At 71.7% G+C, this 56361-nt stretch carries 49 protein-coding genes; 30 read left to right on the forward strand and 19 right to left on the reverse strand.

The window, feature by feature from the left end:
• Positions 1-229: 229 nt before the first annotated feature.
• Positions 230-700, reverse strand: coding sequence for an RDD family protein (locus AB0N17_RS37155; protein WP_366016061.1), 471 nt, complete (start codon positions 698-700; stop codon positions 230-232).
• Positions 701-909: 209 nt separating this feature from the next.
• Here AB0N17_RS37155 and glnA point away from each other — a divergent pair, with 209 nt between their 5' ends.
• Complete coding sequence (gene glnA, locus AB0N17_RS37160; RefSeq protein WP_366016062.1) at positions 910-2319, forward strand: type I glutamate--ammonia ligase; 1410 nt, start codon at positions 910-912, stop codon at positions 2317-2319.
• Between the two features lie 66 nt (positions 2320-2385).
• On the opposite strand, the gene AB0N17_RS37165 is transcribed toward glnA, so the two are convergent.
• Positions 2386-3372, reverse strand: a complete 987-nt coding sequence (locus tag AB0N17_RS37165) for a DJ-1/PfpI family protein (RefSeq protein WP_366016063.1) — start codon at positions 3370-3372, stop codon at positions 2386-2388.
• Positions 3373-3456: 84 nt separating this feature from the next.
• Here AB0N17_RS37165 and AB0N17_RS37170 point away from each other — a divergent pair, with 84 nt between their 5' ends.
• From AB0N17_RS37170 to AB0N17_RS37190, 5 genes are all read left to right on the forward strand, one after another.
• A complete protein-coding gene (locus AB0N17_RS37170) occupies positions 3457-4047 on the forward strand; it encodes a cysteine hydrolase family protein (protein ID WP_366016064.1) in 591 nt (196 codons plus the stop codon).
• A 90-nt stretch (positions 4048-4137) separates the two neighbouring features.
• Positions 4138-4395 carry a hypothetical protein gene (locus AB0N17_RS37175; protein ID WP_366016065.1) on the forward strand — a complete coding sequence of 86 codons (258 nt, stop codon included), beginning with the start codon at positions 4138-4140 and terminating at the stop codon, positions 4393-4395.
• 9 nt (positions 4396-4404) lie between these two features.
• A complete protein-coding gene (locus AB0N17_RS37180; RefSeq protein ID WP_366016066.1) occupies positions 4405-5808 on the forward strand; it encodes a hypothetical protein in 1404 nt (467 codons plus the stop codon).
• Positions 5809-5915: 107 nt separating this feature from the next.
• Entirely contained in the window at positions 5916-6836 is a 921-nt protein-coding gene (gene htpX, locus AB0N17_RS37185) for a zinc metalloprotease HtpX (RefSeq protein WP_366016067.1), read from the forward strand.
• Between the two features lie 2 nt (positions 6837-6838).
• Positions 6839-7423, forward strand: coding sequence for a hypothetical protein (locus AB0N17_RS37190; protein WP_366016068.1), 585 nt, complete (start codon positions 6839-6841; stop codon positions 7421-7423).
• Positions 7424-7439: 16 nt separating this feature from the next.
• On the opposite strand, the gene AB0N17_RS37195 is transcribed toward AB0N17_RS37190, so the two are convergent.
• Both AB0N17_RS37195 and AB0N17_RS37200 read right to left on the reverse strand, forming a co-directional pair.
• Complete coding sequence (locus tag AB0N17_RS37195; RefSeq protein ID WP_366016070.1) at positions 7440-7712, reverse strand: hypothetical protein; 273 nt, start codon at positions 7710-7712, stop codon at positions 7440-7442.
• A gap of 646 nt (positions 7713-8358) precedes the next feature.
• Complete coding sequence (locus AB0N17_RS37200) at positions 8359-8673, reverse strand: hypothetical protein (protein ID WP_366016071.1); 315 nt, start codon at positions 8671-8673, stop codon at positions 8359-8361.
• 220 nt (positions 8674-8893) lie between these two features.
• Between AB0N17_RS37200 and AB0N17_RS37205 the strand changes: the two genes are divergently transcribed.
• Positions 8894-9262 (forward strand): ArsC/Spx/MgsR family protein, encoded by a 369-nt coding sequence (locus tag AB0N17_RS37205; RefSeq protein WP_366016072.1) that lies wholly within the window; start codon positions 8894-8896, stop codon positions 9260-9262.
• Positions 9263-9382: 120 nt separating this feature from the next.
• Complete coding sequence (locus tag AB0N17_RS37210) at positions 9383-10123, forward strand: hypothetical protein (protein ID WP_366016073.1); 741 nt, start codon at positions 9383-9385, stop codon at positions 10121-10123.
• A 3-nt stretch (positions 10124-10126) separates the two neighbouring features.
• Here AB0N17_RS37210 and AB0N17_RS37215 read toward each other — a convergent pair whose 3' ends face one another.
• Positions 10127-10984 carry an alpha/beta fold hydrolase gene (locus tag AB0N17_RS37215; RefSeq protein ID WP_366016074.1) on the reverse strand — a complete coding sequence of 286 codons (858 nt, stop codon included), beginning with the start codon at positions 10982-10984 and terminating at the stop codon, positions 10127-10129.
• Between the two features lie 69 nt (positions 10985-11053).
• Between AB0N17_RS37215 and AB0N17_RS37220 the strand changes: the two genes are divergently transcribed.
• The 7 genes from AB0N17_RS37220 (at position 11054) to AB0N17_RS37250 (ending at position 18514) form a co-directional block, all read left to right on the forward strand.
• Complete coding sequence (locus tag AB0N17_RS37220; RefSeq protein WP_366016075.1) at positions 11054-11548, forward strand: MarR family transcriptional regulator; 495 nt, start codon at positions 11054-11056, stop codon at positions 11546-11548.
• A 141-nt stretch (positions 11549-11689) separates the two neighbouring features.
• Entirely contained in the window at positions 11690-12721 is a 1032-nt protein-coding gene (gene glnII / locus AB0N17_RS37225) for a glutamine synthetase (protein ID WP_366016076.1), read from the forward strand.
• A gap of 470 nt (positions 12722-13191) precedes the next feature.
• Positions 13192-13767: a winged helix-turn-helix domain-containing protein gene (locus AB0N17_RS37230; RefSeq protein WP_366016078.1), complete on the forward strand. Its 576-nt coding sequence runs from the start codon at positions 13192-13194 to the stop codon at positions 13765-13767.
• A gap of 66 nt (positions 13768-13833) precedes the next feature.
• Complete coding sequence (locus AB0N17_RS37235; RefSeq protein ID WP_366016079.1) at positions 13834-14883, forward strand: NAD-dependent epimerase/dehydratase family protein; 1050 nt, start codon at positions 13834-13836, stop codon at positions 14881-14883.
• Between the two features lie 31 nt (positions 14884-14914).
• Positions 14915-16180, forward strand: coding sequence for a sensor domain-containing protein (locus tag AB0N17_RS37240; RefSeq protein ID WP_366016080.1), 1266 nt, complete (start codon positions 14915-14917; stop codon positions 16178-16180).
• Positions 16165-16818, forward strand: a complete 654-nt coding sequence (locus AB0N17_RS37245; RefSeq protein WP_366016081.1) for a response regulator transcription factor — start codon at positions 16165-16167, stop codon at positions 16816-16818. The genes AB0N17_RS37240 and AB0N17_RS37245 overlap by 16 nt, the downstream gene beginning before the upstream one ends.
• 136 nt (positions 16819-16954) lie before the next feature.
• Positions 16955-18514 carry a DUF1996 domain-containing protein gene (locus tag AB0N17_RS37250; protein WP_366016082.1) on the forward strand — a complete coding sequence of 520 codons (1560 nt, stop codon included), beginning with the start codon at positions 16955-16957 and terminating at the stop codon, positions 18512-18514.
• Between the two features lie 79 nt (positions 18515-18593).
• Here the strand turns inward: AB0N17_RS37250 and AB0N17_RS37255 are convergent, their stop codons facing one another.
• Positions 18594-18992, reverse strand: a complete 399-nt coding sequence (locus tag AB0N17_RS37255) for a hypothetical protein (RefSeq protein ID WP_366016083.1) — start codon at positions 18990-18992, stop codon at positions 18594-18596.
• A gap of 95 nt (positions 18993-19087) precedes the next feature.
• Between AB0N17_RS37255 and AB0N17_RS37260 the strand changes: the two genes are divergently transcribed.
• The 5 genes from AB0N17_RS37260 (at position 19088) to AB0N17_RS37280 (ending at position 24308) form a co-directional block, all read left to right on the forward strand.
• Positions 19088-19606 carry a tetratricopeptide repeat protein gene (locus tag AB0N17_RS37260; protein WP_366016084.1) on the forward strand — a complete coding sequence of 173 codons (519 nt, stop codon included), beginning with the start codon at positions 19088-19090 and terminating at the stop codon, positions 19604-19606.
• 50 nt (positions 19607-19656) lie between these two features.
• Positions 19657-21564: a hypothetical protein gene (locus AB0N17_RS37265; RefSeq protein WP_366016085.1), complete on the forward strand. Its 1908-nt coding sequence runs from the start codon at positions 19657-19659 to the stop codon at positions 21562-21564.
• Between the two features lie 69 nt (positions 21565-21633).
• Positions 21634-22533: a metal-dependent hydrolase gene (locus tag AB0N17_RS37270; protein WP_366016086.1), complete on the forward strand. Its 900-nt coding sequence runs from the start codon at positions 21634-21636 to the stop codon at positions 22531-22533.
• The gene (locus tag AB0N17_RS37275; protein WP_366016087.1) at positions 22533-23582 is read left to right on the forward strand and encodes a PDR/VanB family oxidoreductase; all 1050 of its coding nucleotides are present in this window, start codon (positions 22533-22535) and stop codon (positions 23580-23582) included. Before AB0N17_RS37270 ends, AB0N17_RS37275 begins: the two co-directional genes overlap by 1 nt.
• 36 nt (positions 23583-23618) lie before the next feature.
• Entirely contained in the window at positions 23619-24308 is a 690-nt protein-coding gene (locus tag AB0N17_RS37280; RefSeq protein ID WP_366016088.1) for a TetR/AcrR family transcriptional regulator, read from the forward strand.
• A gap of 12 nt (positions 24309-24320) precedes the next feature.
• On the opposite strand, the gene AB0N17_RS37285 is transcribed toward AB0N17_RS37280, so the two are convergent.
• The 7 genes from AB0N17_RS37285 to AB0N17_RS37315 form a co-directional block, all read right to left on the reverse strand.
• Entirely contained in the window at positions 24321-24680 is a 360-nt protein-coding gene (locus AB0N17_RS37285) for an isomerase (protein ID WP_366016089.1), read from the reverse strand.
• A gap of 32 nt (positions 24681-24712) precedes the next feature.
• Positions 24713-30085 carry a pullulanase-type alpha-1,6-glucosidase gene (gene pulA, locus AB0N17_RS37290; protein ID WP_366016090.1) on the reverse strand — a complete coding sequence of 1791 codons (5373 nt, stop codon included), beginning with the start codon at positions 30083-30085 and terminating at the stop codon, positions 24713-24715.
• Between the two features lie 160 nt (positions 30086-30245).
• The gene (locus tag AB0N17_RS37295) at positions 30246-31622 is read right to left on the reverse strand and encodes an alpha-amylase family protein (protein WP_366016091.1); all 1377 of its coding nucleotides are present in this window, start codon (positions 31620-31622) and stop codon (positions 30246-30248) included.
• Between the two features lie 135 nt (positions 31623-31757).
• On the reverse strand, positions 31758-33491 hold the full coding sequence (locus AB0N17_RS37300) for a glycoside hydrolase family 13 protein (protein ID WP_366016092.1): 1734 nt from the start codon (positions 33489-33491) through the stop codon (positions 31758-31760).
• 158 nt (positions 33492-33649) lie between these two features.
• Positions 33650-34555, reverse strand: a complete 906-nt coding sequence (locus AB0N17_RS37305; protein WP_366016093.1) for an ABC transporter permease subunit — start codon at positions 34553-34555, stop codon at positions 33650-33652.
• 19 nt (positions 34556-34574) lie between these two features.
• On the reverse strand, positions 34575-35579 hold the full coding sequence (locus tag AB0N17_RS37310; protein WP_366016094.1) for a sugar ABC transporter permease: 1005 nt from the start codon (positions 35577-35579) through the stop codon (positions 34575-34577).
• A 119-nt stretch (positions 35580-35698) separates the two neighbouring features.
• Positions 35699-36973: an extracellular solute-binding protein gene (locus AB0N17_RS37315; protein ID WP_366016095.1), complete on the reverse strand. Its 1275-nt coding sequence runs from the start codon at positions 36971-36973 to the stop codon at positions 35699-35701.
• Between the two features lie 342 nt (positions 36974-37315).
• On the opposite strand from AB0N17_RS37315, the gene AB0N17_RS37320 reads away from it, so the two are divergent.
• A complete protein-coding gene (locus AB0N17_RS37320) occupies positions 37316-38350 on the forward strand; it encodes a LacI family DNA-binding transcriptional regulator (protein WP_366016096.1) in 1035 nt (344 codons plus the stop codon).
• A gap of 68 nt (positions 38351-38418) precedes the next feature.
• On the forward strand, positions 38419-39279 hold the full coding sequence (locus AB0N17_RS37325) for a phosphatase PAP2 family protein (protein ID WP_366016097.1): 861 nt from the start codon (positions 38419-38421) through the stop codon (positions 39277-39279).
• On the opposite strand, the gene AB0N17_RS37330 is transcribed toward AB0N17_RS37325, so the two are convergent.
• Together AB0N17_RS37330 and AB0N17_RS37335 are read right to left on the reverse strand one after the other, a co-directional pair.
• Positions 39261-42260: a bifunctional [glutamine synthetase] adenylyltransferase/[glutamine synthetase]-adenylyl-L-tyrosine phosphorylase gene (locus AB0N17_RS37330; protein ID WP_366016098.1), complete on the reverse strand. Its 3000-nt coding sequence runs from the start codon at positions 42258-42260 to the stop codon at positions 39261-39263. The genes AB0N17_RS37325 and AB0N17_RS37330 overlap by 19 nt on opposite strands.
• Before the next feature lie 18 nt (positions 42261-42278).
• Positions 42279-43244, reverse strand: coding sequence for a DUF72 domain-containing protein (locus tag AB0N17_RS37335; protein WP_366016099.1), 966 nt, complete (start codon positions 43242-43244; stop codon positions 42279-42281).
• Positions 43245-43374: 130 nt separating this feature from the next.
• Here AB0N17_RS37335 and AB0N17_RS37340 point away from each other — a divergent pair, with 130 nt between their 5' ends.
• Genes AB0N17_RS37340 through AB0N17_RS37350 form a run of 3 tightly spaced genes read left to right on the forward strand, consistent with a single transcriptional unit; the run spans position 43375 to position 46539 of the window.
• A complete protein-coding gene (locus AB0N17_RS37340; protein WP_366016100.1) occupies positions 43375-44262 on the forward strand; it encodes an alkaline phosphatase family protein in 888 nt (295 codons plus the stop codon).
• Between the two features lies 1 nt (position 44263).
• Complete coding sequence (locus AB0N17_RS37345) at positions 44264-45523, forward strand: MFS transporter (RefSeq protein WP_366016101.1); 1260 nt, start codon at positions 44264-44266, stop codon at positions 45521-45523.
• Positions 45520-46539 carry a TolB-like translocation protein gene (locus tag AB0N17_RS37350; protein ID WP_366016102.1) on the forward strand — a complete coding sequence of 340 codons (1020 nt, stop codon included), beginning with the start codon at positions 45520-45522 and terminating at the stop codon, positions 46537-46539. The genes AB0N17_RS37345 and AB0N17_RS37350 overlap by 4 nt, the downstream gene beginning before the upstream one ends.
• A 63-nt stretch (positions 46540-46602) precedes the next feature.
• Here AB0N17_RS37350 and AB0N17_RS37355 read toward each other — a convergent pair whose 3' ends face one another.
• Positions 46603-47994 (reverse strand): MFS transporter, encoded by a 1392-nt coding sequence (locus tag AB0N17_RS37355; protein WP_366016103.1) that lies wholly within the window; start codon positions 47992-47994, stop codon positions 46603-46605.
• Between the two features lie 151 nt (positions 47995-48145).
• On the opposite strand from AB0N17_RS37355, the gene AB0N17_RS37360 reads away from it, so the two are divergent.
• Entirely contained in the window at positions 48146-48505 is a 360-nt protein-coding gene (locus AB0N17_RS37360; protein ID WP_366016104.1) for an ANTAR domain-containing protein, read from the forward strand.
• A 147-nt stretch (positions 48506-48652) separates the two neighbouring features.
• Here AB0N17_RS37360 and AB0N17_RS37365 read toward each other — a convergent pair whose 3' ends face one another.
• Together AB0N17_RS37365 and AB0N17_RS37370 are read right to left on the reverse strand one after the other, a co-directional pair.
• On the reverse strand, positions 48653-48892 hold the full coding sequence (locus AB0N17_RS37365; RefSeq protein ID WP_366016105.1) for a chaplin: 240 nt from the start codon (positions 48890-48892) through the stop codon (positions 48653-48655).
• A 282-nt stretch (positions 48893-49174) separates the two neighbouring features.
• Entirely contained in the window at positions 49175-50536 is a 1362-nt protein-coding gene (locus tag AB0N17_RS37370) for a glutamine synthetase family protein (protein WP_366016106.1), read from the reverse strand.
• Between the two features lie 306 nt (positions 50537-50842).
• On the opposite strand from AB0N17_RS37370, the gene AB0N17_RS37375 reads away from it, so the two are divergent.
• Complete coding sequence (locus AB0N17_RS37375) at positions 50843-52027, forward strand: globin domain-containing protein (RefSeq protein WP_366016107.1); 1185 nt, start codon at positions 50843-50845, stop codon at positions 52025-52027.
• Positions 52028-52162: 135 nt separating this feature from the next.
• Here AB0N17_RS37375 and AB0N17_RS37380 read toward each other — a convergent pair whose 3' ends face one another.
• Positions 52163-52606 carry an Rrf2 family transcriptional regulator gene (locus AB0N17_RS37380; RefSeq protein WP_366016108.1) on the reverse strand — a complete coding sequence of 148 codons (444 nt, stop codon included), beginning with the start codon at positions 52604-52606 and terminating at the stop codon, positions 52163-52165.
• Between the two features lie 132 nt (positions 52607-52738).
• Between AB0N17_RS37380 and AB0N17_RS37385 the strand changes: the two genes are divergently transcribed.
• From AB0N17_RS37385 to AB0N17_RS37395, 3 genes are all read left to right on the forward strand, one after another.
• Positions 52739-53431, forward strand: coding sequence for a DUF3105 domain-containing protein (locus tag AB0N17_RS37385; RefSeq protein ID WP_366016110.1), 693 nt, complete (start codon positions 52739-52741; stop codon positions 53429-53431).
• On the forward strand, positions 53428-54063 hold the full coding sequence (locus AB0N17_RS37390) for a DUF305 domain-containing protein (RefSeq protein WP_366016112.1): 636 nt from the start codon (positions 53428-53430) through the stop codon (positions 54061-54063). The genes AB0N17_RS37385 and AB0N17_RS37390 overlap by 4 nt, the downstream gene beginning before the upstream one ends.
• A gap of 232 nt (positions 54064-54295) precedes the next feature.
• Positions 54296-56239 (forward strand): S53 family peptidase, encoded by a 1944-nt coding sequence (locus AB0N17_RS37395; protein WP_366016113.1) that lies wholly within the window; start codon positions 54296-54298, stop codon positions 56237-56239.
• The last annotated feature ends 122 nt before the right edge of the window (positions 56240-56361 follow it).

A 56361-nucleotide genomic window follows, 5' to 3' on the forward strand; every position in this document is an offset into this window, starting at 1 on the left:
CGGCGTCTACGAGCTGTGCGGATTCGGGCTGCACAGCCTCGACCGCCGCCCCCACCTGTTCAGCGACGGCCTCGCGACCGGCGGGGTCATCGTCGACGTGGTGGGCCGCAGCCGACGGACAGGCTGGTTCGACCGCCGCGAGTCGGCCGCGCCCGGCGGGCAGGCCGCGGCTACGACGGCGTGCCGGCCGCACCCGGCAAACGGGCCGCAGCGACCGCCGCGCGCCGGCTCAGGCGCGGACCTCGACCGTCTTCGCCAGCCGGTCGTGCAGGCCCCTGCCGTCGCGGTCCCAGATCAGGGCCGGGATCGCGACGCACAGCAGGACCGTGCGGAGCAGGGCACGCAGCGGGTTGACCGTGCCCGTCTCCAGCGCCACCACCCGGATGCCGAAGATCCGCTTGCCCGGCGTGAAGCCGATCGTGCCGACGGTCAGCACGCTCATGACGAAGAAGACGCCCAGCGCCCAGTCACTGGTCGCAGGCACCTTGTAGCCGTTGGTGATCAGGCTGTATGCGATCAGGACGCTCAGACCCCAGTCCACGGCGAGCGCGCCCAGACGCCGGCCGGGCCGGGCGATCGAGTTCGGCCCCTCCTCGGGCAGCCCGAGCTGCTCACCCCGGTATCCGAAGTCGGCGCCCGCCTCTTCCATGGCCGCGCGCGGCCCGGAGAGCCACGATCCGATTGCTTGCCTGTTGTCCACGCGAACACGGTACTGCGCCCGAAATGACCGGGGTACGGCGGGGTGTCCCGGGGCTAGGGTGGAACCGTGGCCGGTTAACTTCTGCGAAACAAACGGGTCACGCCCGAGAAATCACCCGTCCCTAGGGTCGAGACCAGCGTGTGCCACCGCACTGGCCGCACGAACGATCTACCACCCCGGCGAGGACGGTCGGGAGTAGGAGGAGCTGGATGTTCCAGAACGCCGACGAGGCCAAGAAGTACATCGCGGACGAGGAGGTCAAGTTCGTCGACGTCCGCTTCTGCGACCTGCCGGGCGTCATGCAGCACTTCACGTTGCCCGCCGAGGCGTTCGACCCCGACGACGAGCAGGCCTTCGACGGGTCGTCGATCCGCGGTTTCCAGGCCATCCACGAGTCGGACATGGCCCTCCGCCCCGACCTGTCCACCGCGCGCATCGACCCGTTCCGCCGGGACAAGACGCTCAACATCAACTTCTTCATCCACGACCCGATCACGGGCGAGCAGTACTCCCGTGACCCGCGCAACGTGGCGAAGAAGGCCGAGGCGTACCTGGCGTCGACCGGCATCGCCGACACCGCGTACTTCGGTCCCGAGGCCGAGTTCTACGTCTTCGACTCGGTCCGCTTCTCGACGGGCGCGAACGAGTCCTTCTACCACATCGACTCCGAGGCGGGTGCCTGGAACACCGGCGCCCTGGAGAACAACCGTGGGTACAAGGTCCGCTACAAGGGCGGCTACTTCCCGGTCCCGCCGGTCGACCACTTCGCCGACCTGCGCGCCGAGATCTCCCTGGAGCTGGACCGGCAGGGCCTGAAGGTCGAGCGCCAGCACCACGAGGTGGGCACCGCCGGCCAGGCGGAGATCAACTACAAGTTCAACACCCTGCTCGCCGCCGCGGACGACCTGCAGCTCTTCAAGTACGTCGTGAAGAACGTGGCCTGGCGCAACGGCAAGACCGCGACCTTCATGCCGAAGCCGATCTTCGGTGACAACGGCTCGGGCATGCACGTGCACCAGTCGCTGTGGAGCAACGGCGACCCGCTGTTCTACGACGAGGCCGGTTACGCGGGCCTGTCGGACACCGCCCGCTACTACATCGGCGGCATCCTCAAGCACGCCCCGTCGCTGCTGGCCTTCACCAACCCGACGGTGAACTCGTACCACCGTCTGGTGCCGGGCTTCGAGGCGCCGATCAACCTGGTGTACTCGCAGCGCAACCGCTCCGCGGCCATGCGCATCCCGATCACCGGCTCCAACCCGAAGGCCAAGCGCGTCGAGTTCCGCGCCCCGGACTCCTCCGGCAACCCGTACCTGGCCTTCTCCGCCCTGCTCCTCGCGGGCCTGGACGGCATCAAGAACAAGATCGAGCCGGCCGAGCCGATCGACAAGGACCTGTACGAGCTGGCTCCCGAGGAGCACGCGAACGTCGCCCAGGTCCCGACCTCGCTGAACGCCGTCCTCGACTCGCTCGAGGCCGACCACGAGTTCCTCCTCCAGGGCGACGTGTTCACGTCCGACCTGATCGAGACCTGGATCGACTTCAAGCGCACCAACGAGATCGCCCCGCTGCAGCTGCGCCCGCACCCGCACGAGTTCGAGCTGTACTTCGACGTGTGACGGACGCCGTGGTGTGACAGACGCCGCAGGAAGGCCCCCCGGTCCGCCGGGGGGCCTTCGGCGTGTTCAGGGGGTGTGGCGGAAGCGGCCACGGTATTCCGTCGGGGTCGTGTCCAGTTGCCGGCGGAACGCGCGGATCAAGGTGTCGACCGTGTTGAAGCCGCAGGCCGAGGCGACCCGCTCCAGGGTGTCGTCCGTGGTCTCCAGCCGGTTGCGGGCCGCCTCGACCCGGGCCGACTCGATGTACGCCGCCGGGGTCGTGCCGAGTTCCGTCTTGAACAGCCGGGTCAGCTGACGCTCGCTGACGTGGGCGCGCGCGGCGAGGTCGGCGACGGTGAGCCGGCCGGTGACGTGCTGCGCGATGTGGCGGCGCAGGTCGTCCATGCGCCGAGTGGTGGACACCGGCTCGATGGGCACGCTGAACTGGCTCTGCCCGCCCGGCCGCTTCAGGTACATCACCAGTTGCCGGGCCACGCGCAGCGCGACGCCCTCGCCGAAGTCCTCGGCGACGAGGGCGAGGGAGAGGTCCAGGCAGGCGGTGATGCCCGCGCCGGTCCACACCGCGCCGTCCCGGATGAAGATCGGGTCGGCGTCGACCCGCACCTCGGGGTGTTCGGTGGCCAGTTGCCGGGCGGTCGACCAGTGGGTCGTGGCGCGCTTGCCGTCGAGCAGCCCGGCGGCCGCCAGCAGATGCGCCCCGACACAGACGGAGGCGACGCGCCGGGACCGGCCGGCGAGGACGCGTACCCAGTGGACGAGGTCCTCGTCGGTCCGGGCGCGCACCCGGCGCTCGTCGTCCATGTCGACCGCGCCCGGCACGACGAGGGTGTCGATGCCGTGCGCCGCGGCCTCCTCGAAGGTCAGGTCGGGCAGCACGCGCACCCCGGCCATGGTGGTCACGGGGTCCGCACTCTCGGCGGCCAGCACCACGCGGTACCCGGCGGCGTCCGCCGTCTCCCGGCGCAGCAGCGCGAACACCTCCGGCGGGCCGGTGACGTCGAGCAGGTCGACCCCGTCGAAGAGCAGGACGACGATGAACCGCTCGCCCCCCATGGCCGGCACCCCCAGATGTCGATGTCCGGATCTGCAAGTTACACGACATTGCCGCCATGGAGGTGTCGCTCATAGCGTTGCGTCATGACTACGACGACACTGCGTGACCTCAACGGCTTCGACCAGACCCCGGCCTCCCTGGCGGCCTCGACCCTGATCATGATCGACTTCCAGAACACCTACACCCGGGGCGTCATGGAGCTGGAGGGCTGGCAGGCCGCGCTCGACGCCGGCGCCGACCTGCTGGAGCGGGCCCGGAGCGCGAACGCGACGATCATCCACGTCCTCAACGACGGCGGCGAGGGCACCCCGTACGACATCCGCGCCGAGATCGGCCGGATCCACCCGAAGGTCGCGCCCGCCGAGGGCGAGGCCGTGGTCGTCAAGCAGGTGCCGGACGCCTTCCGCGGCACCGACCTGGCCGAACACGTCGACGCCGCCGGGCACAAGGACCTGGTCCTCGCCGGCTTCATGACCCACATGTGCGTCGCCTTCACCGCCCAGGGCGCCTTCCTGCGCGGCAACCGGCCCACCGTGGTGGCCGACGCCTGCGCGACCCGGCCGCTGCGCACCGCCGTCGCCGAGGTGCCCGCCGACCGGCTCCACCAGGGCGCCCTCGCCACGATCACGGACCTGTACGGCGTCGTCGTCCCGTCCGCGGCGGCACTGTCGTAGGGCGCCGTGCAACCTTTCCCGCTTCCCAGGCTTCCTACTTTCGGGGGATCATCCCTCTGACTCTGCCGGAACGAGAGAGGTTGAACGGGGATGCCGGAACAGGACGACTGGGAGCGGGAGTTCGATCACAGATGGGCGAACTCCGCCGAGCACAAGGAGCCCTCGGCCCGCGCCCGGATGCTCGCCGCCCGCTGGAAGGAGAACCCGCCGGACCCGGCGCCGTTCCGCGCCGACCCCGACCCGGCGGCGCCGCGCCGGTCGTCATGGGTGTCGACGACGATCGTGCTGGGCTGTGTGGCCGTGGTGATCGTGCTGCTCGGCTACGCGCAGATGCGCTCCCCCTATTAAGGAGTGCGGGTGCGGGAGGGGAGCGGGGCGGCGCAGCGGCTCGCCGAGGGCGCGGCGCTGCGGGACGTGCTCGACACCGGTGACCCGGCGGCCTGGCTGGAGCTGGACGAGGGCGCGCGGGCCGAGGAGTGGTACTGGCCGCCGGACGTCGGGGCCGGGTGGGAGCGGGCGCACGGCGGCCGCAACCTGCTCGCCGCCCTGGCGGCCGGCGCGTCGCTCACCGACGGCCGGCTGGCGCTCGCCCTGTGCCACCGTGACGGCCGGGTCCGGCACCGGGCACTGGACCGGGCCGCCGGCCGTCCGGAGCTGCTCCCGCTGGTGGCCGTACGGTGCACCGACTGGGCGGAACCGGTCCGCGCGCGGGCCCGGCAACGGCTCACGGAGGCCCTGGACGCGGAGGCGGCCGCACGGCTCGCGCCGCTGATCCGGCGCCTCGGTGACCGGCACCGGGGCGACTTCGGCCTCGGCCTGCTCGGCGACGTGCTGCGCCGGGCGCCCCGGGAACGGCTGGACCCGCTCCTCGCCTCCACCGACCGTGCCGTACGCCGGTTCGCCCACCGCCTGGCCGTCGAGACGGGCACCCTCTCCCCCGCCGAACTGGCCCGCGCCGCCGCCCGGGACGACGACGCCGTGGTCCAGACGCTGTGCGCGGAGGCCGCGCTCGCCGCCGTCACGCAGGAGAACGCGGCCGAAGTGCTGGACCCGCTGCTCGGGGCCCGCAGTCCACGCGCCCGGTCCGCCGGGGTCACCGCGCTGCGGCGGCTCGGCCGGCCGGAGCGGGCCGCAGGGTTCCTCGGGGACCGGTCGGCGCTGGTGCGGGCCTGTGCGCGGTACGTCGTACGGCAGCACGGGATCGATCCGCTGCCCTGGTACCGGGAGCGCTGCGCCGACCCGGCCTCTCCCACGCTGCCGCCCGGCGCCGCGATCGGGCTCGGGGAGTGCGGGGAGCGTGCGGACGCCGCCCTGCTGTGGCCGCTGCTGGACCACCCGGTGCCGGGGGTGCGGGCGCGGGCGGTGGCCGGACTGCGGACGCTGGACGTGACGGACGTGCCGCGGACGCGGCCGATGCTGGACGATCCGTCGCCCGCGGTGGTCGGCGAGGCCACGCTCGCCCTGCTGCCGTCGGCCGGCTCGCTGCCGGCGCCGTGGCTCCTGCGGCGGCTGGACCCGGCGCGGCCCCGGTGGGAGCGGGTGTCGGCGTGGCGGCTGCTGGACGCCCACGGCGAGGCCGTACGGCTGCGGGCGGCCGTGGCACTGCTGGACGATCCGGACGTACGGCTGCGCGCACGGGCCCTGCCGGTGCTGCGGCGGGCGCTGCGGTGGGGAGCGTCGAGCCGGTCGGAGCCGGAGGTCGCCGGGCTGCTGCACCGGGCCCGCGCCGTGCTGGAGGGGCCCGCGGCCCTTCCCCGGTGAGCCCGGGGAGCCTTTGCTGCCCCAAGGGCCGTTCGGAACCATCTCATGGGAATCGGCGGGTGCACACTGGACAGCGGGACGAGTGCCTGACTGCGGGGTGATGCAAGATGCAGAGCCGCTTCCGGAGCGATCGACGGCTGACCGCGCGCATGGGTCTCACGCTGTTCCTGCTCGGGTTGCTGTACGTGGGATTCGTCGCCGCGTTGATCGTGCTGCTGAAATCCTGGCTGCTGGTCGTCGTCCTGGTCGGGGCGATGTTCGTGGCGCAGTTCTGGTTCTCCGACAAGATCGCCATGTTCGCGATGCGCGGGCGGGTGGTCGAGCGGGAGGAGTATCCCGAGCTGCACGCGGTGGTCGACCGGCTGTGCGCGATCGCCGACATGCCCAAACCGGTGGTCGCCGTGTCCGAGATGGACATGCCGAACGCGTTCGCGACCGGGCGCAATCCCGATCACGCCGTGGTCTGCGTGACCACCGGGTTGCTGCGGCGGCTGGAGCCGGCGGAGCTGGAGGGCGTGCTGGCGCACGAGCTGTCGCACGTGGCGCACAAGGACGTGGCCGTGATCACGATCGCGTCCTTCCTCGGGGTGATCGCGGGCCTGATCGTGCGGTTCGCGTTCTACTCACAGGTCCTCGGCGGCGGCCGCAGGGACCAGAACACCGCCGCCGTCTTCGCCGCCGTGATCGGCGTCTCCGCGGCCGTGTACGCGATCAGCTTCCTGCTGATCCGGGCGCTGTCCCGGTACCGGGAGCTGGCGGCCGACCGGGCGGCGGCGCATCTGACCGGGCGGCCCTCGGCGCTGGCGTCGGCGCTCACCAAGGTCACCGGCGACATCGCCCGGATCCCGACCAAGGACCTGCGCACCGCCCAGGCCTTCAACGCGTTCTACTTCACTCCGGCGACCGGCAAGGAGCCCGGCATCGAGCGGTTCTTCTCCACGCACCCGACGCTGGAGCAGCGCCTTGAGCAGCTGGGCCGGATCTCGGCGGAGCTGGGCGAGGCCGCCACCCCCGGGAAGGCGGGCTGAGCGTGGGGCTGCTGGACATTCTGCTGGGCCGTACGAAACCGGTCGCACCGGATCTCGACCAGCTCTTCGCGCTGCCGTCGGCGGCCGTGACCCTGCAGGTCGCGGCCGGTTTCACCGCGACCGGGAGCGGGTCGGTGTGCTTCGCCACGGTGGAGGGCGCGGCCTTCGAGCAGACCCACCGGGAGGTGCAGGCGCTGCTCGACGCGGACACCGACCGCACCGGCCCGCCGGTGGAGCTGCGGCGGGACGACTACGGCTACTCCTGGCTGGTCTCGCAGCGCTCCCCGGACCAGCTGCCGCAGCTGGTCAACGATCTGCACGCGGTGAACAGCTCGATGGAGATCAACGGCTTCGGTCCGCAGCTGCTGTGCTCGCTGGCGGCTTTCGCGGACGACACGGGCCGCAGGCTGGCGCTGGTCTACCTCTACAAGCGCGGCACCTTCTACCCGTTCTGTCCGCTGCCCGGCGCCGCCCAGCACCGGGACAGCGCGCTGGAGCTGCAGGTGACGGCGGCGCTCGGGAACGACCTGCGGATCGAGCCCGACCTGAGCCGCTGGTTCCCGGTGTGGGGCGCCCCCGGCCTGTGACCGGGGACGCCTCCTCTCACTTGCTCTTCTCTCGCTGCTGCCGGCGGGACTCGAAGGGGCGCTCCCGGCGGTAGCGGCGCTCCCACTTGGCCTGCCGGTCCCGGCGGTCCCGGTAGGCGCGGTAGCTGTCGGGCAGGCCGGCCGCGCCGGCGGGCGGTGGTGTGCCGGGCGAACCGCGTCCGTGCGTCGCGTACAGGTAGAGCAGGACGCCGGCGGCGAGCCACCAGAGGTGGTTTCCGATTCCCAGGGTCACCAGGACCAAGGTCCCGGTCACGACGATGCCACGCATGACGGACCTCCGTGAGGTGAGTGTGGTGGGGGTGGAGTGTGTCGGCTTCGTGCCGTTTGTTCAGGGTAGGGAGGCCACGACCGTCACTGCATCCCGTTTTCCGGGCCCGGACCGGCCGTGAGTGAAGGGCCGGCACAAGTGAACTCTCCGATTTCGTACACGACTTCGACGACGAACGGCTCGACGGGGGGGAGCGCCGGGACACCGGGTCAGACGGCGGCGGATCCGGTACGGCACTACGGGCGCCGGGCGCCGGGTGGCGGGTGGCGGCCGTCGGGCTGCGCTCGCCCGCCGTCCACTCCCCCGAGGCATGAGAGGCGCCGTTCGGGGACGGCCGGGGGCGGTTCGGCGAGATCATCCGTACGCCGGACAGCCGGCGGGCCTCGCCCGCGCTGGTGGCGTACCGGGCGTACCGGGCGTGCCGGGGCCGGGGCCGGGCGGTGCCGGCGGAGACCTCTCTCGACCCCGGCACCGGCTCGGGCTGTGGTTCCGGGAGCATCCGGCGGATCTGCGGGAGTTCGCGACCGCCCTGCTGACGGGTCGGCCGAGCGGGAGCCGCGTACGCCCTGAGGCAGCGGCCGAAGGTGGGCGGCGGCCTTGGCGGCTCCGGGCGCCCCGCGGGGTGCGGAGTGCCCGGAGCCGGGCGTCAGCGGCTGTAGCGCATGAACGCGCGCACCATGAGACAAGTGGTGTCGGACGGCGGACGCATGCCGATCTCCTGCGCCGTGCTGCGGATCGTCTCGTCGCGGGCCTGGGCCGGCAGATGGATCCCGGAGTCGAGCAGGGCTATGGCGAGGCGCATGGCCTTCAGACGGCGGTTGTGCGCGACGTACCACTGACGCGGCCGGCCGGCCGGCAGGGGCTGCTTGATCACGGGCTCGTAGGGCGAGTCGAACAGCACGGGACGCTGGGCGGTGGACTGGGTCGGCAACGGCTTCGACTTCAGGGCGGCAGCGGGCACGGACATCCTCCTGTCGCGGTCAGGGCAGCCCTCCGGGGTTCCGGCGACTGTCTCGAACACTGCTTCCAGTCTACCGGCGGCCACTGACAATCGGGGGGCCGCAGCTGCCGGTAAATGCGCAGGTGGGCCTGGAAATTGACCTCCTGTGACAGTCGGTCAGGATGAGGCTGCGGAGGCGCCGTAAATTCGAACAGAGCCAGGGCCGAGTACCGTGTGCCGCATGGAAATCTGGATCAATCCGGCCTGCTCCAAGTGCCGGAGCGCCATCAGCCTGCTCGACGCCGAGGGGGCCGACTACACCGTCCGCCGGTATCTGGAGGACGTGCCGAGCGAGGACGAGATCAGGGCCGTGCTCGACCGGCTGAACCTCGAGCCGTGGGACATCACCCGCACCCAGGAGGAGGCCGCCGGGGACCTGGGGCTCAAGGAGTGGGCGCGGGACGCCGGCACGCGGGACCGGTGGATCACCGCGCTCGCCGAGCACCCGAAGCTCATCCAGCGCCCGATCATCACCGCCGACGACGGAACGGCGCTGGTGGCCCGCTCCGAGGACGCCGTGCGGGAGGCTCTCGCACACAACAAGAGTTGAGCAAAAGTCAACTCCCTTGTGACGCAGGTTACTTCAGGAACCTCGGCAACCGCTGAGTAACCTCGTTCGGTATCTCGTACATAGCGGCGTACGCTCCCCTACCTCTTCCAGGAGGCGCGCATGTCGCGTAGGCGAACACTCGGCACGAAGAAGAAGGTCGCGCTGCTCGTCACCGCCGCCGCAGTGGCGGGCGGCGGGGCCTTCGCACTGGCCACCACGTCCAACGCCGCCCAGCCGGCGCACGACGCGAAGACCCTCTCCGCCGGGAACTCGACGGTCTGCCAGGGGCTGGCCACGGCCCACGGCAACAACGACAAGTTCATCGCGGACCAGAAGGCGCACCCGGACGCCCAGTCGGCGGCCCGGATCGCCAACCGCGAGGCGGTCATCAAGCAGATCGAGGTCCAGCAGAAGGCGGCCGGCTGCACGGTTGGGGAGTCGGCTCAGGACTCCCAGGCGGCGCAGGGCGGCGGCAACGGCGGACAGCAGGCCGGTGGCAACGGTGGACAGCAGGCCGGTGGCGCCCAGGCGGGCGCGGCGCCCTCGCAGTCGGCGGCGGGCAACGCCGGTGGCGCCGCCGCGGGAGACAACTCCGGTGCCGCCGCGGGCTCCGGCCAGCAGGTCTGCAAGGGCTCCACGGTGACCCTGTCCGGCGAGGCCGGTGCCCCGGCCGCGTCCAGCAACCAGTTCCCGGCGGGGACGACCCTGAAGGTCACCAACCTGGACAACAACAAGTCCACGACGGTGAAGGTCACCTCGGTCTCCGGCAGCTGTGTCCTGCTCAACAACGCCGCCTTCGAACAGGTGCGGGAGCCCGGCAAGTTCCTCATCCGCCGAGCGGTGATCGAGAAGGTGGGGTGAGGCTCAGGGACCGGACAGGAAGGCCGTGAGACGGCGGTTCAGGGCGCTCGGGGCCGTCTGCGGCAGCGCGTGGTGCGAGACGTCCGGCAGGACACCGGTCTCCACGCGCGGCAGGAGCCCGGCCGCCCGGTCCGCCACCTCCACGGGGTCATGGGTCCTGCTGTTCGCGGCCACGAGCAGCAGGACCGGCACGTCCAGGGCGCGCAGCGCGTCCGGCGCCGGGCGCGGCCCCGTCACCGGCTTCGCGGCCGGGAAACCCGCGGCCGCCTCCTGAAGGGCGAGCCAGTCCGGGTCCAGAGCGGTTCCGCCGGTCTCCCACTCCAGGAAGGCGCGGACCCGGCGGGGCGTGGGCCGCAGCAGCATCGGCAGGGCGTGGAGCAGGTACGCCGCCTTGAACCCGGCGAAGCACTGGGTCGGGTCCAGGAGGAACAGGCGGCGCACCCGGGCCGGGGCGCGCAGGGCGTGGTGCAGGGCGATCCAGCCGCCGTAGGAGTGCCCGCCCACGTCGGCCGTGGCGGCGCCCAGGCCGTCGAGCAGGGCGGCCGTCCAGCCGGCCGGGTCGGCGACCGCACGGGGGTGGCGGTCGCCGGCCCGGGCGCTCAGGCCCGCGGCGCCGGGCAGGTCGGGGGCGTAGACGCGGCGGACACCGCAGAGGTCCGCCGCCTGCGCGTACCAGGAGGCCGACGTGGCCCCGCCGCCGCCCGGGAGCAGGAGCAGCGGGGGCGCGTCGCGCGGGCCGCAGGCGTTGACCCGGGTGTCGCCGAAGGGCGTGGCGACCGTCAGCGCCTCGCGGTCCTCGGGCCACTTCGCCAGGACCTTGTCGTACGCGGCGCGAAAGGCCTCGTCGTCGTACCCCGTCACGGGATCCCCCCTTATCATCTCGCTGAACGAGATACTCGTTCAGCGAGATAATAGCCTCGGAGGTCCCGCGTGCAGTCCGACCTGGAGATCGTCCATCTGCTGCGTGCCGTGGCCGTCGAACTCGGCCTGCACAGCGCCCGGTTCGCGGACCGCAACGGCATGCACCCCACGGACGTACGCGCCCTGATCGCCCTCATGGACGCGCGGCGGGCGGGCGAGGAGATGACCGCCGGGCGGCTCGGAGCCGCGCTCGGACTCAACTCCGCGGGCACGACCGCGCTCGTCGACCGGCTGGAGCGGGCCGGCCGGGTGCGGCGGGTACGCGCGCAGCGGGACCGGCGACGCGTGCTGATCGAGGTGGAGGAGAGCACGGTCGAGCTCGGACAGGCGTTCTTCGGCCCGCTGATCGAGCGGTCCGTGGAACTGCTGCGCGGCTACGACGACCAACAGCGCGCCGCGATCCGGGACTTCCTCGACGGCGTGCGCAACGCCGCGACGGAGAGCGCCCTTACTCGACCCGACGACGCCCCACAAGGTGAGACGCGCCACAGAACACCCAGGTAACACGGGGTTCACATTCGAGCAATGACCGGGAAACGGCCTGTTGACAGGCTGCGGGGCAGATCGAACACGGCGCCCCGATGCCGCAGCGCCGCAGCACTCGCACCGAGTGCGCCCGACCCACCCCCGAAGGATGTGGCCCCCGTGACCTTCAAGGCTGAATACATCTGGATCGACGGCACCGCGCCGACGGCCAAGCTGCGTTCCAAGACGAAGATCATCACGGGTGCCTTCGCCGGTCTCGAGGCGCTGCCGATCTGGGGCTTCGACGGCTCCTCCACCAACCAGGCCGAGGGCCACGCCTCGGACCGCGTGCTCAAGCCGGTCTTCACCTGCCCGGACCCGATCCGCGGCGGCGACGACATCCTGGTGCTGTGCGAGGTCCTCGACATCGACATGACCCCGCACCGGTCCAACACGCGTGCCGCGCTGGCCGAGGTCGCCGGGCGGTTCGCCGCGCAGGAGCCCATCTTCGGCATCGAGCAGGAGTACACCTTCTTCGAGGGCTCCCGTCCGCTGGGCTTCCCCGAGAACGGTTTCCCGGCCCCGCAGGGCGGCTACTACTGCGGTGTCGGCGCCGACGAGATCTTCGGCCGCGACGTCGTCGAGGCCCACCTGGACAACTGCCTGAAGGCCGGCCTCGGCATCTCCGGCATCAACGCCGAGGTCATGCCGGGCCAGTGGGAGTTCCAGGTCGGCCCGCTCGCCCCGCTGGAGGTCTCCGACCAGCTGTGGGTGGCCCGCTGGCTGCTGTACCGCACCGCCGAGGACTTCGGCGTCACCGCGACCCTGGACCCGAAGCCGGTCAAGGGCGACTGGAACGGCGCGGGCGCGCACACCAACTTCTCCACCAAGGCCATGCGCGAGGGCTACGACGCGATCATCACCGCGTGCGAGTCGCTCGGTGAGGGCTCCAAGCCGCTGGACCACGTCAAGAACTACGGCGCCGGCATCGACGAGCGCCTGACGGGCCTGCACGAGACCGCCCCGTGGGACGAGTACTCCTACGGCGTCTCGGACCGCGGCGCCTCGGTCCGTATCCCGTGGCAGGTGGAGAAGGACGGCAAGGGCTACATCGAGGACCGCCGCCCGAACGCCAACGTCGACCCGTACGTGGTGACCCGCCTGCTGGTGGACACCTGCTGCTCCGCGCTGGAGAAGGCCGGCCAGGTCTGATCCGTCCCGCTTCCGCCAGGGGCGCCCACCGTCACGGTGGGCGCCCCTGCTGCGTCTCCGGTCCGCATGCCGAGACGGCATTTCGGGCGCGGTCACGGGCGGCAAGCCGCTGATCAGGGCCGTATGCCGGCCGCCGGGCCGCACGTGACGTCAACTTCACGTCAAGGACGCGTCCAAGCAGTGAGAGAGGGCTCCTGTCCGGAGCCCACGTCTGCTTCAATGGGCGCATGGCCAGCTTCCAGAAGTACACCGCGACGGGTCGCCATGACCTCGAGCCCTTCTGGCCTTCCCGTCAGCACCACGACTTCGACCGGGTGTGTTGCCGCGCGACGAACGCGCGGGCCCTCTAAAGCCGTAACCCCCGGCCTTCGGCCAGCGCGAAACGACGAACGTCCCTCCGGCGCGCCCGACCACGAATCGCGGCCGTCGCACCTCCCGACGCACTCCTCGCGCGAAAGAGCTGACCTCTCATGGCGACCACTCGTTCCCTCTCCACCGCCACCCTGACCGCCCCCGCCCCGAACGGCACCCGGCACCGCCTCCGGGCCGTCGACCGGGACGAGGTGGTCGACGTCGCGGACTTCCTGCCGCCCGGCGCCACCTGGCTGCCCGCGCCGCAGCACACCCTGCCCGTCCTGCCCGGCCGGCCGCCGATGGTCGGCTACCTGGTGCTGGTGCCGGCCGACCAGCGGCCGCCGTTCCTGCCGGTCGCCGTCCCGGACCAGCCGGAGGCGGCTGCGGCCGCGGACACCGACCCGCTGGTGCGGATCGACCCCGTGCAGCGCACCGCCAGCGTCGACGGCCGTGAACTCGACCTCACCTACCTGGAGTTCGAGCTGCTCACGCATCTGGTGGCGCACCCGCACCGGGTGCACACCCGCGACCAGCTCGTCACCACGGTGTGGGGCTACGGCCACGTCGGTGACGGCCGCACCGTCGACGTGCACATCGCCCGGCTGCGCCGCAAGCTCGGCGCCGAGCACCGCCGGACGATCCAGACGGTGCGCCGGGTCGGCTACAAGTACACCCCGCCGACCGGCCGCTGACCGTCCCGCTCTGCCCTCGGCAGAGCCCCGTACCGCCGCGCGCCCGCAGCGGGCAGGATCGACGGCATGAGACTTCTCGTGCTGGGCGGTACGGAGTTCGTGGGGCGGGCCGTAGCAGAGGCCGCGCTGGGGCGCGGCTGGGAGGTGACCGTCTTCCACCGGGGACGGCACCAACCCCCGTACGGCGTACGGTCGTTGCACGGTGACCGCACCGCCCCGGGCGGCCTGGCCGCGCTCGCCGCCGACGCCGGCGGCTGGGACGCCGTGGTCGACACCTGGTCGGCCGGGCCCCGCGCCGTGCTCGACGCGGCACGGCTGCTGCGGGACCGCGCCGGGCGGTACGTGTACGTCTCCAGCCGGTCCGTGTACGCCTGGCCCTGGCGGCGCGGGGCCGCGGAGGACGCCCCGCTGGTCGAGGGCGCCGCGGCCGACGCCGGGCCGGCCGACTACCCGCGGGACAAGCGCGGCGGCGAACTGGCCGCGATCGAGGCCTTCGGGGAGGAGGGCTCGCTGCTGGTGCGGGCCGGGCTGATCCTCGGTCCGCACGAGAACGTCGGCCGGCTGCCCTGGTGGCTGACCCGGATCGCCCGCGGCGGCCCGGTCCTGGCCCCCGGTCCGCGCGGCCTGCCCCTGCAGTACATCGACGCCCGCGACCTCGCCGCGTGGATCCTGGGCGGGGTGGAGCAGCGGCTGAGCGGGCCGTACGACCTGGTCGGCCCGCCCGGGCACACGACCATGGGCGAGTTCCTCCAGGAGTGCGTCCGGGCCACCGGCGCGGACGCCGGACTGCGCTGGACCGACCCGGAGGTGATCCTGGCCGCCGGTGTCGAACCCTGGACCCAGCTGCCGTTGTGGGTGCCGCCGGGCGGCGAGTGGGACGGCGTCCACGGCAGCGACGTCTCCCGCGCCCTGGCCACGGGACTGGTGTGCCGGCCGGTGGGCGAGACCGTCGCCGACACCTGGCGGTGGCTGACCCGGCTCGGCGGGACCGCGCCGCTGCGCCCGGACCGGACGGCCCCGGGCCTGGACCCGCAGACGGAGGCGAAGGTGCTGGCCGCAACGGGCGCGGATGGTGTACCTGGCACCACCCCCGAAGAGGGGGCCTCGGGCGAGTGACCCCCGCGCGGGCGTCGACGAGACTGACGCCATGAACACCCACAGCAAGAGCGACGACCGACGTACCCGCGCCCGGGAGACGGCGCTGGCCGCCGTACGGGGACTGGTACTGGCCCTCTCCGTGCTGCCGTTCAGCGTGGTGTTCCTCGTCCTGACCCTTGTGTCGCTCGCGCTGATCCCCCTCGGGATCGGGCTCGTCACGACGCCGATGGCCCTGAGCGGCGTACGGGCTCTGGCGGAGACCCGCAAGCGGCTCGCGGCCGAGTGGTGCGGGGTGCGGATCGCGTCGGCGTACCGGCCGGTCCCGTCCGGCGCCTGGCCGTGGACCCGCACCTCCGTCATGCTCCGCGACCCGCAGACCTGGCGGGACGTGCGCTGGCTGCCGGTGGACATGACGGCGGGCTTCGTCACGGCCCTGGTCCCGGCGCTGCTGCTGCTCTACCCCCTGGAGGGGTTCGCGGTGGCGGCCGGGCTGTGGCGGGTGGAGGACGGGCCGTACTGGTATCTCTTCGTGCCGGTCCAGGGCACATGGACCGCGCTGGCCGCCGCCGTGCTGGCCGCCGCGCTCCTGGTCGTGGCCCTGCGCTACACCTCCCGCCTGCTGACCGTCCACTTCACGCTCACCCGGGCCGTCCTCGGCACCGGCATCGGGGAACTCACCGAGCGGGTACGGGTGCTGACGGAGACCCGGCAGGACGCCGTGGACACCTCCGCCGCCGAGCTGCGGCGCATCGAGCGGGACCTGCACGACGGCGCGCAGGCCCGGCTCGTCGCCATGGGCATGGACCTCGGGACCGTCGAGATGCTGATCGAACGGGACCCGGCCCAGGCCAAGCGGCTGCTCGCCCAGGCCCGCCGGAACTCGGCGGAGGCCCTGGAGGAGCTGCGCGACCTGGTGCGCGGCATCCATCCGCCGGTCCTCGCCGAACGCGGCCTCGGCGACGCCGTGCGGGCGCTGGCGCTGCGGCTGCCGCTGCCCACGGAGGTGACCGTGGAGCTGCCCGGCCGCGCGGACGCCCCCGTGGAGTCGGCCGCGTACTTCGCGGTCAGCGAGGTCCTCACCAACGCCGTCAAGCACTCCGGCGCCGACCGGATCTGGGTGGACCTGCACCACGCGGACGGCATGCTGCGGATCACGGTGACCGACAACGGCAAGGGCGGTGCGACGGTCGGGGCCGGGTCGGGGCTCGCCGGCGTCGAGCGCCGGCTCGGTACATTCGACGGCGTCCTGGCCGTCAGCAGCCCCGCCGGCGGACCCACCCTGGTGACCATGGAGATGCCGTGCGCGTTGTCCTAGCCGAAGACCTCTTCCTGCTGCGCGACGGGCTGGTGCGAATGCTGGAGGCCTTCGGCTTCGAGATCGCCGCCGCCGTCGAGTCCGGCCCGGAACTGACCAGGGCGCTGGCGGAGCTGGAGCCGGACGTCGCCGTGGTCGACGTACGGCTGCCGCCCACGCACACCGACGAGGGCCTGCAGTGCGCGCTCGCGGCCCGGCGGGCGCGGCCCGGGCTTCCGGTGCTGGTCCTCTCCCAGCACGTGGAGCAGTTGTACGCGCGCGAGCTGCTCGCCGACGGCACCGGCGGGGTGGGCTACCTGCTGAAGGACCGGGTGTTCGACGCGGAGCAGTTCGTGGACGCGGTACGCCGGGTGGCGGCGGGCGGTACGGCGATGGATCCGCAGGTGATCCAGCAGCTGCTGTCCCGGCGGGCCGCCGACGACCGGCCGCTCGCCCGGCTCACCCCGCGTGAGCTGGAGGTGCTGGAACTGATGGCGCAGGGCCGGTCGAACGCGGGCATCGCGGCGCAGCTCGTGGTGACGGAGCGGGCCGTCGCCAAGCACACCTCCAACATCTTCACCAAGCTGGGCCTGGAGGTGTCGGACGACGACAACCGGCGCGTGCTGGCCGTGCTCGCCCATCTCGACCGGGAACGCTGACCTGCCAACTCGGCTGTTTCCGCGAGGAATTTGTGAGACCGGTGAACACCTCTGGGGCGGCGTCCGTATGGAAGGGCGCCGCTTCACTCCTGTCGGGCGCCTCGATGCTGCCCCGCAAGGAAGTCAGAGGAGTTCCATGGGACGCAACACACGAAAACGCCGTACGCCGCTGGCCACCAAGGCCATAGCCGCATCGGCGGCCCTAGCGCTCGGTGGGGGCGGGCTGATCTGGGCGAACTTCTACGCCTCGGCGCACGAGCCGGGCAACCAGTCGTGGGGAGGCAACCAGACGAAGGCGTCGACGGCGCAGGTCGCGACGATCTCCTGCCCGGACGTCCAGCAGAAGCTGACGAACGTGCCGAGCCGGGCCCGCTACGGCGTGGCGCGGGAGCTGGCGAACCTCGACCGGCAGGTCACCGAGGCCTACAACCGGCTCGCCTCCACGCGGGACGCGCAGGCCAAGGACCCGAGCTTCGTGCAGAACTCGATCGTCGGCCCGCTCAAGGAGAAGCGGTCGGCGACGATCGACCGGATCAGGATCGACATCCAGCGGGTCGGCGGCTCCTTCGACAACTCGCTCAAGCAGCTCGCCGCCTGTACGACGCAGTCCGCGAACCAGACCACCGCTGGGGGGAACAGCGGTGGTCAGCAGCAGAACACCGGCGGGCAGCAGCAGAACACCGGTGGTCAGCAGCAGGGCGGCCAGCAGCAAGGCGGCCAGCAGCAGGGCGGCCAGCAGCAGGGCAACGCCGGGCAGAACATCGGCGGGCAGGCCGGCAACGGCCCGGTCGCGGCCGACTTCGTCGACATCACCAAGGTCGCGCCGAACGTCCAGGGCAAGCCGCGCCAGCTGCAGAACGCCTCGACCGGCACCTTCACCACGCGCTGCGGTGTCAACGCCAACAAGAACCACAACACGGACAACGTGATCGTGGCGCCCGGCGTGACCAACGGCGCGCACCACCTGCACGACTACGTCGGCAACCAGAAGGTCAACGCGTTCTCCAGCAACCAGACGTTCCTGCAGGGCGGCACCAGCTGCCAGAACAGGAACGACCTGTCGTCGTACTACTGGCCGGTGGTCCGCGTCCAGGACGGCTCGCAGGACTTCGACCAGAACGCGGACGGCGGTGGCAAGGAAGGCAACGTCGGCAAGATCCTGACCCCGGTGCAGGCCCAGATCAAGTACGTGGGCAGCCCGGCGAGCAAGGTCGTCGCGATGCCGCAGTTCCTGCGCATCATCACCGGTGACGCCAAGACCACCACCAACGGTCTGGCCAACGCCAACGCGCACTGGAGCTGCACCGGCTTCGAGAACAAGGTCCAGCTGACGCAGCAGTACCCGATCTGCCCGCAGGGCAGCAAGGTGGTGCGGACGTTCGCCTTCCAGAGCTGCTGGGACGGGCAGAACATCGACAGCGCCAACCACCGTACGCACGTGGCGTTCGCCGACCCGGCGAGCGGTGTCTGCGGGAACGGCTTCAAGGCGATCCCGCAGCTGACGATGCGCCTGGTGTACGACATCACGCCGCCGACGATCCAGAACGGCCAGGTGAAGAACGCCTACGCCGTGGACGGCTTCCCGGAGCAGCTGCACAAGCCGGCGACCGACCACGACGACTTCATCAGCGTCACGACCGGCGGCCTGGCCAACCGGATCGCCAGTTGCGTCAACCGCGGCCAGAACTGCGCCTGACCATCTGACGCGGGCCACGAACGAGGCCGGTGACGGAACCCCCTCCCGTCACCGGCCTTCCCGTGTGCGCGGGACCGGTTCAGCCCGAGTGGGAGTGCGCGTGGTGGTCGGTGCCGATCTCCACGTCCCCGCCGAGCGTGCCGCGCAGCGCCTTGACCACGCCGTCGTCACCGACGGCGACCCACTTGCGGCCGACCAGGTAGTAACCGCCGTAGTCCTTGGCGTCGTTGATCCACTCGCGCTGGCCGCGGTCGGTGGCGAAGGTGGCGAGGATGAACTTCCCGTCCCTGTTGTCGCAGATGGCCTGGCGGATCTCGTCGGCGTCGGTCTGCATGTTCGGCTTGCACTTCACCTCGGCGGCCAGGCGCTCCAGACTGCCGGTCGCGGTCGGCGGGACCGCCTTGGTGTCCCCGCCCGAGCCGCAGCCCGCCAGCGCCAGGACGGCCGCGGCGGCCGCCAGCAGTCGTGTCACCCTCATCTGTTCCTCCGGTCCTGTGGGCCCAGCATGCCTCAGCTCCTTCGGATACGGCTGCCGGCGTCCGTCCGCTCAATTCCGGTGCCGCAGGGGCACGGGTGTGCGAAGGTGACCCGGTGAACGAGAACTGGGAAGACCGTGTGGCCGCCGCCTGGGCCACCTTCGACGACTATCCGGAGGAGCGCGCGCAGGAGTTCCGCGCGCTGATCGACGGGCTCGTCGCCGAACTGCCGGACGACAGCCCGCTGGGCCCCTTCGAGCAGGCCTGCGCCTGGGACTCGACCGGGCACTCGGACAACGCGGTGCCGCTGTACCGGGAGGCGCTGGCCCGTGGGCTCAGCGGCTACAAGGGGCGCCGGGCCAAGATCCAGATGTCCAGTTCGCTGCGCAACGTCGGCCAGGCGGAGGAGGGCGTCAAGCTGCTCACCCCCGAACTGGACGCGCCCTCCGACGAGTTGGACGACGCGGTGCGGGCCTGCCTCGCCCTGTGCCTGTCCAGCCTCGGCCGCGACCGTGAGGGCCTGTCCCTGGTGCTCGGCGCGCTGGCCCCTCATCTGCCGCGCTACCAGCGGTCGATGGCCAACTACGCGCGGCTGCTGGTCGAGCCGGAGGACTGAAACCACCCGCTCGGCGGTGACCAACGACCGGTTCGCTCGTTTTCCCCGACGTGCAGTCACAGGATGTAGCCCCGCGTCACGCGCTCGCCTCCGGCCCGGTCGACGTCGAGCAGGCCGAGGCCGCGCTCGTCGAGCACTACCCACGACTGGTCCGGATCGCCTACCTGGTGCTGCCGCCGGGCCTCGGCCGCGGCCGCCGCGTCCTGACCGCACACTCCCTCGTCCAGCGGGCGCTGCCCCGGGGCCGCAAGCAGGCGTCCCTGATCCCGGCCCAGGCCTCGGGCCGGGACGGCGATCCGGGATACGCCTGTCTCCGCGAGCGCGTGCTGCGGGCGGCGCTGGCGGCGGCCCGCCCCCGCTCGGGTCTGCCGCGGCTCGCCCAGCTCCCGCCGCTGCTGCCCCAGGTGTGGGGCCTCAAGCTGTTCCCGCGTTCGGGCGGCGCCGACGAACTCGCCCTGGACCAGCGGCTGTCCGCCCTGTCCGGACCGGCCCGCGCCGCGTATGTGCTGCGCGGCCTGGAGAACCTGCCCGACGCCGGCATCCGCGCGCTCCTCGAGGCCGCCGGGGTCGACGACCCGGGCGGCGCGCTGGCCGCGGCGAACGGCGTGCCCACGCAGCCCGCGCTGCTGTCCTCCTCCGAGTTCGACCCCTGCTCGCTGCAGGTGCGGCCGACCGATCTGATGCGCCGCCGCCAGCACACCAAGGCCGCCCTCGCCGCCGCCGCCGCGCTCGCGGTGTGCGGGGCGCTGATCGCCCTGCCCGGCGGCGGCTGGGGTCCGGACGGCGCCGCCGCGCCCGTCTACGCCGAGAACCCGTCCGCCGAGGCGGCCCTCGACCCGGCCGGACTGACCCGCGTCTCCCCCACCGCCTGGGAGACGTCCGCGCGCACCGACTTCTCCGTGTGGCCCGCGCGCGGCCCGCTCACCGGCGACCGCGACCTGCTGCGCCGCGCCCTCGCCGTGTGGGCCCGGCCCGGAGAGGCGGTCCGGGTCTCGGCCACGCCCGGCACCCAGACCGGCGGCCCGGCCGGCCCGCCCCAGCTGCTGTACGCGGGACAGGTCGACAACGTCCGGGTGGTGATGCTGTACGACGGCCTGCGCATCGTCCGCTACGCCGAGCCGGCGGACGGCACGCAGGGCGCGGCCCTCGACTTCGCCCGGGTCGACGGCGCGACCGGCGCCGAGGCGGGCGCGCTCGTGCTGGGCCGCTCCGACGGCAACGTCCGCTATCTGACCGCGCCGTGGGTGCGGAAGGCGGCCTCGCGGGACCTGATGAAGCCGGACTCCCCCGCGACCCCGCTGACCGTGTCCGGCGGGGTCACCGCCCCGCTGACCAGCCCCGCGCTGCAGCCCGGCAGGTGCAGCTCGTGGACCGTGCTCCAGCTGACCGACGTCTCCGGCACCCGGCTCTCCACCGACCTCGGCGAGCTGGTCCCGGCCCATCTGACGGCCGGCCGGCCGGACTCGGCCGGCGAGGCCGTGGGCGCGCGGGGGCTGCGGGACTGGGCGCCCTTCGCCTGCTCCCTGTCGGCCGAGCGCTCGGCGGGCATCCGCAGCGTCAACGCCTGGGCCTACGCCGACCAGCCGCTGCCCGACGGCAGCGGGGCGGCCGGCTGGGTGTGCACCAGGGCCGAGACCTGGCGCGGCGACGGGACGGCGGCGCTGGCCCAGTTCCGGACGCCGGGCGGCCCGGTCGGGGCGGTCGTCGCCAAGGGCACGGACGTGCGGGCCTGCGGGCCGCGTGATCCGCATGTGCTGGCCGGGGTGCTGTGGAAGTCCCGGGCCGGGCACTGGTATCTGCTGGCGGCGGGCGACAGGGACACGGCGTCGATCCGCGCGAAGGGCGGGGTCACCGCCGCCGGGCCGGGACCGCTGCTGGTGGCCCGGGCCGAGCAGGGGGCCCGGGCCGACCTGGGCGGGACGCTCACGGACGGGCGGTCGATCACCGGGCTCCGCTAGCTGACATCGGCGTCAACAAGGTGGGTCGAAGGGGTTCTCACACCGTCTACCCGCCAGTAGATTGACGCCATGTCTAACACGCAGGCCCGGCCGGTGGAGTCCGAGCGCATCCCGCTCAAGGCCCGCAACGTGTCCTTCTCGTGGGAGGACACGCCGCTGCACTGGGTGCCCGGGGACCCGTTCACCACGCACACCATCAACGTGCTGCATCTGCTGCTGCCCGCCGGTGAGCGGTGGTTCGTGCACGTCTACAAGCAGGCGCTGCCGCTGATCCGGGACGACCGGCTCCGCGAGGACGTCGTCGGGTTCATCGGGCAGGAGGCCATGCACTCCCAGGCCCACGACGAGGTGCTGCCGCACCTGCGCGAGCTGGGCCTCGACCCGACGCCGTACACCGCGCAGGTCGACTGGTTCTTCGAGAAGCTGCTCGGCGACCGCACGCTGCCGCCGGGCCGGGCCCGCCGCTGGTGGCTGCTGGAGCGGATCGCCCTGATCGCGGCCATCGAGCACTACACCGCGTTCCTCGGCGACTGGGTGCTCAACGCCGCCGAGCTGGACCGGCGCGGCGCCGACCCCACCATGCTGGACCTGCTGCGCTGGCACGGCGCCGAGGAGGTCGAGCACCGCTCGGTCGCCTTCGACCTCTTCCTGCACGTCGACGGCGGCTACCGGCGCCGGGCGCGCACCTGGGCGCTGGCCTTCTCGGCCCTGGTGTTCCTGTGGCAGCGCGGGACCCGCTTCTTCATGGAGAACGACCCGACCCTCGTCGACGCCAAGGCCTCCGTCAAGGACTTCTACCAGCGCGGCCGGCAGGGCACCCTGCCCGCCACGGGCGACATGCTGCGGTCCATCCCCCGCTACCTCAGCCGCGCCTACCACCCCTCCCACGAGTGCTCCACCGCCCAGGCCGTGGCCTACCTCGCGGCCTCCCCGGCCGCGCTCGCCGCTCAGAAGCGGGAGGCCGCCTGATGCCGAAGCTGCGCACCGTCGCACTCGTCGCCGGCGCCGCCCTGCTGACCCGGCGGGCGCTGCGCCGCCGGGTCCGGGTCTCGCCGCTGTGGCCGCTGCCCGCCCTCGACCCGCCGCTCTCCGGCCGGCCGCGCTCTCGGGCGCTGCGGCTGCAGCTCACCTCGCACGAGACGATCGCCGACGGTGTCGTACAACTGCGTCTGGACGGCCGTGACCTGCCGCGCTGGGAGCCCGGGGCCCATCTCGACCTGGTGCTGCCCTCGGGGCTCGTGCGCCAGTACTCGCTGTGCGGCGACCCCGAGGACGGCTCCTCGTACACGGTCGCCACGCGGCTCGTGGAAGACGGCCGGGGCGGCTCCCGGGAGGTGCACGAGCAGCTCACCGAGGGCATGGAGCTGGAGGTGCGGGGCCCCCGGAACCGCTTCCCGCTCGTCGAGGCGCCCGCGTACGTCTTCGTCGCCGGCGGTATCGGCATCACCCCGGTCCTGGCCATGCTGCGGGCCCTGCCGGAGGGCGCCGAGTGGCGGCTGCTGTACGGCGGACGGACCCGGGCCTCGATGCCGTTCCTGGAGGAGGTGCGCAAGCTCGCCGGGGACCGGCTCACGGTCGTCGCCGAGGACACGGACGGGCGCCCCGACCTGGACGCGCTGTTCGCGGCCACGGCGGAGGGGACCGCCGTCTACGTCTGCGGTCCGGAGGGGCTGACGGAGGCGGTCGAGGCCCGGCTGCCCGCGGGGGCCACGCTGCACCTGGAGCGGTTCGCCCCGCGTGCGTCTGCCGGCGGCGACACGGGCTTCTCCCTCGAACTGCGCCGCAGCGGGAGGACGCTGACCGTCCCGGCCGGCTCCACCGTGCTGGCCGCCGTACGCCGCGAGCTGCCGGACACCGCCTACTCCTGTGAGCAGGGGTTCTGCGGGACCTGCCAACAGCGGGTGCTGGAGGGCGAGGTGGATCACCGGGACGAGCTGCTGACGGACGCCGAACGGGGCGACTCGATGCTGATCTGCGTGTCCCGGGCCCGGGGCGATCACCTGGTGCTCGACATGTGAACACCGGCGGCTGGAACCGATCGGTAAAGTGTTCGCATGAGTACCGGGGTTCGCCGCAGGATGGGCGTCGAGGAGCGGCGGCAGCAGCTGATCGGCGTCGCCCTCGACCTGTTCAGCCGACGCTCGCCCGACGAGGTCTCCATCGACGAGATAGCGTCGGCGGCGGGCATCTCGCGCCCGCTCGTCTACCACTATTTCCCCGGCAAACTCAGCCTGTACGAGGCCGCGTTGAAGCGTGCCGCGGAGGATCTGGCGGACCGGTTCGCCGAGCCGCACGAGGGCCCGCTCGGCACCCGGCTGCTGCGGGTGATGGGCCGCTACTTCGACTTCGTGGACGAGCACGGCCCCGGCTTCTCGGCGCTGATGCGCGGCGGTCCCGCCGTCGGCTCCTCGACGACGAACGCGCTCATCGACTCCGTGCGGCAGGCCGCCTATGACCAGATGCTGACGCATCTGGGCGTCACGGAGGCCTCCCCGCGCCTGGAGCTGGTCGTCCGCTCCTGGATCTCGCTCGCCGAGTCCACCGCCCTGATCTGGCTGGACGGCCGCCGTGTCCCGCGCGCCGAGCTGCAGCTGCAGCTCGTGCACGACTTCGCCGCGTTGGCCGCGGTCAGCGCCGCCTACGACGCGGACATGGCCGACCTGCTGCGCACCATGGTCAAGGACGAGCCGGCCGACGGCCCCTTCGCGGAGCTCGTCGGCCGGCTGGTCACCCTGGGGTCCTGACCCTCGTACGCCCTAACCCTCGTACTTGCGGTAGGAGGGGTCGAGGTCGCGGACCTCGGCGGAGGCGTGCAGGGTGACGCCGTCCTCCGGCGGCACGTACGTGCGGAGCAGTTCGAGCGCCGTCTCCGTCAGCCTCGCCTTCGTCTCGTCGGTGCGTCCGGCGAGCAGCCCGAAGGTCACGTGGAAGATCGCGTGCTTCTCCGGGTCCTCGTACCCGAACGCGCGCCAGTCGCTGTACCGGAACAGCGTCTTGCACGCCTCGGGCCTCGCCCCGGCGATCTCGACGGTCGCCTCGTGCAGCGCCCGCGCGAAACCGGCCAGGTCGAACTGGTCCTCGACCGGGGACGAGTAGTCGACGGTGATCTGCGGCATGGGCACTCCTGTTCTGCGACGACGCCCCGACCCTACTTCCCCGCCCGGGTGAAGACCGCCACCGTCCGCGCCGGGACGGTGAAGCTGCCCGAGCCGGCCGCGTAGGAGGAGGTCTTGACCACCGCGTCGGCGCCGGAGGCCTGCACCGGGTGCAGCCGGTAGTGCGTGCCGGCCAGACCGGTGATCTTCTGCTCCTGCCGCTGCGGGGTGGCGTTGAAGACGACGACCAGGTCGCCCAGCTTCATCGTGATCACCCCGGGCGTCTCGTCCTTGCCGGACAGCGGGAAGGACAGCCGGTCCTGCACCTGCGCGGCGGTGCCGAGCGAGAACGCCTGCTCGGTCGTACGGATCCGCAGCAGGTCCTGGTAGGCGGCCGAGGCGCCGGTGATCTGCGCGCAGCCCACCTTGACCGAGGTCAGCAGCGGCTTGGCGTACTCCCACTTGGACTGGTTGTCGGCGGCCATGGGCAGCCCGCGACCGAAGCCGTTGCCGTCGGCGCAGTTCCAGTGGATGGCGTTGAACCAGTCCCCGCTGTCGAAGGAGTTGCGGTCCAGGGACTTCGAACGCAGCAGGTCGGTGCCCGCCTGGGAGAGGGCCGGCCCCTGCGAGAGGGCCGCCGTGGCCATCGCCAGGACCTGCATCCGGGCCCGGTCGGCGGCCGGGGTGTCCTTCGGCAGCTTGTAGGTCAGCGCGTCGAAGAGGGACTCGTTGTCGTGCGCGTCCACGTAGGCGAGGGCATCGCCGGGCGCGTCCGCGTATCCGGCGGGCGAGCCGTTGTAGTCGATCCCGGCTCCGGTGACCTCCTTGCCGTCGGTGCCGGTGAAGCGGTACTTGGCGAGGTTGCCGCTGAGACCCACCTTGATCAGGTCCTGGTAGTGCAGCAGCCGGGCCCTCTGCTCCTCCTTCGAGCCGTTGGCGGTGGAGGAGTTGGGGTCGGTGTAGAGGCCGGACGCGAAGCCCTGGACGCCGGGGTCGGAGTCGAAGGGGCTGCCGCCGCGCACCGCGTCACGGGCGCGGTCGGAGAAGGTGGCGATGCCGGTGCCGGCCATGTTCGCCTGCGTGGCCTGCACGAACCGGGCGTCGTTCGCGACCTCGCCGAAGTTCCAGCCCTCGCCGTACAGGATGATCTTCTTGCCGTCGACGCCGTCCTTCTCCAGGGTCAGCGCGTCGAGGGCCTTCCTGACCGCGAGGATGTTGGCCTTCGGGTGGTGTCCCATGAGGTCGAAGCGGAACCCGTCGACCTTGTACTCCTTGGCCCAGGTGACGATCGAGTCGACGACCAGCTTGCCCATCATCGCGTTCTCGGGTGCGGTGTTGGAGCAGCAGGTGCTGTTGGCCACCGTGCCGTCGGCGAGCAGCCGCTGGTAGTAGCCGGGCACGATCCTGTCGAGCACGGAGGTGTCCGCCTGGCCGCTGGCCGCCGTGTGGTTGTAGACGACGTCCATGACGACCCTGAGGCCGTCCTGGTTGAGCGCCTGGACCATCTTGCGGAACTGGACCGTACGGGCCGTGCCGTCCGGGTCGGTGGCGTACGAGCCCTCGGGGACCGTGTAGTGGTACGGGTCGTAGCCCCAGTTGAAGGCGTCCTTCGCGGCGGTCTTCGCCACGCACTCCTGCTGCTTGTCGGAGTCGGCCGGGTAGGAGGCGAGGTCGCAGTCGGTGCTCGCCTGGTCGGCCTTCTTCTCCGGGACGGTGGCGAAGTCGAAGGCGGGCAGGAGGTGGACGTACGACGTGCCGGACTTCGCCAGCTGCCGCAGGTGCCTGGAGCCGTCGCTGTCCTTGTCGGTGAAGGCCAGGTAGGTGCCCTGGTGCTTGCCCGGGACGGTCTTGTCGGCCACCGAGAAGTCCCGGACGTGCAGCTCCTGGATCTGCGCGTCCTTCAGCGGTACCGCCCTGGGCTTGTGCAGCCCCGCCCAGCCGCTCGGTGCGAGGGACCGGTCGTCCAGGTCGACGACGAGGCTGCGCGCGGAGTCCGCGGTGAGGGCGACCGAGTAGGGGTCGGTGACCTTGTTGGTGACGATCTTGCGGACGCTGGGCGCCCACACCTTCACGACGTACCGGTAGGGCTTGCCCTTCCAGGACGCCGGGCCGGTGACGGACCACACGCCGGTCGCGGCGTCGTGGTGCATGGTCTTGAGCGAGCCGTCCAGGTCGAGCCGCACGGACTGGGCCGTGGGCGCCCAGACGGAGAGCGTGGGCCTGCCGTCGTGGAAGACGGGACCGAGCTTCGCCTTGGTCGCGCCCGGGTACAGGTCGTCCAGCGCGCCCGCGATCTGCACGCCGGTCGCGGCCGGCACGGCACCGTTCGCGGCCCGCTGCGAGGCCACGAGCTGGCCCGTGAGCGCCTCGCGCACCCGGTCCCGGTCGCGCGGGTCCACCGACCAGGCGGTGTAGTCCTTCAGGTGCGGGAACTTCGCCTTCTGGGCGTCGGTCAGCGTGGTCTTCTCCAGCCGCAGCCAGCGCTCGTCGTCGCTGGTCAGTGCCCCGTCCTTGGCGGCGATGGAGCCGTCGTGGGAGTACAGCAGTTGGGTGGAGGCGGCGCCGTCCGCGCCGTTCCAGGCGACGGTGTCCCGGTCGATCCAGATCGCCTTGGACGTGGTCAGGTCGACCGCGGCGGCGCTGCCCGCGGGCTGCGGCAGCAGGTACTCCTCCTGGCCGTTCAACCGCCACACCTCGTAGCCGTCGGCCTTGAGGTCCAGGGACTGGTCGGCGGCGAGGTCCTTCTCGTCGCCCTTGTGGATGATGTAGCTGAGGCTGGTGGCACCCGCGGTGAGCGGCACCTCGAAGACCGCGCCATAGGCATCAGTCTTCACCGGCTTCAGCGGGTCCGACCAGTCGGTGGGGTTCGCGGCACCCGTCCAGACGTGCAGGCCCCAGCCGTCGTAGTTCCCGTCGGCGCGGTGGTAGTGGATGACCGCCTTGGTCTTGTCCTGCGCGGGGTAGCCGGGCTTCTGCGTCAGGACGTCCGGCTTGCCCTGCTCGATCCACACCTCACCCGTCCGGGTGACGTCGATGGACCGGTCGGCTGAGACGTCCTTGGTGCCGTCCTTGTCGATGACCAGGAAGCCGACGTTCGAGGCACCGGGCTTGAGCTTGACGTAGGCGAAGGCGCCGTAGGCGTCCCGGCCGGTGAAGGGGTGGCTGGCCGGCCAGTTCGTGGCCTCGCCGTCCGCGATGTCGCCCCAGGCGTACAGGCCCCAGTCGGCGTAGTCGCCGTCGGTGCGCTTGTAGTGGACGACCGCGTAGTCCCGGGAGGAGGCGGTGGGCGTCTCGGGCGCGGGCGGGGTGCCGGTGGTGGTGCTCGCCGTGGCGCTCGCGGTGTGCCCGGCCGTGTCGACGACGACGGCCTTGTAGCGCAGCGCGGTGCCGGCGGGCACGTCCTTGCCGATGGTCTGGGTGACCTTGTACGGGGCGTGGTCGGCGGAGCCGAGGACCTGCCACTTGGCGTTCCCGACCTGCGCGGCGAAGACGACCCGGTTCAGCTGTCCGCCGTCGACCCCGGCGGTGACGTCCACGGTCCCGGTGGCTCCGGCGGCCGGTGCCGTCAGGGTGACGGTCGGCGCGGTGGCCGGCCGGGCGAGGGTGCCGGCGGCCTTGTAGACGACGGCGGAGCCGGCCGGGACGGTGACGGTGAGCTTCCGGTCGGCGCCGGACTTCAGGGAGTCCTCGGCGCCGTAGACGCCCCGGTAGGACATGCCGGCCGAGCCGGTCGTGAAGGTGGCCGTCTTCGCCTCGCCCGCGTTGTTGAGGGCGACCACGTACTCCTGGCCGGTCCTCACGTCGGTACGGGTGAAGGCGTAGATGCCGGCGCCGTCGGCCGCGTACCGCTCGGTCTGGACGCCGTCGGTCAGGGCCGGTTCGGCCCTGCGGAGCTTCGCGAGCGCGGCGATCCGCCGGTAGAGCGGGGCGCTCGTGTCGTAGGAGTCGCTCGCGTGGGTGCGGTCGGTGCCGATCTCGTCGTCGTCCAGGTAGTCGGCGACCTTGGAGGCGAACATGGTCTGGCGGGCGTCCTTGTCGCCGCCGGAGCCGGTGAAGCCCTGCTCGTCGCCGTAGTAGACGACCGGGTTGCCGCGGCTGAGGAACATCAGCTCGTCGGCCAGCTCGTCCTTCTTCAGGATCTCGGCGTCGGTCGCCTTCGGGTTGTCCTGCTTCAGGAAGTACCCGATGCGGCCCATGTCGTGGTTGCCGAGGAAGGTGACCTGCTCGTACGCGTTGGCCTTGTCGGTCGTGTACGTGTAGTCGTCACCGAAGACGCTCGCCAGCTTCTGCGCGCTGCCGCCCTGGGAGGCGTAGGAGCGGACCGCGTCCTGGAAGGGGAAGTCGAGGGTGGCGTCGAGGCGGCCCTGGGTGACGTACGGCGAGGTGACGGAGGTGTCGGCGGAGTAGGTCTCGCCGAACATGAAGAAGTTCTTCCGCCCGTGCGCCGCCGCGTAGCGGTCGAGCGCGGTCGCCCACTGGGTCCAGAACCCCATGTCGACGTTCTTGACGGTGTCGATCCGGAAGCCGTCGACGGCGAAGTCCCTCACCCACCGCTCGTAGATCTTCTCCATGCCGTGCACGACCTCGGGACGCTCGGTCCACAGGTCGTCCAGGCCGGAGAAGTCGCCGTAGGTGGCGGACTCGCCGGCGAACGTGGAGTCGCCCCGGTTGTGGTACATCGTCGGGTCGTTGAGCCAGGCCGGGACCTTGCTCCTGCTCGTGACCTCGGGGGTGTACGGGAAGGAGGAGCGGGAGACGGCCGGGAACGTTCCTCCGCCGTCCGCGTAATCGGCGTCGTCGAAGGGCCGGCCGTCCTCGGTCAGGTAGGGAAAGGCGCCCTTGGAGAGGTAGTCGGAGGACTTCTCCTTGTGGTCCACGACGTCCGCGGTGTGGTTGGTGATGACGTCGAAGAAGACCTTCATGCCCTTGGCGTGCGCCTTGGAGATGAGGTTCTTCAGGTCCTGGTTGGTGCCGAAGTGCGGGTCGACCCGGGTGAAGTCGGTGATCCAGTAGCCGTGGTAGCCGGCGGAGGCGTTGGCGCCCGTGCCCTGCACCGGGCGGTTCTTGAAGATCGGCGCCATCCAGATGGCGGTCGTGCCGAGCCCCTTGATGTAGTCCAGCCGCTTCGTCAGGCCCTTGAGGTCGCCGCCCTGGTAGAAGCCCTTGTCGGTGGGGTCGTAGCCGGTGCTGAGCCGGGATCCGGTCAGGCCGCCCTCGTCGTTGGACGTGTCCCCGTTGGCGAAACGATCCGGCATGACGAAGTAGAACTGCTCGCGGGTGTCGTCGTGCCGGGCGGGCTGGGCGGCGAGCGCCGCGTCCGAGGGGGGCGCGGGCGGGGCGGCCGCGTGGGCGGCCAGTGGCTGGATCAGTGCGGCGGCGAGGGCTGTGGCGGTGACGGCCGCGGCCCGTCTCGCTCTCGGTATCACAGGCGGTAACTCCTAGCGCATGCGGCTCTCTTGGGACCGACCCCGCGCGACCGTACCGCCGACGAAAGGGTTGCAGCAAGAGTCCTGAAACCATCGGTAAGGATTTTCAAGCGGTTCGGCCCGCACCGCCGTGGGGCGGCGGTGCGGGCCACCGTCCGGTTCAGCAGGTCGACTTGCCGGCGTAGACCGCCAGCGCGGTGTTCGGGCCGAGCGTGGCGGTGAACTGTCCGCTCGAGTTCACCGTCACCGTCGTGTTGTTCTGGACGTTGCAGTACGTCCCGGCGGCCAGGGACGTCTGGTACGTGCGGGTCAGGCTGCCGCTCTCGTGGTTGATCGCCACGTACCCCTTGCCGCCGCGGCCGAAGGCGATCGCGTTGTTGCCGTCGTCCCACCAGTTCGTGACCGACTGGCCGCGGGTGGCGTTGCGGAAGGCGACCATGGACTTGATCTCCGGCCAGGCGTGCTGGCACTTCCAGCCGTCCTGCCAGCAGGCGTTGACCTTGCCGCCGTTGGGCGGGCCGGCGTCCGCGTCGGACCACTCGTAGCCGGAGTTGATGTCCGGGGCGCCGTAGGGCCAGGCGAGCATGAAGACGTTGGCCAGCGTGTAGTTCGCGCCGTCCTTGTAGTTCAGCGTCGAGCCGTTGCGCTCGGTGTCGTGGTTGTCGACGAACACTCCGGCCACGGAGCTGCTCAGATAGCCCCAGCCCTCGCCGAAGTTGTTCAGGTAGGCCAGCTTCTCGTTGTTGAAGACCCGCTTGAGGTCGTAGGCGTAGCGGAACTCCTGGACGTCGCCGTTGCCGGTGTACTCGGAGGGCTGGACGGCCTCGTTCGCGCCGTAGATGACCTCCTGCTTCCAGTAGACGGACGGGTTCGTCAGACGGGACTTGATGTTCGCCAGGTCCTCGGCGGGGATGTGCTTGGCCGCGTCGATGCGGAAGCCGTCGGCGCCCAGCGAGAGCAGGTCGTTCATGTAGCCGGCGATGGTCTTGCGGACGTACTCCTCGCCGGTGTCCAGGTCGGCCAGGCCGACGAGTTCGCAGTGCTGGACGTTCCAGCGGTCCTGGTAGTTGGTGACCTGGGAGGTGCAGTCGTCGAAGTCGTGGACCGAGTACAGGCCCGGGTAGTCGTACTTCGTGTACGACGAGCCGCCCGTGCCGGTGCCGCTGCCCGCCGACATGTGGTTGACGACGGTGTCGACGACGACCTTCAGGCCGGCCGCGTGACAGGTGTCGATCATGTTCTTGAAGGCGGTGCGGTCACCGAGCCGGCCCGCGATCTTGTACGACACCGGCTGGTACGACGTCCACCACTGCGAGCCCTGTATGTGCTCGGCGGGCGGGGAGACCTGGACGTAGCCGTAGCCGGCGGGGCCGAGCGTGGTGGTGCACTCCTTGGCCACCGAGGCGTAGTTCCACTCGAAGAGGACGGCGGTGACGTCCTTGGTGCCGGGCGGGGAGGCCTGCGCCGTAGTCGGGTACATGCCAACCGAGAGGGCGGCCGCGAGGGCGCACACCGCGGGGAGGGTTCTGCGTGCCATGTGGGGGTTCCTTCGTCCTTGAAGGTGCTTGCTGAAATGTTTCAGCAAACTTGCGGTGACGCAGATGTTAAAGGCCCGCTGTCCGAAAGACAGCGGGCCGTTGTGAAGTTGATGCAAGAACTTTCAGACGGGGCGTCAGGCCGTGGTGAACCACACGGTCGTGTCGGCGGGCACCTTGGCCTCACCGTCGGCCTCGGTGACCTCCGCGCTGCCGAGCAGCACCCGGCCGTACGCCGGGGACGTCACCGACTCCCCCGTGGTGTTGGCGACACACACGAACTCCCCGCGCCGGAAGGCCAGCACGCCCTCGGGGGCGCGCAGCCACTCCACCGCGTCGCCCGCGCCCAGGTCGGGCTGCGACCGGCGCAGGCTCAGCGCGGCCCGGTACAGCTCCAGGGTGGAGCCGGGCACAGCCGTCTGCGCCTCCACGCTCAGCTCGGCCCAGGCCGGGGGCTGGGGCAGCCAGCTGCCGCCGCTGCCGAAGCCGTACGACGAGCCCGTACGGGCCCACGGGATCGGGACCCGGCAGCCGTCGCGGAAGCCGTCCTGGCCGGCGCCGCGGAAGTACGCCGGGTCCTGGCGCACCTCGTCGGGGAGGTCCACGACGTCCGGCAGGCCCAGCTCCTCGCCCTGGTAGATGTACGCCGAGCCGGGCAGCGCGAGCATGAGCAGGGTGGCCGCGCGGGCGCGGCGCAGGCCCAGCTCCCGGTCGCCGGCCGTGCGGATCTGGGTGCCGAGGCCGGGCGGGTTGGCGAAGCGGGTGGCGTGCCGGGTGACGTCGTGGTTGGACAGGACCCAGGTGGCGGGGGCACCGACCGGACGCATGGCCTCCAGCGTGCGGTCGATGACCGTGCGCAGCTCCTTCGCGTCCCACTCGGTGCCCAGGTACTGGAAGTTGAAGGCCTGGTGCAGCTCGTCGGGGCGGACGTAGTGGGCGGTGCGCTCGACGGTCGGGGTCCAGGCCTCCGCCACGAAGATTCGCCCGCCCGTCTCCCGCCACCGCCCTGCTGCGGAAGGCCCTTCGGGCCCCTTCCTTTCGGAGTACTCGTCGAGGATCAGCCGCCACTGGCGGTAGATCTCGTGCACACCGTCCTGGTCGAAGAACGGCATGACATCGTTGCCCAGCAGTTTGAGCTGGTCGTGGGCGCCGAGGTCGGGCAGGCCGGCCGCCTTGACCAGGCCGTGGGCCACGTCGATGCGGAAGCCGTCGACGCCCATGTCCAGCCAGAAGCGCAGGATGGAGCGGAACTCGTCGCCGACCGCGGGGTGTTCCCAGTTGAAGTCGGGCTGCTCGGGGGCGAAGAGGTGCAGGTACCACTCGCCGGGGGTGCCGTCCGGCTCCGTCACCCGGGTCCAGGCGGGGCCGCCGAAGATGGACTCCCAGTCGTTGGGCGGCAGTTCGCCGTCCTTCCCCTTGCCGGGGCGGAAGTGGTAGCGCTCCCGCAGCGGGGAGCCGGGGCCCTCGGCGAGGGCGCGCTTGAACCACTCGTGCTGGTCGGAGGAGTGGTTGGGCACCAGGTCCACGATGATCCGCAGCCCCTGGGTGTGGGCGTCGCGGATCAGGGCGTCGGCGTCGAGCAGGTTGCCGAACATGGGGTCGACGGCGCGGTAGTCGGCGACGTCGTAGCCGGCGTCGGCCTGCGGGGAGGCGTAGAAGGGGCTCAGCCACACGGCGTCGACGCCGAGGTCGCGCAGGTAGGGCAGGCGGGAGCGTACGCCCTCCAGGTCGCCCATGCCGTCGCCGTTGCTGTCGGCGAAGCTGCGCGGATAGACCTGGTAGATGACCGCGTCCCGCCACCAGTCGCGGCGGCGGTCGGCGGTGACGACGGCAGTGGGGTGGGCCGGTGCGGCAGGGTGCTGCTGGCTCATGGCGTCCTTGATGCGTTGCGTAACAGGGTCATGGTGGGCGTGGATCGGCGGCGGGCCGGGGAGTGCGAGGCGGCCGCGGTGACAGCGGGGTCGGATGGGCACCGCGGCCGCCTACCCGCGCGGACAGGCGCGCGGGAGCCTCTCTTCGGCGGAGGGCGTCAGCCCTTCGTGCCGCCGGCGGTGAGGCCGGTGACGAGGTTCTTCTGCACGAGGTAGAAGAACACCGACACGGGTATCGCGATCAGCACCGCGGTGGCGGCCATGTAGTTCCACTGTGCGTCGTGCTCGCTGACGAAGGTCTGCAGACCGACGGCGAAGGTGTACTTCGAGTCGTCCAGCATGAAGGTCGTCGCGAAGGCGACCTCGCCGACGGCGGTGATGAAGTTGTAGAAGGCGGCCACGGCCAGGCCCGGGCGGGCCAGCGGCAGGATCAGCCGGAAGAAGGTGCCGAAGGGGCTGAGCCCGTCGACCCGTCCGGCCTCGTCGATCTCGAAGGGGATGGTGTCGAAGTACCCCTTGAGCAGCCAGGCGCTGTACGGCACGGCCGTGGTGCAGTTGATGACGATCAGCGACCAGTAGGTGTCGATGAGATCCAGCTGGCTGAAGATCTCGTACATCGGCACGATCAGGATGGCGATCGGGAAGGCCTGGGTGAGCAGCAGGACCCACATCAGCTGCTTGTAGCCGGGGAAGCGCATGCGGGAGACCGCGTAACCGGTGGTGGCGGCGACGAAGACCCCGATCAGCGTGGTGCCGCCGGCCACGATCATCGTCGACTTGAACCAGTCGAAGAAGGCCGTGTGCTGCAGCACGAAGCTGTAGTTCGAGAAGGTGGCCTTGCCCAGGATCTTGCCCGGGTGCAGGTAGTCGTCCTTCTCGGGGCCGAGCGAGAGGAAGACCAGCCAGGCCACCGGGGCGAGCGCGATGAGGCTCGCGACGGTGAGGCCGCCGTGCAGGAGGGCGGCGCCGAGCGGGCCGCGCTCGCCGCGCCGGCGGGTCCGGCGCGCGGGCCGCGCGAGGGGGGCGGGCCCGGCCTCGGTCTTTTCGAGGGTCGTGGTGCTCATGGCGGCGGCTCCTGCGGCGTCAGACGGCGAGCTGGTCATTGCGCTTCAGCCAGCGGAAGTAGAAGGAGGTGAAGACGGTGAGGACCGACAGCAGCAGCACGCCGTACGCGGCGGACTGCGCGAAGTCCCGCGGCTGCTGTCCGAAGCCCAGGAAGTAGGCCCAGGTGACGAGGATCTGCGCGTCGGGGGCGCCGGTCGGGCCGAACAGCAGGAAGATGATGGCGAACTGGTTGAAGGTCCAGATGATGCCGAGCAGGACGACGGTGGAGCTGACCGAGCGCAGCCCCGGCAGCGTGACGTGCCGGAACCGCTGCCAGGCGCTGGCGCCGTCCATCTCGGCCGCCTCGTAGAGCGAGGAGTCGATGGACTGCAGTCCGCCGAGCAGCGAGAGCATCATGAACGGCACACCGCACCAGGTGTTGACCATGATCGCGGCGAACCGCTGCCAGAAGGTGTCCTCCAGCCACTGCGGCTGCGGCAGGTGCACCGCGTGCAGGACCTGGTTCAGCACACCGGAGTCGGCGAGCATGATCCGCCAGGAGAAGACCGTGACGAAGGTGGGCACGGCCCAGGGCACGACCAGCAGGAGCCGGTAGAAGGTGCGCCCGCGCAGCTTCTCGTTGAGCATGAGCGCGAGGCCCAGGCCGAAGACGTAGTGCAGGACCACACAGCCGGCCGTCCAGACCACGGTCCACAGGAAGTGCGACCAGAACCGGTCGTACGACAGCGGGCCGAACAGGATGTCCTTGTAGTTGCCGAACCCGATGAACTTGTAGGCGGCCGGGATGTGGTTGACGCCGATCGTGCGCGCCGAGTTGAGGCTGTTGGCGTCGGTGAAGGTCAGGTAGACACCGCGGACCAGCGGGTAGCCCACGATGACGGCGAGGACGACGACCACCGGGGCGATCATCGCGTAGGCGTACCAGTACCTCTGGTAGCCGTTCTTCAGGCGCTGCCCCAGCCCGGGCCTAGGCGCGCGGTCACCGCGGCGCTTGCCGGTCGCGCGGTCGATGGCGACTGTCATGGTTCGACACCTTCGAAGAGATCAGGAGTTGGGCTGGGCACAGGGCGGTGGCCGCCGGATCCTTCCCCCCTCTTGTACAGGGACTTCGCGTACAGGGAGGATCCGACGGCCACGCGGGCTCACTTGCTGAAGTCGGGCACCAGCTTGGCGATGGCCACCTCGGCGTTGCTCAGGCCCTTGTCCAGCGACTCCTTGCCGCCGGCGATCTTGGGCAGCTCGGTGTCGAGCGGACCCCACAGCGAGCTGTACTCGGGCAGGGCCGGGCGGGGCTGGGCGGCGTTCAGGACGCCCTGGTAGCCGGCGATGCCCGGGTCGGCCTTGACCTTGTCGGTGTAGGCGTCGGAGCGGGTGGGCAGGGTGGAGTTCTTCAGGGCGATGGCCTCCTGGGAGGACGCCGAGGTCATGAACTTGACGAACTTCAGCGCCGCGTCCTGGTGGGCCTTGTCGGAGCCGGCGTAGACCGAGAGGTTGTGGCCGCCGGTCGGGGCGCCCGCCTTGCCGGTGGAGCCGGCCGGGACGGTGGCGATGCCGAGGTTCGACTTGTCCTTGAAGGCGCTGCCCTTGTAGAAGTTCGTGATCTCCCAGGGACCCTGGATGATCGAGGCGACCTTGCCGTTGACGAACGCGTCCTGGATGTGGGCGTAGGCGTCGGCGGTGGTGTCGGCCTTGTGCAGGCCCTGGCCGGAGAAGGTGCTCTGCCAGGTGCCGTAGGCCTTCTTGGCGGCGGCCGAGTCGACGGTGATCTTCTTGGCGCCGGCGTCGACGGTGTCGGTGCCCTCGCCGTAGAGGAAGGTCTGGGCGTAGTAGGCCTGGGTGGAGCCCCAGTAGCCGTACACCTTGTCCTTGCTGTCGATCTTGGCGGCGTCCGCCTTCAGCTCGTCCCAGGTCTTGGGGGCCTCGGTGATGCCGGCCTTCTTGAACAGGGCCTTGTTGTAGACGAGGGCGAGGGTGTCGGTGACCAGCGGCACGCCGTAGGTCTTGCCCTGGTACTGGGCCTGCTTGATCAGGTTCGGCTGGAACTTCGCCTGGTCGGCGAGGGCCTCGGTGCCGTCCAGCGGCAGGAAGTAGCCCTTCTTGGCGAAGGCCGGGGTCCAGCCGACCTCGGAGCGCAGGATGTCCGGGGCGCCCTTGGAGCCGGCGGCGGTGTCGAACTTGTTCTGCGCCTGGTCGAAGGGGACGTTGACGTACTTGACCTTGATGTTCTTGTTGGCAGCCTCGAACTGCTGGACCAGGGCCTTGTACGTCGGCGCCTCGTTCGTGGCGTTGGAGGTGTCCCACCAGGTCAGGGTGACCGGGCCGTCGGCCTTGCCGCTGTCGCTGTCGCTCCCGCCGCACGCCGTCGCCGTGAGGGCGAGGGACGCCACGAGCGCGGAGGCCGCTATGCCACGCCGCATGAGTTCTCCTTGAGGGTTAAGCCCGCTGTGCAGGGGCGGTCCCGTCCGCCGTCCCTGCGGTCTTGCCGACAGCGCCGTTGCGGCGGCCGGGCGACCAGGAACGTAACAGCGTTGTAAGCGTTGCGAAAGACCTTGCAGAAAAAAAGTGCAAGGGAACACGATGGTTACCTCGCCGTTACCGCTCAACGGACGGACGAGGCGTGTGCAAGACTCTGCAAGTTCTTGCCGTCACCATTTCGAGGGAGCCCGATGAGGCAGCAACCCAGGGCGGGCCGTCCGGCCGCTCGTGCACGGCGTCCCATCGGTGTGCAAGGCGACATACGACCGGTACAGTCCAGTGCCGTGACCACACGGCTTGCGGACATCGCTGCGCAGGCGGGGGTGAGCGAAGCGACCGTCAGCCGGGTCCTCAACGGGAAGCCGGGCGTCGCCGCCACCACCCGCCAGTCCGTGCTCGCCGCGCTGGACGTGCTCGGCTACGAGCGCCCGGTACGGCTGCGGCAGCGCAGCGAGGGCCTGGTGGGCCTGATCACGCCGGAGCTGGAGAACCCGATATTCCCGGCTCTTGCCCAGGTCATCGGCCAGGCGCTGACCCGCCAGGGCTACACGCCGGTGCTCGCCACGCAGACGCCGGGCGGGTCGACCGAGGACGAGCTGACCGAGATGCTGGTGGACCGGGGGGTCGCCGGGATCATCTATGTCTCCGGGCTGCACGCGGACACCACCGCCGACATGCAGCGCTACGAGCGGCTGCGGGCGCAGGGCGTGCCGTTCGTGCTGGTGGACGGGTTCTCGCCGAAGGTGCAGGCGCCGTTCATCTCCCCCGACGACCGGGCCGCGACGACGCTCGCGGTGACGCACCTGGTGTCGCTGGGCCACACCCGGATCGGGCTGGCGCTCGGGCCGAAGCGGTTCGTGCCGGTCCAGCGCAAGATCGAGGGCTTCGTGCGGGCGATGCAGGACCAGCTGGGACTGAGCGCCGAGACCGTCGAGACCGAGCTGGTCCAGCACTCGCTGTACACGCTGGAGGGCGGTCAGGCGGCGGCTACGGCGCTGATCGACCGGGACTGCACGGCCGTGGTGTGCGCCAGCGACATGATGGCCCTGGGGGCGATACGGGCGGCCCGGCAGCGCGGTCTGGAAGTGCCCCGGGACGTCTCGGTGGTCGGCTTCGACGACTCGCCGCTGATCGCCTTCACCGACCCGCCGCTGACCACGGTCCGCAAGCCGGTGCCGGCCATGGGGCAGGCCGCGGTGCGCACGCTGCTGGAGGAGATCGGCGGGACGCCCGCGCCGCACAGCGAGTTCGTGTTCATGCCGGAGCTGGTGGTGCGGGGATCGACCGCTTCGGCACCGAATGTCCTCCGTACGTCGTAGCGGGTGCGTCCCGGACCCAACCTTGGGATGATCGGTCGAGCAAGCCTTTTCTGGCAGACTGCGTGCCTATGAGTGACTCGACCGTGACAGATCCGGAAGGTCGCGAGAAGGTGGCCGTTCCGAAGGCCGTCACGGGCGGGCACAGAAGGGGGCTGGCGGCCGGGCTGCGCCGCCCGCGCCGGCCCCGGCTCTGGTTCGAGATCCTTCTGATCGCGGTGAGTTACTGGACGTACTCACTGATCCGCAACGCCGTCCCGGAGCAGAAGGGCAAGGCGCTGCGCAACGCGGACTGGATCTGGACCGTCGAGCACCGGCTGGGCATCGCCGTCGAACAGTCGGTCAACCACGCGGTGAACTCGGCGAATTGGCTGATCATCGGGATGAACTACTACTACGCCACGCTGCACTTCATCATCACGATCGGCGTTCTGGTGTGGCTCTACCGGTGGCATCCCGGCCGCTACGCGGCGGCCCGGCTGGTGCTGTTCGCCACCACGGGTGTGGCCCTGCTCGGTTACTATCTGTTTCCGCTCGCACCGCCTCGGTTGATGCGAGGGGGCCACTTCGTGGACACCGTGACGGTGCACCACACCTGGGGCTCGATGGCCTCCGGCGATCTGAAGCACATGTCGAACCAGTACGCGGCGATGCCGTCGATGCACATCGGCTGGTCGCTGTGGTGCGGCCTGACGGTCTTCGCGCTGGCGTCGGTGCCGTGGGTGCGGGTGCTCGGTCTGCTCTATCCGGCGACGACCCTCCTGGTGATCGTTGCCACCGCCAACCACTTCTGGCTGGACGCCGCGGGCGGCATGCTCTGCCTGGGCTTCGGCTTCTCGCTGGCCCGGTTCTGGTACGGCGCGCTGCCGCACGCGCTGCCGCGGCCGGCGCCGGCGCGGCCGGCCGCGCCGGCTCACGCCCCGTCGCCGTAGAACAGCTCCTCCACCACCGTGCGCGCCCGGCGGGTGGTCCGGCGGTACGCGTCCAGCATGTCCCCGGCGTGCCCGGAGCCGTAGCCGAGGTAGCGGCCGACGGCGGCCAGCTCGCGGGGCTCGGTCGGGAAGGTGTCCCCGGCCCGCCCGCGGACCAGCATGACCGCGTTGCGCACCCGGGTCGCGAGCACCCAGGCCTCGTCCAGGGTCTCGGTGTCCTCCGGCGTCAGCAGGCCCGCCTCGCGGGCGGCGGCCAGGGCCTCGCGGGTCCGGGTGGTGCGCAGGCCGGGGTGGTGCCGGCCGTGGCGCAGCTGGAGCAGCTGGACCGTCCACTCCACGTCGGACAGGCCGCCGGGCCCGAGCTTGGTGTGCAGGCGGGGGTCGGCGCCGCGCGGGAGCCGCTCGGACTCCATGCGGGCCTTCAGCCTGCGGATCTCGCGGACGGCGTCCTCGGTGAGGCCCTTGTGCGGGTAGCGCAGGGGGTCGACGAGGTCGACGAAGCGGCGCGCGAGGTCCTCGTCCCCGGCGACCGGCTCCGCCCGCAGCAGCGCCTGTGACTCCCACACCAGGGACCAGCGCCGGTAGTAGGCCTCGTACGACTTCAGGGTGCGCACCAGGGGGCCCGACTTGCCCTCCGGGCGCAGGTCGGCGTCGATCAGCAGGGGCGGGTCCGCGCTGGGCCGCTGCAGCAGGCGGCGCATCTCGGCGACGACCTTGTTGGCGGCCGCGGCGGCCTCGTGCTCGTCCACGCCGTCCTGCGGTTCGTGTACGAAGAGGACGTCCGCGTCTGAGCCGTAGCCCAGTTCGTGGCCGCCGAACCGGCCCATCCCTATGATCGCGAACCGGGTCGGCAGGGTGTCGCCCCAGCCGTCCCGCACCACCGCGCGCAGGGTGCCGGCGAGGGTGGCGGCGGTCAGGTCCGAGACGGCCGCGCCGACCTGGTCCACCAGCGCGCCCTGGTCGGCCTCGGCCGCGCCGGTCTCGGTGCCGTAGGAGCCGACGATGTCGGCGGCGGCGGTGCGGAACAGCTCGCGGCGGCGCACGCCACGGGCCGCGGTGACGCCCTGCTCGGCGTTCTCGGCGCGGCCCACGGCGGCCAGGATCTCCTGTTCGAGGGGTGCGCGCTCGCGTGGCCCCAGGCCGCCGCCGTCGCCGTCGCCCAGCAGCGCGACCGCCTCGGGGGCGCGCATGAGGAGGTCAGGGGCGAGGCGGCCCGCCGACAGGACGCGGGCCAGGTTCTCGGCCGCCGCGCCCTCGTCCCGGAGCAGCCTGAGGTACCAGGGGGTCTTGCCGAGCGCGTCGGAGACCTTGCGGAAGTTCAGCAGGCCCGCGTCCGGGTCCGCGGAGTCGGCGAACCAGCCGAGCAGGACGGGCAGCAGGGTGCGCTGGATCGCCGCCTTGCGGGTCACGCCGGACGCGAGGGCCTCCAGGTGGCGCAGGGCGGACGCCGGGTCGGCGTAGCCGAGGGCGACCAGGCGCTCGCGGGCCGCCTCGGCGCTGAGGCGGGTCTCGCCGGGGGCGAGCTGCGCGACGGCGTCGAGCAGCGGGCGGTAGAAGATCTTCTCGTGCAGCCTGCGGACGACGCCGGTGTGCCGTTTCCACTCGCGCTGCAGCGTGGTCTCCGGGTCCGTGCGCAGGCCGAGGGAGCGGCCCAGGCGGCGCAGGTCCGCCTCCGCCTCGGGGACGAGGTGGGTGCGGCGCAGCCGGTAGAGCTGGATGCGGTGCTCCATGGAGCGCAGGAAGCGGTACGCCTCGTCCAGGCGGGCGGCGTCCTCACGGCCCACGTAGCCGCCGGCGGCCAGGGCCTGCAAAGCCTTCAGGGTGGTGCCGCTGCGCAGGGTCCGGTCGGCGCGTCCGTGCACCAACTGCATGAGCTGGACGGCGAATTCGACGTCGCGCAGACCGCCGGGGCCGAGTTTCAGCTCTCTGTCGATCTCGGACGCGGGGATGTTCTCGACGACGCGGCGGCGCATCTTCTGGACGTCGGCGACGAAGTTCTCGCGCTCGGCCGCCTTCCAGACCATGGGTTCGAGCGCGTCGACGTACGCCTGGCCGAGGGCCGCGTCGCCGGCCACCGGGCGGGCCTTGAGAAGGGCCTGGAACTCCCAGGTCTTCGCCCAGCGCTGGTAGTAGGCGAGGTGGGAGGAGAGGGTGCGGACCAGGGGGCCGTTGCGGCCCTCGGGGCGGAGGTTGGCGTCCACCGGCCAGATGGAGCCCTCGACCGTGGTCTCGGAGCAGATCCGCATGAGGTGCGAGGCGAGTCGGGACGCGGCGGCGAGGGCCTTGGGCTCGGTGGTGCCCTCGGCCGCCTCCGCCACGAAGATCACGTCCACGTCCGAGACGTAGTTCAGCTCGTGGCCCCCGCACTTGCCCATCCCGATCACGGCGAGGCGGCAGGCCGCCGCGTCGTCGGGGGCGGCGTCCCGCGCCAGGGCGAGGGCCGCGCGGAGCGTGGCCGTGGCGAGGTCGGCCAGCTCGGCGGCGGTGTCGGCGACGCCCGTCGTGCCGCAGACGTCGCGGGCGGCGATGGACAGCAGACAGCGGCGGTAGGCCACACGGAGGGAGACGGGGTCGGTGGCCTCGGCCAGGCCCCGCTCGAACTCCTCCACCCCGGGGTGCAGGTCCCGGGGCTCGTAGGTGACCAGGGCCTGCCAGTCGCTGGGGTGGCGGGCGAGGTGGTCGGCGAGGGCGGAGGAGGCGCCGAGGACACCGAGGAGCCGGTCACGGAGGGGCTTGGCCGCGATGAGGGTGTCCAGCAGCTCGCGGTGGGCGGTGGCGGCGGGCTGGGCCTCCAGGAGGCGGACCAGGCCGTGCAGGGCGAGATCGGGGTCGGCGGTGGCGCCGAGGGCCTCCAGGAGGACGGGGTCGTCGCGGACGGGCGCCAGCTCGGGGCCGTCCAGGAGGCGTTCGGCGGCGGAGGGGTCCGTGAAGCCGTGCCGCAGCAGACGGGTGAAGGTGCTGCTTCTGCGGCCCGGCGTCATCCGTGGTCTCCCCTCGGATCAAGGTTGTCCTGGCCAGAGCCTATCCGCAGTGGCGCCACGGGGACCGCCACAGGCACCGGGCACGCCCCCGCACCGGCCGCCGCAGGCGCACCGGCCCGCTTCCGCCGTGGGTGGCCGTGGTCGCGGCACCGTCGCTGTCAGCAGGTTCTGCATCGTCTGTGCCGCCCGGGGCGCCGCGTCGCCGCAGCAGGTGTTGAACAGGACGTGGACCTCGTCCGTGGCCGCCGCCAGGGCGTGGATGCGCGGGAGCCATTCGGTCAGTTCCGCGGGGGTGTACGGGTGACGGAAGCGGTCCTCCTTGCTGCCCGTGCCCCAGTGCGGGCTGCGGCCGTGGAAGCGGATCAGCGACAGGTGAGGGGTGGTCACGGGGGTGACGGGCGGCAGCGAGGACGGCAGGCCCTGCGGGGTGTCCACCGCTACGGCGGTGGCGGCCAGGTCGGTGAGGAAGGCGGTCGTGCGGGGGGCCTGGCCGGGGTGCCACCAGGCGGGGTCGCGGAACTCCACGGCGAACGGCCAGTCGCGGGCGCGTTCCCGGGCCGTGCGGACGAAGGCCTCGGCGGCGGGGCCGGGGGCGAGGGACGGCGGGAACTGGAAGAGGAGGGTGCCGAGGCGGCCGGAGCTGCGCAGGGGGGTGAGGGCGCGGGCGTAGCGGGTCCAGATCTCCTGGCGCAGGGTGTCGTCGCGGGGGTGTGCGCGCAGGTCCGGCGGGAGCGCGGCGGGGCGGGTGGGGTGGCCGGTGAGGAGGGAGAAGGCCTTGATGTCGAAGCGGAAGCCGGCCGGGGTGCGTCGGGCCCAGAGGTCGACGGTGCGCTCGCCGGGCAGGGCGTAGTACGGGGAGTCGGCCTCCACCAGGGGGAAGCGGGTCGCGTAGTGGCGCAGGCGGGCCTCGGGGGTGCGGTGGCCGGGCGGGTACCAGTCGCCCCGGTCGGTCCAGCCGCAGGTGCCCACCAGAATCTCTGCCATGGGGGCGCAAGTACCCGTCGTTCATCGGGTCTTCACCCGCGAGGTTGACCGTCGTGGGCCGCGGGAATGTTGGCGTGTGCATGCTCTGTCCGCACCGCCAGCCCCGTCCCGCCCCCACTCGGAGGTTGATGTGTCCGGCAGTTCCGTGTTCCGTCGTGCCCGTACCGTCGTGGCGTCCACGACGGCGTTCGCCGCCGCCGCGGTCGGGCTGTGGACCGGGCTCGGCAGTGAGTCCGCGCACGCCGCGGGCGCCGTGCCGAGCCCGGACCACGTGGTCGTCGTGGTCTTCGAGAACCATGCCTACAGCCAGGTCATCGGCTCCTCCAGCGCGCCCTACATCAACTCCCTGAAGTCGGGGGGCGCCAACCTGAGCCAGTCGTACGCCGAGACCCACCCGAGCCAGCCGAACTACTACGCGATGTTCTCGGGCTCCACCCAGGGCATCACGGACGACAGCTGTGTGACGCCGGGCTTCTCCTCGGCCGCGAACCTGGCGTCCGAGGTCATCGCCGCCGGCCGCAGCTGGGCCAGCTACAACGAGTCGCTGCCCAGCCAGGGTTCGACGACCTGCAGCAGCGGCAAGTACGCGCAGAAGCACAACCCGTGGTTCGGCTTCGGCAACGTGCCCACCTCCAGCGCGAAGACCTTCGCGCAGTTCCCCACGGACTACTCGACGCTGCCTCAGATGTCGTACGTGGTCCCCAACCTGTGCAGCGACATGCACGACTGCTCGGTGTCCACCGGTGACACCTGGCTGAAGAACAACCTGGGGGCGTACGCCACCTGGGCCAAGACCCACAACAGCCTGCTCGTCGTCACCTTCGACGAGGACAACCGGCTGAGCGGCAACCGGATCCCGACCGTGCTCTACGGACAGCCCGTGACCGCCGGGTCCAGCTCGTCGACCACGTACAACCACTACGACCTGCTGCGCACCCTGGAGGACACCCAGGGCCTGAGCACCCACGCGGGCAACGCGGCCTCCGCGCACGACATCACCGGCGTCTGGGCGTCCTGACGTGTACGTAGCGGACAGCCGCGCGAGTACGCGGGCGTCCGCGGACGGTGCCGTCCGGCCAGTGGCCGGGCGGCGCCGTGCCGCGATCGCCCCGACCGTGCTCGCGCTGGGAACGGTCAGCCTGGTGACGGACGTGTCCTCCGAGATGGTCACGGCCGTGCTGCCGTTGTACCTGGTCACCGGGCTCGGACTGTCCCCGCTGGGCTTCGGGCTGCTGGACGGCGTCTACAACGGTTTCTCGGCGCTCGTCCGGCTGGTCGGCGGGCACTTCGCCGACCGGGGCGGCGGCCGGCACAAGTGGGTCGCCGGGTTCGGGTACGCGGTCTCGGCCGTGTGCAAGCCGCTGCTGCTGGTGGCGCACTCGCTGACGCCGATCGGTCTCGTGCTCGCCGCCGACCGGACCGGCAAGGGGCTCAGGACGGCTCCCCGGGACGCGTTGATCTCCCTGTCGAGCACTCCGGAGAACCGTGGCCGGGCCTTCGGGGTGCACCGGGCGATGGACACGGCCGGGGCCCTGCTCGGGCCGCTGGCGGCGTTCCTGATCCTGCGGGCCACGGTGGACGGCTACGACGCCGTGTTCACCGTGAGCTTCTGTGTGGCCGTGCTGGGCGTCCTGGTGCTGGTGCTGTTCGTGCCGGGAGGCAGGGCCGGCGCGGTACCGGCCGAGCGGCCGAGCCTGCGCGGTGCGGTCGGCCTGCTGCGGGGCCGCGCGCTGCGCCGGGTCAGTGTGTGCGCCCTGCTGCTGGGGCTGGCGACGGTGAGCGATTCGTTCGTGTACCTGCTGCTCCAGCGGCGCCTCGGGGTGCCCGACCGGTGGTTCGCGCTGCTGCCGCTCGGCACCGCCGCCGCGTTCCTGCTGCTGGCGGTGCCGCTCGGCCGGCTCGCGGACCGGACGGGGCGGTGGACGGTCTTCCTGGGCGGGCACGCGGCGCTGCTGCTGGCGTACGCGCTGCTGCTCACCTCCTGGCACGGGACCGGGCTGCCGTTCGTCGTGCTCGCCCTGCACGGCGCCTTCTACGCGGCCACCGACGGAGTGCTGATGGCCGCCGCCTCGGAGGGGGTGCCGGAGGCGCTGCGCTCGTCGGGGCTGGCCCTCGTGCAGACCGGGCAGGCGCTGGCCCGGTTCGCCTGCTCGCTGCTGTTCGGTGCGGCCTGGACCGTGTGGGGCGACCGGGAGGCGCTCGCCGGGGCGACGGTGGCGCTGGCCGCGTGCGCCGCGTTCTCCCTGACCCTGCGCCCGAAGGGGACGGTGCCCGCATGACCGTACGCTCCCGCGTCCTGATCCTGGTCGCGGCGGTCGCCGTGCTGGCGGCGGTCGGGCTGGCGTCCGTGCTGCACGCCTCGGCGCGGGCCGCCCGCCGTGACCACACGCAGGCGGGCGGCCCCGAGGTCACGGCGGGCACGGTGACCCTGGCCGGGCACGGGCGCATGGTGTTCCGGAACATGGCCTGGGGCCCGCACCGGGACGAGCTGACGGCCGTACCGGCAGACGACCCGTCCGGTCCGCGTACCGCCTCCGGTGTGAAGTGCCTGCGGTTCTACGCCGCCTCGGGCACCGGGGTGTGCCTGCAGGCCGTGCACGGCCCGGTCTCGGACACCTACCGCGCGCTGGTCCTGGACACGCGCCTGCACACCCTGCACCGCTACGGCGTCCCCGGCATCCCCTCCCGCGCGCGGGTCTCCCCCACCGGGCACTTCGCCGCCTGGACGGCGTTCGTGGGCGGTGACTCGTACGCCGGGACGGACTTCTCCACGCGCGCGGCGATCGTGGACACCCGCAGCGGTGCGCTGATCCCGTCCCTGGAGGTTTTCCGGATCGTCAAGGACGGGCGTCCGTACCGGGCGGCGGACGTGAACTTCTGGGGCGTGACGTTCGCGGCGGACGACCGCACGTTCTACGCCACCATGGCGACGAAGGGCCGCACGTATCTGATCCGGGGCGACCTGCGGGCCCGTACGGTCACCACCGTCCACGAGAACGTCGAGTGCCCCTCGCTGTCCCCCGACGGCACGCGGATCGCCTACAAGAAACGGGTCGCGGGGCTGCCCAAGGACGCTCCCTGGCATCTGTACGTGCTCGACCTGCGGACGCGGCGGGAGACCGCGCTCGCCGAGTCGCGCAGCGTGGACGACCAAGTGGTCTGGCGGGACGCCCGCACACTCGTGTACGCGCTGCCGGGCGACTACGGCGCCGACCTCTACCAGGTCCCGGCCGACGGCTCGGGCCGGGCCCGGCGGATCAGCACGGCCGCGGTGTCGCCGGCGTACCTCGGGTAGCGGGCCCGCTCAGCCCGACGCGTCCGCTCAGCCCGACGCGTCCGCTCAGCCCGACGCGTCCGCTCAGCCCGGCGCGTCCGCCCTGGCCGGCACGCACCGCCAGGCCAGGGCCGCCGCGGTCAGGTAGGCGAGGGCGCCGATCGCCATGCCGGTGCGCAGTCCGGTGCCGTAGTCGGCGCCGGTGGCCAGCAGGCTGCCGCCGAGTGCCACGCCGGTGGCGCTGCCGATCTGGCGGGTGGTGTTGAACAGGGCGGAGGCGGCACCCGCGTACGCCGGGGGCGCGGCGCCCATCACGGTGGCGGTCGAGCCGGTGAGGGCGAACGACGTACCGAACCCGGTGGCCATCATCGGGGCCACCAGCAGCGGATAGGCGGGATCGGCGCCCGCCGCGGCCCAGCCGGCCAGCCCGAGGGCGCCGAGGAGCATCCCGCAGACCACCAGCGGACGGTCACCGGTGCGGCGGGACAGCCGTCCGGACAGGACGGAGGCGAACATGGTCATCGCCACCGCCGGGAACAGGGCCAGCCCGGTCCTGAGGGCGCTGAAGCCCCGCTGGTGCTGGAAGTACAGGCTGGCGGTGAACACCATGCCGTAGAAGGCGAAGTTGAAGAGCAGACCGACGGCCGCCGCGCCGCTCATCGCGCGTGAGCGCAGCAGCCGCAGCGGGAGGGCGGGGGCCCGGGCGAGCCGCTCGCGGACCAGGAACGCCACCACGGCCAGCGCGGCCAGGCCCAGCCCGGCGAGCACGGCGGGATCGGTCCAGCCCCGCCGTCCGGCCTCGTTCAGCGCGCCGGTCAGCAGGGCCGCCGCCGTGACCACGGCGACTTGCGCCGGCGCGTCCAGGGCCCGGTCCGCGTGGCGCGGCGAGGGCGCGACGTACCGCGACGTCAGCAGCAGGCAGACCGCGCCGACGGGCAGATTGATGAGGAAGACCCAGCGCCAGCCCACCGTCGACACCAGCAGCCCGCCCAGCAGCGGCCCGGCCGAGGCCGCGATGCCCGCCATCGACCCCCACAGCCCGAAGGCGCGCGAGCGTGCCGCGGGCGCCGGGTAGGCCTCCCGCAGCAGGGCGAGGGAGCCGGGGACGATCAGTGCCGCGCCGAGCCCCTCCACCAGCCGGGCCGCGAGGAGGAAGCCGGCGGTCGGCGCGAAGGCGCAGGCGGCCGAGGCCGCCGTGAACACCGCGACGCCGGCGCAGAAGACGCGCCGGTTGCCCAGCCGGTCGCCGAGCGCCCCGCCGGTCATCAGGAACCCGGCGAAGACCAGCGTGTACCCGTCCGTGATCCACTGGATGCCGGTGAGCGAGGCCGACAGGTCCCGGCCCACGGCGGGCACGGCGACATTGATGATCGTGACGTCCAGGATGACCATGAAGTACCCGGCGCACACGGCCGGCAGCGGTGCCGTACGCCGCCGGCGCCGCTCTGTCCGCCCGTCCGGGACCGAGGCATGCATACCCCGTCCTACCGCACCCTCGCGCCGCGCGGCCGTACGGCACGGCCGACCGACCGCCTCCGGATCGGTGAAACATAGGCTGGCTCGCAGAGGCACTCATGGACTCGCCCCTCGGTGAGGTGGCGGTCGGAGCCCGGGGTCGGGAGGCGGTGTGGATCACCGGCGTCACGGTCGCAGCCTGCCGGAACTCGACGATCGCGCCGGCAGCGGCACTGAGCTGCGGGACGAGATCGACCAGCTCCGCGAGGCCGTCTGGTCGCATGCCGTGATCGACCAGGCCGTGGGCATCGTGATGGCGCTGGGAGGACTGACACCGGAGCAGGGCTTCGCCGTCCTGAAGGACGTGTCCCACCAGACCGACATCGCCCTGTGCACGCTCGCCGAGGCCGTCGTGGACTGGGCACCGAGCGGCGAACTGCCCTACGGCATCCGCGTCTGCCTGGCCGGCGAGCTGAACAAGGCGAGAGCGACCCCCGGGACACAGCAGCCGCCCGCCGCCGCGGCCGTATGAGACGCACGTGTCCTTCCCCCGAGGCCTGTGACAACGGGATGCCCGGCGGCCCACCGGCTGTGGGCGGCCGGGAAGGGAAGTCCGGCCGCCCACGCTCCTTCGGACGCACCAAGGCCCTGTGGGCCCCGTGCGACCTGTCCGGTCGGATCAGCCGTTGCCGCAGGTGCTGGCGAAGGCGGGGTTGAGCAGGGCGATGACGTCGACGCTGTCGCCGCACGCGTTGACCGGGACGTGGAGCGGGATCTGGATCGTGTTGCCGGAGAGCACCCCGGGGGAACCGCTTGAGGAGCCCTGGGCGCCGGCGTCAGCGGCAGCGAGGCCCCCTCCGCTCAGGACGACGGCACAGGCAGCGGCGGCAACCGCAAGCATCTTCTTCATAGCGATCATGACTCGCTTTCTTTGCGTGCGAACAGGCGAGGGTTCGTCTCGGGCGGCTCCCGGAGCGCCGTCCCGGCGAGAGGAGCCCAGCCCGCCCGGACGACTTCCCCTCGCGACAGGCCGCCGCTCGCTCGGACACGGAGGTTCACCCGGCTGCTCGGCACCGCCGCCCGCCAACCGGAGCAGCGCCCGGCCGCGCACTCGCGCCGGGGCCCAGACGCCGTGTGGCCGACCGCTGCAAGCGGCCGGCCACACGGGATGGGTGGAGCTTCGTACCTGTCCGACCTGCGACTACAGCACAGGAAGGTTCTTGCGCAGCTCGAACGCGGTGACCTCGGAGCGGTACTCCTCCCACTCGCTCTTCTTGTTGCGCAGGAAGAAGTCGAAGACGTGTTCGCCGAGGGTCTCGGCGACCAGGTCGCTGCTCTCCATGAGGGTCAGGGCCTCGCCGAGGTTCTGCGGGAGGGGCTCGATGCCCATCGCGCGGCGCTCGGCGTTGGACAGCGCCCAGACGTCGTCCTCGGCGCCCGGCGGGAGTTCGTACCCCTCCTCGATGCCCTTCAGGCCGGCGGCCAGCAGGAGGGCGTAGGCCAGGTACGGGTTGGCGCCCGAGTCCAGGGAGCGGACCTCCACGCGCGCGGAGCCGGTCTTGCCGGGCTTGTACATCGGGACGCGGACCAGGGCGCTGCGGTTGTTGTGGCCCCAGCAGATGTACGACGGGGCCTCGCCGCCCGCGCCCGCCGTGCGCTCGGAGCCGCCCCAGATGCGCTTGTAGGAGTTCACCCACTGGTTGGTGACCGCCGAGATCTCCGCCGCGTGCTTCAGCAGGCCCGCGATGAAGGAGCGGCCGACCTTGGAGAGCTGGTACTCCGCGCCCGACTCGTAGAACGCGTTGCGGTCGCCCTCGAAGAGCGAGAGGTGCGTGTGCATGCCGGAGCCCGGGTGCTCGGAGAAAGGCTTCGGCATGAAGGTGGCGTGCACCCCCTGCTCCAGCGCGACCTGCTTCATGACCAGGCGGAACGTCATGATGTTGTCGGCCGTCGAGAGGGCGTCGGCGTAGCGCAGGTCGATCTCCTGCTGGCCGGGGGCGCCCTCGTGGTGGGAGAACTCCACCGAGATGCCCATCGACTCCAGCATCGTGATCGCCTGGCGGCGGAAGTCCATGCCGACGTTGGTCGGGGTGTGGTCGAAGTAGCCCGAGTTGTCGGCCGGGACGGGGCGGGTGCCGTCGAGGGGGCGGTCCTTCAGCAGGAAGAACTCGATCTCGGGGTGGGTGTAGAAGGTGAAGCCCAGGTCGGAGGTGCGGGCGAGGGCGCGCTTGAGGACGTAGCGCGGGTCGGCGAAGGACGGGGAGCCGTCCGGCATGAGGATGTCGCAGAACATGCGGGCGGTGCCGGGGGTCTCCGCGCGCCACGGCAGGACCTGGAAGGTGGAGGGGTCCGGCTTGGCGATCATGTCGGACTCGTAGACGCGGGCGAATCCCTCGATGGCGGAGCCGTCGAATCCGATGCCCTCGTCGAAGGCCTGCTCCAGCTCGGCGGGGGCCACGGCGACGGACTTGAGGAAGCCCAGCACGTCCGTGAACCACAGCCGTACGAACCGGATGTCGCGCTCCTCCAAGGTCCGGAGCACGAACTCCTGCTGCTTGTCCATCTTCCGCTTCCCCATCCTTGCTGGTCAGGCCGCCTGTCCCCGGTCCCTCAGGAAGTGGTCGGGCACCTGAGCATCCCACCACAACACCATTTCATGCGCGTTGCGGACCTTGATCGCCCGAGCGTCCTCGGCCTGAACGCCTCTCGTACGGCAGGTGTACTGCTCTGTCGCCCATCTTGCCTGCTCGGACCGACATCCGTAATGGCCGGTCCGGTACCCGGCGTGAGGGACGCCACGCCCATTTAATTTGCATCTCAGATGCAAGTTTTCCTACCGTTTCGATCAGTCGAGTTGCAAGGAGTCCCGATGCTGTCCGAGCGGTCCGCAGCCACCGTCCGCGCCACCCTCCCCGCCGTCGGTGCGGCCATCGGCGAGATCACCGAGCGGTTCTACGCCCAGCTCTTCGCCGCCCACCCCGAGCTGCTGCGGAACCTGTTCAACCGCGGCAACCAGGCCTCCGGCGCCCAGAAGCAGGCGCTGGCCGGTTCCATCGCCGCCTTCGCCACGCACCTGCTGGAGCACCCGGAGCAGCGGCCGGACGCGATGCTGGGCCGGATCGCCCACAAGCACGCCTCGCTGGGCGTCGCGCCCGAGCAGTACGACGTCGTCCACGAGCACCTCTTCGCCGCCATCGTCGAGGTCCTCGGCGAGGCCGTCACGCCCGAGGTCGCCGCCGCCTGGGACGAGGTCTACTGGCTGATGGCCCACGCGCTCATCGCCATCGAGAAGCGCCTGTACGAGGAGAGCGGCAGCCGCGAGCCGCGCGCCTGGGAGGTCGTCGGCCGGGTCGAGGAGACCGCGGACGTCGTCACCTTCCGGGTGCGGCCCGCGGACGGCGGCCCGGTGCGCGACTTCCGCGCGGGTCAGTACGTCTCCGTGGGCGTCGAGCTGGCCGACGGCGCCCGGCAGATCCGGCAGTACAGCCTGTCCGGGGCGCAGGGCGAGTCGGTGCGCCAGTTCAGCGTCAAGCGGGTGCACGGCGGTGCGGCGCCCGACGGCGAGGTCTCCGACCACCTCCACGCGCACGTGCGCGAGGGCGACGTCCTGCAGCTGTCGGAGCCGTACGGCGACCTGGTCCTGGACGACATCGCCGGCCGGCCCGTGCTGCTCGCCTCCGCGGGCATCGGCGTGACCCCGATGGTGGCGATGCTGGCCGCGCTCGCGGGCGACGGCCACGGCGCTCCGGTCACCGTGGTGCACGGCGACCGCTCCCCCGCCGACCACGCCCTGCGCGCCGACCACGCGGCGTACGCGGAGAAGCTGCCGGAGTCGTCCGTGCACTTCTTCTACGAGCGCGACGCCGGGCCCGGCGCCCGCAGCGGCCTGGTCGACCTGACCGGCATCGCCGTACCGGCCGGCACGCGCGCGTACCTGTGCGGCCCGCTGCCCTTCATGCGCGCCGTGCGCGCCCAGCTGATCGAGAAGGGCGTGGCCCCGGCCGACATCCACTACGAGGTCTTCGGCCCGGACCTGTGGCTGGCCCAGGGCTGAGCAGGCCACCGGGGACGTACAGGGCCGCCCGTCGCGCACCGAGCGACGGGCGGCCGTCGTCCGTCTCCGAGGCGGCCCCCCGGAGCGGCATGCACCTCGAAGACCCGGAACGGGCCCCGAAGACGCGCGACGGCGTCAATCGGCCTGCGGGCCGCGGGAGATGCCCAGCAGCAGCGGGCCGGTCGGGTCGGCGACGATGTCGGAGACCGTGATCGGGTCGAGCGTGGCGTAGAACGCCTCCTGGGCCCGGCGCAGGGCGCCGCGCAGGCGGCAGCCGGTGTTCAGCGGACAGGGGGTCGGGCCCTCGCAGTCGACCACGTCGCCGTCGCCCTCGAATGTGCGCACCACCGACCCGACCGACGCGGCACGGCCCCGCTCGGTGAGGGCCAGGCCACCGCCCCGCCCGCGGCGGGCGTCGACCAGGCCGAGGTGCTGCAGTTCGGCGACGACCTTCGCGGCATGCGTGTAGGCCACGTCCATGTCCTCCGCGACCCGCCGGGTCGTGGGGTTCGCGGACCCGGTCACGGCGAGCCGCATGAGGATCCGCAGGGCGAGGTCGGTGGAGCGCAGAAGCCGCATACCACGAGCCTAGATAATCGGCATCCTGGGTTCAAATTATCGGCGGTCCTACGGAAGGCAACCGCATCCCCACTAGGATCGGCGCGCCCCACCCTTCACCGTTGTCGGCCCTTTTCCCCAGAAGGACACCTCATGGGCTCCGTCAGGAACAGCAGCACCGCGTCGCGCTCGGCACGCGTCGAGGAGATGCGGCGCGCCGAGCGCGCCCGCGAGCGCCGCAACCGCGTGCTCACCATCGCCGCCAGCGTCGTGGTGGTCGCCGGTCTCGTCGTCGGCGGTGTTGTCCTCGTGCACTCCCAGTCCGGCAAGAAGGACTCGACGGCGAGCGCCAAGAGCGGCGGTGGCGACAACAAGGGCTCCGGTGACTCCGGGCACTGGGTCACCGGCAAGGACGGGGTGCGGACCTGGAGCGGGAAGCTGACGCGGACGCACGTGGCGACCAAGGTGTCGTACCCGATGCATCCGCCGGTCGGCGGCAACCACAACCCCGTCTGGCTGGACTGCAACGGCGACGTCTACACCCAGCCGGTGCAGGACGAGAACGCCGTGCACGCGCTGGAGCACGGCGCGGTCTGGGTGACGTACACCGCCAAGGCGAGCAAGGCCGACGTGGACGCGCTCGCGGCGAAGGTCAAGCAGACGCCGTACTCGCTGATGAGCCCGTACGAGAACCAGGCCGCCCCGCTGATCCTGTCGGCCTGGGGTCACCAGGTGGCGGTGAAGAGCGCGAGCGATCCCGAGGTGAACAAGTTCTTCACCACCTACGTCCAGGGCGCACAGACGCCCGAGCCGGGCGCCTCCTGCACCGGCGGGGTCATGAAGTGAGGCGGCGGTACATCGGCTGGATCGCGGGGCCCGCGGCGGCGGCGCTCGTCGCGGCCGGCGCGATCACGTACGCGGTCGCCGAGGACTCCGGCACGGCGCCGGAGCCGAGGGTGCCGGCCGCGGAGTCGGCGGACGCCGGCTTCGCGCGGGACATGGCCGTGCACCACCAGCAGGCCGTCGAGATGTCGTACATCATCCGGGACCGCACGAAGAACGAGGAAGTGCGGCGGCTCGCCTACGACATCGCGCAGACGCAGGCCAACCAGCGCGGCATGCTGCTGGGCTGGCTGGACCTGTGGGGGCTGCCGAAGGTGTCGGCGAAGCCGCCGATGGCCTGGATGGGCATGGGTGACATGCCCGAGCGCGGGGACGGCTCGCTGATGCCGGGGATGGCGACGAACACGGAGCTGAACAAGCTCCGGACGCTCAACGGCAAGCAGGCCGAGGTGCTCTACCTCCAGCTGATGACGGACCATCACAAGGGCGGCATCCACATGGCCGAGGGCTGTGCCGCCAAGTGCACCGTGGGCGTGGAGAAGAGGCTCGCGCGGGGCATGGTCGACGCGCAGCAGTCGGAGCTCCAGGTGATGGCGGGCATGCTCAAGGAGCGGGGAGCGGCGCCGCGTCCATGAACAGCCGCCCGATCGTTCCGTTACCCAACCGTGAGGCACGAAAGGCGCAATTCGCCCCACATGACGGGCACTTGAGCTTCTCTTGACCTTTACCTTCCCCTGGCATGAACGGTTCATCGCAAGAGTGACCCCATCGTGTGATCCATTCGCCGGCCGAACCGCCGCGGGCCGGCGCGCGGACGCATGACGTACCAGCCACTACATGCATGCGAACCGCATCGCAGGGGGTTCTATGAGATCCAACCGCGCCAAGCTGCGCGCTGTGAGCATGGCAGCGACACTGCCCATGATCGCCGGCGCGCTGGCGCTGGGCATACCCGCGGCACATGCTGCGGACAGCCCCGCACGAGACGCACTGAAGGGCACCAAGCCGCTCTGGGCCACGGCCAAGGCGGACAAGGGCGCGACCTCGAACGGCGCCCAGATGAACGCCCGGGTCTACCTGGCCGGCAAGGACGCGGCGGGCCTCGCCGCCTACGCCAAGGCCGTGTCCGACCCCAGCTCGCCGCTGTACGGCAAGTATCTGAGCGCCAAGAAGGCGCAGGCCCGCTTCGGGGCCACCAAGGCCCAGGTGGCCGCCGTCAAGACCTGGCTGAAGTCGGCCGGTCTGCGGGTCACCGAGGTCACCACGCACTACGTCGCCGTCTCCGGTGACGTCGCCGCCGCCGAGAAGGCGTTCGGCACCCAGCTGCACAACTTCGCCAAGGGCTCGAAGACCTACCGCGCCCCGGCGCAGACGGCCTCCGTCCCGGCCGGCCTGAAAGGCGCCGTCCTGACCGTCACCGGTCTGGACAACGCCCCGCACAAGGCCAACCACGACGACCAGCTGCCGCCGCCGGACGCCGTGTTCAAGAACGCCGGGCCGTTTTCCTCGTACTACGGCTCGAACACCGCGAGCACCCTGCCCGACGCGTACGGCCACAAGATCCCGTACGCGATCAAGGGGTACACCGGCAAGCAGCTGCGCGCCGCCTACGGCGCGGGCTCCTACACCGGCAAGGGCGTCCGGATCGCCATCACCGACGCCTACGCGTCGCCGACGATCGCCTACGACGCGGGCACGTACGCGGTGAAGCACGGTGACGCGGCCTGGAAGACCGGCCAGCTGCACCAGTCGCTGCCGAAGAACTACACCAAGACCGAGGAGTGCGGCGCGGCCGGCTGGTACGGCGAGGAGACCCTCGACGTCCAGGCCGTGCACGCCGTCGCCCCGGACGCCGACGTCACGTACGTCGGTGCGGCCTCCTGCTACGACGACGACCTGCTCGACTCGCTCAGCAAGGTCGTCGACAGCCACCTGGCCGACATCGTCTCCAACTCCTGGGGCGACATCGAGGCCAACCAGACCCCGGACCTCGCGGCCGCCTACGACCAGGTGTTCCAGCTGGGCGCGGTGCAGGGCATCGGCTTCTACTTCTCCTCCGGTGACAACGGCGACGAGGTCGCCCACACCAAGGTGAAGCAGGTCGACACCCCGGCCAACTCCGCCTGGGTGACCGCGGTCGGCGGTACGTCGCTGGCGGTCGGCAAGGGTGACTCGTACGAGTGGGAGACCGGCTGGGGCACCGAGAAGGCCTCGCTGTCGGCCGACGGCAAGAGCTGGACCAACTTCCCCGGCGCCTTCACCTCGGGCGCGGGCGGCGGCACCAGCAAGACGGTCGCCCAGCCGTACTACCAGAAGGGCATCGTCCCCGACGCGCTCGCCAAGGCCAACAACGCCGCCGGCAACCGCGTCGTCCCGGACATCTCGGCGATCGCCGACCCGAACACCGGCTTCCTGGTGGGCCAGACCCAGACCTTCCCCGACGGCTCGGAGAAGTACAGCGAGTACCGCATCGGCGGCACCTCGCTGGCCGCTCCGGTCATCGCGGCGGTCCAGGCCCTGGCGCAGGAGGCGCAGGGCGGCAAGGCGCTCGGTTTCGCCAACCCGGCCATCTACGCCAAGTACGGCAAGAAGGGCGTCTTCCACGACGTCACGGACAACCCGACGGGCTCCGGCCTGGCGGTCGCCCGCGTGGACTTCGCCAACGGCCTCGACGCCTCCGGCGGCCTGCTGACCTCGGTCCGCAGCCTCGGCAAGGACAGCTCGCTGTCCGCGGTGAAGGGCTACGACGACGTGACGGGTGTCGGCTCGCCGGCGGACGGCTACGTGGCGTCGTACGCGAAGAAGCACTGACGCTCCGCTGAAGATCGGGGGCGGGGGGGGGGGGGGCCCCCCCCCCCACCACCCCCACGTTCCCAAAAAAAACCCGCCCCCCCAAGCCCACCCCCCCCCCCCCCCCCCACCCCCCCCCCCCA

Origin of the sequence: Streptomyces sp. NPDC051133, from assembly GCF_040682635.1 — a bacterium.
Classification (GTDB): Bacteria; Actinomycetota; Actinomycetes; order Streptomycetales; family Streptomycetaceae; genus Streptomyces.

Excerpts from the sequence above, each read along its gene's own strand:
- AB0N17_RS37170 (WP_366016064.1), top strand. The coding sequence starts at position 3,457 with ATGACTACGACGACACTGCGTGACCTCAACGGCTTCGACCAGACCCCG.
- AB0N17_RS37355 (WP_366016103.1), bottom strand. The coding sequence starts at position 47,994 with ATGCATGCCTCGGTCCCGGACGGGCGGACAGAGCGGCGCCGGCGGCGT.
- AB0N17_RS37370 (WP_366016106.1), bottom strand. The coding sequence starts at position 50,536 with ATGGACAAGCAGCAGGAGTTCGTGCTCCGGACCTTGGAGGAGCGCGAC.
- AB0N17_RS37365 (WP_366016105.1), bottom strand. The coding sequence starts at position 48,892 with ATGATCGCTATGAAGAAGATGCTTGCGGTTGCCGCCGCTGCCTGTGCC.
- AB0N17_RS37275 (WP_366016087.1), top strand. The coding sequence starts at position 22,533 with ATGCCGAAGCTGCGCACCGTCGCACTCGTCGCCGGCGCCGCCCTGCTG.
- AB0N17_RS37375 (WP_366016107.1), top strand. The coding sequence starts at position 50,843 with ATGCTGTCCGAGCGGTCCGCAGCCACCGTCCGCGCCACCCTCCCCGCC.
- AB0N17_RS37240 (WP_366016080.1), top strand. The coding sequence starts at position 14,915 with ATGAACACCCACAGCAAGAGCGACGACCGACGTACCCGCGCCCGGGAG.
- AB0N17_RS37315 (WP_366016095.1), bottom strand. The coding sequence starts at position 36,973 with ATGCGGCGTGGCATAGCGGCCTCCGCGCTCGTGGCGTCCCTCGCCCTC.
- AB0N17_RS37335 (WP_366016099.1), bottom strand. The coding sequence starts at position 43,244 with ATGGCAGAGATTCTGGTGGGCACCTGCGGCTGGACCGACCGGGGCGAC.
- AB0N17_RS37385 (WP_366016110.1), top strand. The coding sequence starts at position 52,739 with ATGGGCTCCGTCAGGAACAGCAGCACCGCGTCGCGCTCGGCACGCGTC.
- AB0N17_RS37280 (WP_366016088.1), top strand. The coding sequence starts at position 23,619 with ATGAGTACCGGGGTTCGCCGCAGGATGGGCGTCGAGGAGCGGCGGCAG.
- AB0N17_RS37330 (WP_366016098.1), bottom strand. The coding sequence starts at position 42,260 with ATGACGCCGGGCCGCAGAAGCAGCACCTTCACCCGTCTGCTGCGGCAC.
- AB0N17_RS37300 (WP_366016092.1), bottom strand. The coding sequence starts at position 33,491 with ATGAGCCAGCAGCACCCTGCCGCACCGGCCCACCCCACTGCCGTCGTC.
- AB0N17_RS37380 (WP_366016108.1), bottom strand. The coding sequence starts at position 52,606 with ATGCGGCTTCTGCGCTCCACCGACCTCGCCCTGCGGATCCTCATGCGG.
- AB0N17_RS37395 (WP_366016113.1), top strand. The coding sequence starts at position 54,296 with ATGAGATCCAACCGCGCCAAGCTGCGCGCTGTGAGCATGGCAGCGACA.
- AB0N17_RS37255 (WP_366016083.1), bottom strand. The coding sequence starts at position 18,992 with ATGAGGGTGACACGACTGCTGGCGGCCGCCGCGGCCGTCCTGGCGCTG.
- AB0N17_RS37270 (WP_366016086.1), top strand. The coding sequence starts at position 21,634 with ATGTCTAACACGCAGGCCCGGCCGGTGGAGTCCGAGCGCATCCCGCTC.
- AB0N17_RS37175 (WP_366016065.1), top strand. The coding sequence starts at position 4,138 with ATGCCGGAACAGGACGACTGGGAGCGGGAGTTCGATCACAGATGGGCG.
- htpX (WP_366016067.1), top strand. The coding sequence starts at position 5,916 with ATGCAGAGCCGCTTCCGGAGCGATCGACGGCTGACCGCGCGCATGGGT.
- AB0N17_RS37195 (WP_366016070.1), bottom strand. The coding sequence starts at position 7,712 with ATGCGTGGCATCGTCGTGACCGGGACCTTGGTCCTGGTGACCCTGGGA.
- AB0N17_RS37350 (WP_366016102.1), top strand. The coding sequence starts at position 45,520 with ATGACCGTACGCTCCCGCGTCCTGATCCTGGTCGCGGCGGTCGCCGTG.
- AB0N17_RS37310 (WP_366016094.1), bottom strand. The coding sequence starts at position 35,579 with ATGACAGTCGCCATCGACCGCGCGACCGGCAAGCGCCGCGGTGACCGC.
- AB0N17_RS37305 (WP_366016093.1), bottom strand. The coding sequence starts at position 34,555 with ATGAGCACCACGACCCTCGAAAAGACCGAGGCCGGGCCCGCCCCCCTC.
- AB0N17_RS37325 (WP_366016097.1), top strand. The coding sequence starts at position 38,419 with ATGAGTGACTCGACCGTGACAGATCCGGAAGGTCGCGAGAAGGTGGCC.
- AB0N17_RS37230 (WP_366016078.1), top strand. The coding sequence starts at position 13,192 with ATGGCGACCACTCGTTCCCTCTCCACCGCCACCCTGACCGCCCCCGCC.
- AB0N17_RS37235 (WP_366016079.1), top strand. The coding sequence starts at position 13,834 with ATGAGACTTCTCGTGCTGGGCGGTACGGAGTTCGTGGGGCGGGCCGTA.
- AB0N17_RS37295 (WP_366016091.1), bottom strand. The coding sequence starts at position 31,622 with ATGGCACGCAGAACCCTCCCCGCGGTGTGCGCCCTCGCGGCCGCCCTC.
- AB0N17_RS37210 (WP_366016073.1), top strand. The coding sequence starts at position 9,383 with ATGTCGCGTAGGCGAACACTCGGCACGAAGAAGAAGGTCGCGCTGCTC.
- glnA (WP_366016062.1), top strand. The coding sequence starts at position 910 with ATGTTCCAGAACGCCGACGAGGCCAAGAAGTACATCGCGGACGAGGAG.
- AB0N17_RS37285 (WP_366016089.1), bottom strand. The coding sequence starts at position 24,680 with ATGCCGCAGATCACCGTCGACTACTCGTCCCCGGTCGAGGACCAGTTC.
- AB0N17_RS37205 (WP_366016072.1), top strand. The coding sequence starts at position 8,894 with ATGGAAATCTGGATCAATCCGGCCTGCTCCAAGTGCCGGAGCGCCATC.
- AB0N17_RS37250 (WP_366016082.1), top strand. The coding sequence starts at position 16,955 with ATGGGACGCAACACACGAAAACGCCGTACGCCGCTGGCCACCAAGGCC.
- AB0N17_RS37165 (WP_366016063.1), bottom strand. The coding sequence starts at position 3,372 with ATGGGGGGCGAGCGGTTCATCGTCGTCCTGCTCTTCGACGGGGTCGAC.